At 66.9% G+C, this 44,430-nt stretch carries 35 protein-coding genes and 1 pseudogene; 20 read left to right on the forward strand and 16 right to left on the reverse strand.

The window, feature by feature from the left end:
* Nucleotides 1–261: 261 nt before the first annotated feature.
* Nucleotides 262–930, reverse strand: a complete 669-nt coding sequence (locus VLA96_09605) for a deoxynucleoside kinase (protein ID HSE49448.1) — start codon at nucleotides 928–930, stop codon at nucleotides 262–264.
* A 212-nt stretch (nucleotides 931–1,142) separates the two neighbouring features.
* Here VLA96_09605 and VLA96_09610 point away from each other — a divergent pair, with 212 nt between their 5' ends.
* Genes VLA96_09610 through VLA96_09620 form a run of 3 tightly spaced genes read left to right on the forward strand, consistent with a single transcriptional unit; the run spans nucleotide 1,143 to nucleotide 3,000 of the window.
* Nucleotides 1,143–1,883 (forward strand): cytochrome c biogenesis protein CcdA, encoded by a 741-nt coding sequence (locus VLA96_09610; protein ID HSE49449.1) that lies wholly within the window; start codon nucleotides 1,143–1,145, stop codon nucleotides 1,881–1,883.
* A gap of 47 nt (nucleotides 1,884–1,930) precedes the next feature.
* Entirely contained in the window at nucleotides 1,931–2,443 is a 513-nt protein-coding gene (locus VLA96_09615) for a TlpA disulfide reductase family protein (GenBank protein HSE49450.1), read from the forward strand.
* The gene (locus VLA96_09620; protein ID HSE49451.1) at nucleotides 2,440–3,000 is read left to right on the forward strand and encodes a protein-disulfide reductase DsbD domain-containing protein; all 561 of its coding nucleotides are present in this window, start codon (nucleotides 2,440–2,442) and stop codon (nucleotides 2,998–3,000) included. The genes VLA96_09615 and VLA96_09620 overlap by 4 nt, the downstream gene beginning before the upstream one ends.
* Before the next feature lie 67 nt (nucleotides 3,001–3,067).
* Here VLA96_09620 and VLA96_09625 read toward each other — a convergent pair whose 3' ends face one another.
* Together VLA96_09625 and VLA96_09630 are read right to left on the reverse strand one after the other, a co-directional pair.
* Nucleotides 3,068–3,964, reverse strand: coding sequence for a hypothetical protein (locus VLA96_09625; protein ID HSE49452.1), 897 nt, complete (start codon nucleotides 3,962–3,964; stop codon nucleotides 3,068–3,070).
* 58 nt (nucleotides 3,965–4,022) lie between these two features.
* On the reverse strand, nucleotides 4,023–6,245 hold the full coding sequence (locus VLA96_09630; GenBank protein ID HSE49453.1) for a M1 family metallopeptidase: 2,223 nt from the start codon (nucleotides 6,243–6,245) through the stop codon (nucleotides 4,023–4,025).
* Between the two features lie 587 nt (nucleotides 6,246–6,832).
* Between VLA96_09630 and VLA96_09635 the strand changes: the two genes are divergently transcribed.
* The gene (locus VLA96_09635; GenBank protein ID HSE49454.1) at nucleotides 6,833–7,930 is read left to right on the forward strand and encodes a PIN domain-containing protein; all 1,098 of its coding nucleotides are present in this window, start codon (nucleotides 6,833–6,835) and stop codon (nucleotides 7,928–7,930) included.
* On the opposite strand, the gene VLA96_09640 is transcribed toward VLA96_09635, so the two are convergent.
* Nucleotides 7,931–10,333 (reverse strand): protein kinase, encoded by a 2,403-nt coding sequence (locus VLA96_09640; GenBank protein ID HSE49455.1) that lies wholly within the window; start codon nucleotides 10,331–10,333, stop codon nucleotides 7,931–7,933.
* Nucleotides 10,334–10,425: 92 nt separating this feature from the next.
* Here VLA96_09640 and ispD point away from each other — a divergent pair, with 92 nt between their 5' ends.
* The 4 genes and pseudogenes from ispD (at nucleotide 10,426) to VLA96_09660 (ending at nucleotide 14,120) form a co-directional block, all read left to right on the forward strand.
* Nucleotides 10,426–11,202: a 2-C-methyl-D-erythritol 4-phosphate cytidylyltransferase gene (gene ispD, locus VLA96_09645; protein ID HSE49456.1), complete on the forward strand. Its 777-nt coding sequence runs from the start codon at nucleotides 10,426–10,428 to the stop codon at nucleotides 11,200–11,202.
* A 32-nt stretch (nucleotides 11,203–11,234) separates the two neighbouring features.
* Nucleotides 11,235–11,680, forward strand: a pseudogene (locus tag VLA96_09650) (GxxExxY protein).
* Nucleotides 11,681–12,205 (forward strand): 2-C-methyl-D-erythritol 2,4-cyclodiphosphate synthase, encoded by a 525-nt coding sequence (gene ispF / locus VLA96_09655; GenBank protein ID HSE49457.1) that lies wholly within the window; start codon nucleotides 11,681–11,683, stop codon nucleotides 12,203–12,205.
* 16 nt (nucleotides 12,206–12,221) lie between these two features.
* Nucleotides 12,222–14,120, forward strand: coding sequence for a M14 family metallopeptidase (locus VLA96_09660; protein HSE49458.1), 1,899 nt, complete (start codon nucleotides 12,222–12,224; stop codon nucleotides 14,118–14,120).
* Nucleotides 14,121–14,127: 7 nt separating this feature from the next.
* Here the strand turns inward: VLA96_09660 and VLA96_09665 are convergent, their stop codons facing one another.
* The gene (locus tag VLA96_09665) at nucleotides 14,128–17,538 is read right to left on the reverse strand and encodes a diguanylate cyclase (protein HSE49459.1); all 3,411 of its coding nucleotides are present in this window, start codon (nucleotides 17,536–17,538) and stop codon (nucleotides 14,128–14,130) included.
* Nucleotides 17,539–17,831: 293 nt separating this feature from the next.
* Here VLA96_09665 and gltX point away from each other — a divergent pair, with 293 nt between their 5' ends.
* From gltX to VLA96_09680, 3 genes are all read left to right on the forward strand, one after another.
* Nucleotides 17,832–19,292, forward strand: a complete 1,461-nt coding sequence (gltX, locus tag VLA96_09670) for a glutamate--tRNA ligase (protein HSE49460.1) — start codon at nucleotides 17,832–17,834, stop codon at nucleotides 19,290–19,292.
* Nucleotides 19,289–21,004: a glutamine--tRNA ligase/YqeY domain fusion protein gene (locus VLA96_09675; protein HSE49461.1), complete on the forward strand. Its 1,716-nt coding sequence runs from the start codon at nucleotides 19,289–19,291 to the stop codon at nucleotides 21,002–21,004. Before gltX ends, VLA96_09675 begins: the two co-directional genes overlap by 4 nt.
* A 195-nt stretch (nucleotides 21,005–21,199) precedes the next feature.
* A complete protein-coding gene (locus VLA96_09680; protein HSE49462.1) occupies nucleotides 21,200–21,601 on the forward strand; it encodes a hypothetical protein in 402 nt (133 codons plus the stop codon).
* Nucleotides 21,602–21,603: 2 nt separating this feature from the next.
* Here VLA96_09680 and VLA96_09685 read toward each other — a convergent pair whose 3' ends face one another.
* The gene (locus VLA96_09685) at nucleotides 21,604–24,081 is read right to left on the reverse strand and encodes a M1 family aminopeptidase (protein ID HSE49463.1); all 2,478 of its coding nucleotides are present in this window, start codon (nucleotides 24,079–24,081) and stop codon (nucleotides 21,604–21,606) included.
* An 84-nt stretch (nucleotides 24,082–24,165) separates the two neighbouring features.
* Entirely contained in the window at nucleotides 24,166–24,576 is a 411-nt protein-coding gene (locus tag VLA96_09690; protein HSE49464.1) for a M67 family metallopeptidase, read from the reverse strand.
* 228 nt (nucleotides 24,577–24,804) lie between these two features.
* On the opposite strand from VLA96_09690, the gene VLA96_09695 reads away from it, so the two are divergent.
* Nucleotides 24,805–25,281 (forward strand): hypothetical protein, encoded by a 477-nt coding sequence (locus tag VLA96_09695; GenBank protein HSE49465.1) that lies wholly within the window; start codon nucleotides 24,805–24,807, stop codon nucleotides 25,279–25,281.
* Between the two features lie 98 nt (nucleotides 25,282–25,379).
* Nucleotides 25,380–26,276 (forward strand): magnesium/cobalt transporter CorA, encoded by an 897-nt coding sequence (gene corA, locus VLA96_09700; GenBank protein ID HSE49466.1) that lies wholly within the window; start codon nucleotides 25,380–25,382, stop codon nucleotides 26,274–26,276.
* Here the strand turns inward: corA and VLA96_09705 are convergent.
* Together VLA96_09705 and VLA96_09710 are read right to left on the reverse strand one after the other, a co-directional pair.
* Nucleotides 26,273–27,892, reverse strand: a complete 1,620-nt coding sequence (locus VLA96_09705; GenBank protein HSE49467.1) for an adenylate/guanylate cyclase domain-containing protein — start codon at nucleotides 27,890–27,892, stop codon at nucleotides 26,273–26,275. The two genes, corA and VLA96_09705, sit on opposite strands and share 4 nt — an antisense overlap.
* 12 nt (nucleotides 27,893–27,904) lie before the next feature.
* Nucleotides 27,905–30,043 carry a PEGA domain-containing protein gene (locus tag VLA96_09710; protein HSE49468.1) on the reverse strand — a complete coding sequence of 713 codons (2,139 nt, stop codon included), beginning with the start codon at nucleotides 30,041–30,043 and terminating at the stop codon, nucleotides 27,905–27,907.
* A 347-nt stretch (nucleotides 30,044–30,390) separates the two neighbouring features.
* Between VLA96_09710 and VLA96_09715 the strand changes: the two genes are divergently transcribed.
* Nucleotides 30,391–31,056, forward strand: a complete 666-nt coding sequence (locus VLA96_09715) for a DNA-3-methyladenine glycosylase (protein HSE49469.1) — start codon at nucleotides 30,391–30,393, stop codon at nucleotides 31,054–31,056.
* 43 nt (nucleotides 31,057–31,099) lie between these two features.
* On the opposite strand, the gene panC is transcribed toward VLA96_09715, so the two are convergent.
* The 3 genes from panC to panB all read right to left on the reverse strand — a co-directional run bounded on the left by panC (nucleotide 31,100) and on the right by panB (nucleotide 34,083).
* Nucleotides 31,100–31,972, reverse strand: coding sequence for a pantoate--beta-alanine ligase (gene panC / locus VLA96_09720; protein HSE49470.1), 873 nt, complete (start codon nucleotides 31,970–31,972; stop codon nucleotides 31,100–31,102).
* A gap of 120 nt (nucleotides 31,973–32,092) precedes the next feature.
* Nucleotides 32,093–33,028 carry a metallophosphoesterase gene (locus VLA96_09725; protein HSE49471.1) on the reverse strand — a complete coding sequence of 312 codons (936 nt, stop codon included), beginning with the start codon at nucleotides 33,026–33,028 and terminating at the stop codon, nucleotides 32,093–32,095.
* Nucleotides 33,029–33,189: 161 nt separating this feature from the next.
* Entirely contained in the window at nucleotides 33,190–34,083 is an 894-nt protein-coding gene (gene panB / locus VLA96_09730) for a 3-methyl-2-oxobutanoate hydroxymethyltransferase (GenBank protein HSE49472.1), read from the reverse strand.
* Between the two features lie 453 nt (nucleotides 34,084–34,536).
* Between panB and tldD the strand changes: the two genes are divergently transcribed.
* The 5 genes from tldD (at nucleotide 34,537) to selD (ending at nucleotide 39,706) form a co-directional block, all read left to right on the forward strand.
* Nucleotides 34,537–35,967, forward strand: coding sequence for a metalloprotease TldD (gene tldD / locus VLA96_09735; protein HSE49473.1), 1,431 nt, complete (start codon nucleotides 34,537–34,539; stop codon nucleotides 35,965–35,967).
* A gap of 7 nt (nucleotides 35,968–35,974) precedes the next feature.
* Nucleotides 35,975–37,342 (forward strand): TldD/PmbA family protein, encoded by a 1,368-nt coding sequence (locus VLA96_09740; GenBank protein HSE49474.1) that lies wholly within the window; start codon nucleotides 35,975–35,977, stop codon nucleotides 37,340–37,342.
* A 387-nt stretch (nucleotides 37,343–37,729) separates the two neighbouring features.
* The gene (locus VLA96_09745; GenBank protein HSE49475.1) at nucleotides 37,730–38,035 is read left to right on the forward strand and encodes a hypothetical protein; all 306 of its coding nucleotides are present in this window, start codon (nucleotides 37,730–37,732) and stop codon (nucleotides 38,033–38,035) included.
* A gap of 35 nt (nucleotides 38,036–38,070) precedes the next feature.
* Entirely contained in the window at nucleotides 38,071–38,586 is a 516-nt protein-coding gene (locus tag VLA96_09750) for an FxLYD domain-containing protein (GenBank protein HSE49476.1), read from the forward strand.
* A gap of 67 nt (nucleotides 38,587–38,653) precedes the next feature.
* Nucleotides 38,654–39,706, forward strand: coding sequence for a selenide, water dikinase SelD (gene selD, locus VLA96_09755; protein ID HSE49477.1), 1,053 nt, complete (start codon nucleotides 38,654–38,656; stop codon nucleotides 39,704–39,706).
* A gap of 78 nt (nucleotides 39,707–39,784) precedes the next feature.
* Here the strand turns inward: selD and VLA96_09760 are convergent, their stop codons facing one another.
* The 4 genes from VLA96_09760 to tilS form a co-directional block, all read right to left on the reverse strand.
* A complete protein-coding gene (locus VLA96_09760) occupies nucleotides 39,785–40,120 on the reverse strand; it encodes a YbjQ family protein (GenBank protein HSE49478.1) in 336 nt (111 codons plus the stop codon).
* A 115-nt stretch (nucleotides 40,121–40,235) separates the two neighbouring features.
* Nucleotides 40,236–42,146 carry an ATP-dependent zinc metalloprotease FtsH gene (gene ftsH / locus VLA96_09765; GenBank protein ID HSE49479.1) on the reverse strand — a complete coding sequence of 637 codons (1,911 nt, stop codon included), beginning with the start codon at nucleotides 42,144–42,146 and terminating at the stop codon, nucleotides 40,236–40,238.
* A 194-nt stretch (nucleotides 42,147–42,340) separates the two neighbouring features.
* Complete coding sequence (locus VLA96_09770) at nucleotides 42,341–42,892, reverse strand: phosphoribosyltransferase family protein (protein HSE49480.1); 552 nt, start codon at nucleotides 42,890–42,892, stop codon at nucleotides 42,341–42,343.
* Between the two features lie 41 nt (nucleotides 42,893–42,933).
* Complete coding sequence (tilS, locus tag VLA96_09775) at nucleotides 42,934–43,983, reverse strand: tRNA lysidine(34) synthetase TilS (protein ID HSE49481.1); 1,050 nt, start codon at nucleotides 43,981–43,983, stop codon at nucleotides 42,934–42,936.
* On the opposite strand from tilS, the gene VLA96_09780 reads away from it, so the two are divergent.
* The coding region (locus VLA96_09780; protein HSE49482.1) for a hypothetical protein at nucleotides 43,945–44,430 on the forward strand (486 nt) is incomplete at its 3' end. The genes tilS and VLA96_09780 overlap by 39 nt on opposite strands.

Genomic DNA, 44,430 nt, shown 5'->3' on the forward strand with positions numbered 1-44,430 from the left:
ATTGTGCTGGTGGTGACCTTCGGACGGGGTTGATTCTCGTCCGGTCGAAGAGTGGTGACGCTCATTGTGCCTCCAGTGCCGCTCCGGATACTCCGGCTACAGCCTGTCCGCCTGATGAGATGCAGGCAGAGGGATTCTAGACCCAAAAACCTAAAACCTCAACGCGGATGACACAGATGAGACGGATCGCCACGGATAAACCCTTAAGGCTTGATTCGCGTTCATCCGTTTCATCCGTCCAATCCGCGTTGGGCTCTTGACTTACCCCGCACTCGCCGCGGTCTCCCCGCCCAGCGGCAGGTAGTACTGCGTGCCCTTGATGGGCTCGTTCAGCCGGCGCAGTAGCTCCTGGAGGTCGTCGCTGCGCTCCACAAAGTCGATGTCGTTGGTGTTCACCACCAGCAGGTCGCTGGCGGAGTAGTGGAAGAAGAAGTGTTCGTACGCCTTGTGCACCTGCTCGATGTAGTCCTCGCTGATGGCCGCCTCGCCCGGCGCGTTCTTCTTCGCCAGCCGCTTCTTCAGCACCTCCGGCGAGGCCTGCAGGTAGATCACCAGGTCCGGCGTGGGCACCTGCGCCCGGAACAGGTCATAGTAGCGGTTGTAGATCTCGATCTCCGCGTCCGAGAGGTTGATGTAAGCGAACAGCTTGTCTTTTTCGAAGATGTAATCGGCAACGAAGCGCTTGTTGGCGTTGGCGGAGACGTCCAGCGCCTTCAACTGCTCGAAGCGCTTGATCAGGAACTCGAACTGCGCCTGGAAGGCCGCGCCCGGCTCGCCGTCGTAGAACGCGCCGAGGAAGGGGTTGTCTTCCGGTTCGGTGACGCGCTGCGCGTTGAGGCGCTCCGCGATGATCCTGGCCAGGGTGCTCTTGCCGACTCGGATGGGACCTTCCAGCGCGATGTAACGAGGCGGCTCGAAGAAGTTTGCCATGGGCTAGGAACTGTTGCGCAGCATAGCGTGAGACTTCCGCGGACGCAATTGCGGGATGAGTAAATATTTTTCCTCAGGGTGGAACACCTACCACACCGACACAGACGCACAGAGAAAGAACGTAACGGTCGGGGCCGGCGATGAATCTATGGAGTGGACCTCCGGACCCGATGTGCCGCCGTTGGGGTTGTTAGAATAGAGAGAGTAGACCCATGTCCAGCCTGCCACTGCCGATCGCGGCATTCCTCGCCGGGGTGCTGTCGTTCCTCTCGCCCTGCGTGCTGCCGCTGGTGCCGGGATACGTCTCGCTCATCTCGGGCGTGAGCGTCGAGGAGCTGCAGGCGGGCGACAAGGCAGAGAGGAAGAAGGTCCTGCTGCACGCCATGCTCTTCGTGCTCGGATTCAGCGTGGTGTTCATGGCGTTCGGGGCGACCGCGACGGGCATCGGGCAGATCCTCGGCAAGTATCGCGAGTGGATCCTCTACGTCGCCGGCGTGGTCATCATCCTGTTCGGGCTGCACCTGACCGGCATCCTCAAGATCCCGTTCCTCTACCGCGACACGCGGCTGCACGGGCTGAAGCACGAGCCCTCGCCCATGGGGTCGTTCCTGCTGGGATTCGCGTTCGCGTTCGGCTGGAGCCCGTGCATCGGCCCGATCCTGGCGGCGGTGCTCAAGTTCGCCGCCGAGCAGTCGACGCTGCTGAAGGGCGTGGCGCTGCTGGGCGTGTACTCGCTCGGGCTGGCCATCCCGTTCCTGATCACCGCGCTGGCGGTGGACTGGTTCATGCACTTTTACGGAAAGTTCCGGCAGCACCTGCACAAGGTCGAGGTCGCCAGCGGCGTGCTGCTGATCGCGCTGGGCGTGCTGGTGTTCTACGGTAAATTCGCGCTGCTGAACGTGTGGCTCAACAAGGTGCCGTTCTTCCGCGCGCTACAGGAGAGATTCCTCTGAGACGCAACGCCATCGTCATCCTGGTCGTAGTCCTGACCATCACCGGCATGCTGGTGCTCGGGCGCCGCATGGCGAGCAAGTCGGCCGCCGGTCTCGCGGAGGGCGTGCAGCCCATCCCCAGCCAGGTGAAGGGGATCGCCGCGCCTGATTTCGAGCTCGAGACCCTGAGCGCCGCCGACGGAACGAAGCTGAAGCTCTCCGACTTGAAGGGCAAGGCCGTGGTTCTCAGCTTTTGGGCGACGTGGTGCGAGCCCTGCAAGGTCGAGATGCCGTGGCTGGTGGAGATGAAGAAGCAGTACGGCGCGCAGGGGCTCGAGGTCGTGGGCATCGCGCAGGACGACGCCGGCAAGGAAGCCATCATGAAGTTCGCCAACTCGATGGGCGTGAACTACCCCATCCTGCAAGGGAAGAACGCGGTGATGGACGTGTACGGCGCACAGCTCATGCCGACCACGGTGTACATCGGGCGCGACGGCAAGATGCTCGACAAGGTCGTGGGCCTGGTCAGCAAGAGCGAGATCGAGGACCACATCAAGCAGGCGCTCGAGACCAAGCCATGAAGAGACTGGGGACCATCCTGTTGTTCGCGGCGCTGGCGAGCGCGCAGCTCGCGCCCAGCGAGCACTACGTGAAGTACGCGCCGCCGGCGAAGGTGAGCGTGGCCGCGGGGCGCCCCGCGGTCGTCGAGTTCGACTTCCGCGTGAACCCGGGGATGCACATCAACTCCGACAAGCCGAAGTCGGAGTTCCTCATCCCCACGAAGCTCCGCTTCATGCCGCCGACCGACATCGCGGTCGGGAAGCTGGAGTATCCCCCGGCGGAGGAGCTGGAGCTCTCGTTCTCGAAGGAGAAGCTGAGCGTCTACACCGGCGACTTCAAGATCAAGGCGCAGTTGAGCGCGTCGCGCTCGGCGACCACCGGCCCCTACACCGTGCACGGCGAGCTGAAGTACCAGGCGTGCAACGACAAGGCCTGCTTCCCGCCCAAGACGTTGCCCATCGCGTTCAACATCGTGGTGGAGAAGGCGAAGCCGGGCTCGGGTGGAGTGACGCAGCAGAAGGCGCCGTCCAGCGGGCAGAAGAACCCGCCGCAAAGCCCGCACATCAAGCCGCGCTAGGTGTCATGCTGAGCGCGTCCGCGCGAAGCATCCCAGGCGATGAGATCCTTCGCCCGCCGCGGCGGCCTCAGGATGACGCCGCCACGGATTCCGCCGTCGCCGCCGGCACGCGTCCGTAGTAGGCCGTGGCGGCGGCGTACTGCGCGAGGCGCAGCAGCCAGCGCAGCCACAGGAACGCCTGCGCCGCCAGGAACCACACGAAGATGGTGAGCGCGGAGCCTTGCGGGAAGAAGCGCGCGAAGGTGGCGTAGGCGAGCACGGCGAGCGCCGACAGCAGCGCCAGGCCGACGTAGATCGCCATCACCCGCCAGAAACGGCGCAGCAGGAAGCCGCCGGCGTGGCCGAGCGCCGCGAGCACGGAAGCGTGGTCGTCGGCGACCAGGTCGGCCTTGGCGTAGTCCACCAGCGCGTTGACCGCGCTCACGCAGAAGAAGAACAGCAGCCAGCGCAGCCAGTTCAGGTAGAACGCGGGCGCCTCGTGCACGCCGCCTTCGAAGGGCGCCCTCACGGCTTTCGCGACCGCGTAGTTGAACAACCAGAAGACGGCGAAGTAGAAGACGGTCGCGAGCGCCATGAGGCGGAAGAAGCGGCCGGAGAAGCGTCCCATGCCGCGTCCGAAGGCGTGGGCGGTGGCGCCCGCGCCGCGGTAGAACACCTCGAAGGCGCCGGCGGAGAGCGCGGTGTTCAGCACCAGGAACACGACGGCCGCGTACACGATGGCGTTGGTGAAACCCTTGAGGAAGACGGCGTTGAGCAGCGTGAACTCGGCCAGCCACTGCGCGCTGAAGCCCTGCACCAGCTCCTGTCCGCGCGCGCTGTTCCCCAGGTAGTCGCCGAGCGCCGAGTGCATGGGCGCGGCGAGTGCGGCGGCCAGCAGCAGGTTCGCGCCGAAGAAGATCCACACCATCCACGGATTGCGCGCGGCGGCGGCGAGCCCGGCGCGGAGTGCTTGCGATGCCTTCATTCCTTCATCCTTGCGCCGGCGAGTCGCCGGCGCCTACCCGTTAAAGAAAAGCCACCCGTTAAGAGAAATAAGAAAAGCCCATCAGCACGTTCTGGATCCACACCACCCAGCGCAGGTACCACTTGTCCGCGGCGAGCTTGTTGGGCTGGGCCTGGAAGCTGTTGTCGGTGCGCGCCACCTCGAGGTTCCACGCGTGGTCCGGGTCCACCTCCGCCAGCGCTACCTTCTTGGCGTACTTGAACTTCTTCCAGCGGTACTGGTTGGCGCCTTCGGGCGCGCCCGCGGCGGGAAGTCCGGGATCGGTCACCGGCCAGAGCTCGCGGACCTCGCTGCCGTCCTCGAACTTCACGCGGATGACGGCGGGGAAGGCCATCTCGCCCACGCGCCGCACGAGGACTTCAGACTCGTTCGGGCGCTCGCTCTCCTTGCTCTTGTCTTCCGCGAGTTTGGGCTGGCCGCCCTGGTCGAAGAGGCCCTCCTTCTTCGGCGCGGGGTCATTCGTGAACGACACCGAGTAGTTCAGCGTGTTGGTGCCGTAGAGCGTCTGGTCGAAGAACCACTTGAGGTTGCGCCCGCCGGAGAGCTCGTCGACGGTCGCGATGAAGTCCTGCGCGTCGGGATGCTTGAAGCGCCAGCGCTGGTGATACGTCCGGATGATGCGCGGCCACTGCGGCCCGAGCAGGTTCTCGAGCGTGCGCAGCGTGAGCTCCGGCTTGGAGTAGGCCTGCGTGCCGTAGCTGGCGCGGTTCATGTCGAGCCAGGCGTAGCGCTCCATGGCGTCGGTCTTGGCGTTGGCGAAGTAGCTCTCGATGCGGCCGTCGCGCTGCAGGCGCGGCACCCACTCCCAGTACTGCCCAAGGCCGATGTAGGGGTCGCCGGGCTCGGCCCAGAAGCCGTCCCAGCTGCTGGTGTCGCGCATCATGCCGAACCACGGATAGCGCGGGACCGGCAGCGTGGTCCAGATGGCCGCCGGCACCGGCACGCCGAACAGCTCTTCGTAGCTCTGGTTGGCGCCGTACTCCATCTCCAGCACCTTGCCGGTGGAGTAGGAGTTGAAGCCTTCGTCGAGCCACGCCTCCTCGAACTCGTTGTTGCCGACGAGGTGGAACCAGAACTGGTGGCCGAACTCGTGGACGATCACGCCCTCGGGGTCGAGCCGGTGCTTCGCCGCCCAGTAGTCGGTGCCCGCGGTGATGAGCGTCGGATACTCCATGCCGCCGGCGCCATCGCCCTGGAAAGGCGGCGGGTCGATGACCGAGAGCACGTCGAACGGGTACTTGCCGTACATCAGGCCGAACCACTTGATGCCGGCGAAGGCGGCGCGGAAGTGCCGCTCGACCTGGTCGGAGTGCTCACGCTGGATGAACAGTGTGACCTGCACGTCCTGGAGCGGCATCTGGTCGAGCGGGGCGCCGGTCTTCCGCGCCCATTCCTGGAGCTCGGCCGGCGTGACCCGCTCGCTCGCCTTGAACATGCGGACGATCTTCATCACCTGGGACTTCGGCTGGGTGGTCCAGGCGAAGTCGAAGACGTCTTCCTGGTAGTGGTTGTAGGTGGTGGTGCCGTCGCCGTTGTCTTTCTTCGAGCGCTCCGTGCCGGTCGCGGCCAGCTCGAAATCCGACGGGATGGTGAGGTTCACGTCGTAGCTGCCGTAGTCGGCGAAGAACTCGGTGGAAGTGTGGAACTGGCGGCAGTTCCAGCCGCCCTTGACGCGATGGCGCTCGCCGGCGGCCTCGTAGACGCCGGGCTTGGGGAACCACTGCACCACCATGAAGAAGTTGTCGTGGAAGCCGGTGCGCGCGAACAGGCGCGGCATCTTCGAGGTCCACTCGATCTCGATGGTCACGGAGCCGTTCGCGGGGATGGGCTTGGGCAGCAGGACCTGCGCGACGGTCTGGTCGAGCGGGTTGCCGTCATCGGGCTGGATGTAGCGCAGCTGCGCGGTCAGGTCCTGGCCGTCGACCTTGATGGAATGGATCTGGATGTAGCCCCAGGCGTCGTCGCCCTTGCCGAAGCGCACGCGGCGGCTGGAGGCGCCGCCTTCGCGCATGAAGGTCGAATAGTTGTTCTTGAAGGCGTTGAGGTAGGTGTGGAACTGGAGGTCGGGGATGGAATCGCTCGTATGGTTGCGCCACACGATGACCTCGTGCCCCTTGACGGTCCTGGCCTTGGGGTCCAGCCGCGCGTCGATCTTGTACTTCACGATCGGGTCGGGGATGTACTTGGCGAAGGCGGGCAGGGCGAAGACGAGCAGCAGTGCGAGAAGGCGGGGGCGCTTCATGGCGGGAACGTTGTACTAGAAGCGATAAGCGATAAGCAATTAGCGATTAGCAGGAACCTGCACTCCGAGGTGGTCAGGGCGGAACAGGGGCTCAAAGGATGAACCGGGTGTCCATGCGGGTGGAAGGCCCTTGCTTATTGCTAATCGCTGATTGCTTATTGCTGATTTGCCGCGCCCCCGGCGCGGCAAATGAAAAACCCGGCGCGGCTTCTCCCCCGAGAATTTTGCGCCGGGTCTCTCTTACTACAACCGCTCATCTACCAGGGCCGAACACTTGCGGCACTTCTTCGTGTGCCTGCTATGAAGATGCGGCCTGACCGTTGTCTTGGCAATTAACTCATACGGTTCTGTGTTTACTGTTGCGATAACCGTTGCCCAGGCGTGCTTGCGCCCGCCGGCCTCGCGCATGAGGTATATACTTCCCTCGTTTCCGGAGTCCCCGGCGACGAGCCGGGGGCGGAGCAGCATTTCATACTTCATACCCGCTCCGCGTTAACGCAGTTCGGGCTTCGCGCGCGCTGGCTTTGCCATACGCAGTCGGCCCCATAGCTTTTCAGCGAATCGCGCCTGCCCGGTGGAGGTCCGTCATGGATCTGGTCCTCATTCGTTTCGTCTTCATCGTCGTCCTGGCCACGGTCTGCTACTTCCTGCAACCTTTCGGTCTGGACCAATTCCCTCGCCTGGCCGCTGCGGGCGCCGGCGCCTTCATCGGCGCTACGGTCGTGCTGTTCGAGTGGCGGCTGCGGACGGTCAGCCTGAAGCGGCTGATCGGCGCGGTCATCGGCTCGATCACCGGCATCTTCGGCGCCTACCTGTTCTCGCTGGTCATCGGCAGCGCGGTCGACCCCGGCCACACCCGCAGCTTCCTCCAGCTCCTGGTGATGCTGCTGATGGCCTACGTGGGGCTGATCGTGGGCGCGAACAAGGGCGACCTGCTGAACCTCTCGGCGCTGGGCGGGGTGTTCGGCGGCGAGAAGCAGGGGAAGCGGAGCTACAAGATATTGGATACCAGCGTGATCATCGACGGGCGCATCGCGGACATCGCGGAGACCGGCTTCCTCGACGGCGTGATCGTGATCCCGCAGTTCGTGCTGCGCGAGCTGCAACTCGTCGCCGACTCGGCTGACTCCCTCAAGCGCAACCGCGGGCGGCGCGGGCTCGACATCCTGCAGCGCATCCAGAAGATCGCCCACCTCGACATCCAGATCGTCGAGGACGACTTTCCGACCGTGCGCGAAGTGGACATGAAGCTGATCGAGCTGGCGAAGGCCTACGACGGCAAGGTCGTGACCAACGACTTCAACCTGAACAAGGTGGCGCAGCTGCACGGCGTCGAGGTGCTGAACATCAACGAGCTGGCCAACGCGCTCAAGCCCATCGTGTTGCCGGGCGAGGCGATGAAGGTGTTCATCCTCAAGGAAGGCAAGGAGTACAACCAGGGCGTGGCCTACCTGGACGACGGCACCATGGTGGTGGTCGACAACGCGCGCAAGATGATCGGCAAGAACGTGGACATCTCGGTGACGTCGGTGCTGCAGACCACCGCCGGCAAGATGATCTTCGGGAAGTTCGCGGAGAGCGGGCTGCCGCCCCGGCCGGCGCCTCCGGCGGCGGACTCCTCGGGCAAGCACCAGGCCGCGGCGAAGCCGCAGCCGGTCATCATCGAGCGGCCCGCGAGCGAGTGATCACAGCGTCAGCTTGAAGCGCGCGTTCTGCGCCTGGAGTTCGGCCATGAGCTTCTCGTAGGCCGGGTCGCCCTGCAGCGGCTTGAAGTTCGGATCGTTGCGGAACAGCGGGTACGCCGGCATGCCGAGGTCCGCGGTCTTGCGGATCCAATCCACCGCCAGCTTCTTCTCTCCCAGGAGGGCGTAAGCCATGGCGATGTGGTAGGCAGCGTGGTGGAAGTGCGAGCTTTCCCCGCCGCGCTGGATCGCGATCCGGATCTGCTCGAGCGCGGTCTTGCGGTCGTGGTCAGCGGCGGCCACCACCGCGTAAACGCTGGCGTAATCGCCCTGCGGATCCTGGTCGATGTGCTTCCGCACCAGGGCGAGCGCCTCATCCTTTCTTCCCAGGGCCAGCAGCGCGATCCCCAGCTGGTAGTTCTCCTGCAGCCGCATGTCGGTGCGGGTAGCGGTGGCGGGCGGGGGGTTGCGGAACGCCTTCACGGCTGCCTCGAAACGCTGCTGGTAAAGCAGGTTGCGTGGGATCCGGTAGTAGGCCCCAGCATTGTTCGGATCGAGAGAGAGCGCCTTCTCCAGTTCGCGCTCCGCCTCGTCGAACAAGCCAACGTGGTTGTAGAGCTGTCCCAGGATGCTGTGGCCTTGCGACGAATTCGGGTTGAGCTTGAGGCCGTGGTGCACCGCGCGCGCGGCGGCTTCGTGCGGAAAGCCGTGCAGGCGCGTCCAGAGGCGGATGCTCTCGGCGATGTAGGCATCGGGCAGGTCGGGGTCCAGAGCGATGGCGCGCTCGACCGCCGCCTCGGCCTTCGCGTCCATCTCGCGCTCGTTCACTCCGATGAAGCCATTGCCGGCGTAACACGACGCCAGGAATGCCTGCCCTTGCGCGAACTGCGGGTCGAGGGCGACCGCGCGCTCGGCCAGTTGCGTGCCGACGCGCCACTCCGGGTTGGGCGGCATACGGTAGGTGCTGCGCGCGCGCAAGTACAGCTCGTAGGCTTCGGGCTTCACTCCGGCGGCGGCATTGAGGCGGGAATCCTCCTCGGGGGTGAGCACGACGCGGACCTTGCCCGCGACCGCGCGCGCCACGTCGTTCTGCAGGGCGAGCACGTCCTTGAGGTCGCGCTCGTAGCTCTGCGACCACAGGTGTCGGTCATTGCGAGCGTCGATGAGCTGGGCGGTGATGCGGACGCGATCCCCGGAGCGAAGCACCGAGCCCTCCACCACGGCGTCCACGTTGAGCTCGCGCGCGATCTCGGGCAGCGGCTTGCGCGTGCCCTTGTACTGCATCACGGAGGTCCGCGAGATGACGCGCAGCGCGCTGATCTGGGCCAGGCGCGAAGTCATCTCCTCCGTCATGCCGTCGGCGAAATACTCCTGTTGTGGATCGCCGGAGAGATTCGCCAGCGGGAGCACGGCGAGGGATTCGATGCGCGCCGCCGTTCCGGGCGGCGGCGAGCCTTTGCGCGTCCAGGCATAAGTGCCGAGAGCAGCGAGTGCGAGCAGCAGCGCGGACGCCGCCCAGAGGAGCGCGCGGCCGCGCCGCGGCCTCGCGGGAGCCTGCAAGGCGGCGAAGGACGACCGGCCGGCGCTCAACCGGCGCAGGTCGACGGCCATCTCCCTGGCGGATTGGTAGCGATGGTCGGGGTCTTTCTCCAGCGCCTTGCCGATGATGTGTTCCATCTCGGGCGGCAGGTTCCCGTTGAGCGCCCGCGGCGGGACCGGAGGCTGGCGGAGGATCGCGTCCGTCAGCATGGGCGTGCTCACCTGCGGGAAGGCCCGCTTTCCAGTGGCGAGCTCGTAGAGCACGGCGCCGGCGGCCCAGAGGTCGCTGCGCTCGTCGGCGGGCTCGCCGCGCAGCTGCTCAGGTGCCATGTAGGGCAGCGTGCCGGCGATGCCGCCGGCGCTCGTCATGCTCTCGGTCGCCGAGGCGGGCGAGGGCTGCAGCAGGCGCGCGAGGCCAAAATCCAGGATCTTGAGGCGGCCATCGGGCGTGACGCGCAGGTTCCCCGGCTTCAGGTCCCGATGGATGACGCCCTCGGCATGCGCCGCCGCGAGGCCCTCCATGAGCTGCCCGCCGAGCTCGAGGAGCTGCTTTTCGCGCAGCGGGCCCGCTTCGAGCTGCGCGTCGAGCGTGATGCCGGGGATCAGCTCGGTGACGAGGAAGTCCACGCCGGCGTCGCTATCGAAGTCGAAGACGGTGGCGATGTTGGGATGGCTGAGGCGGGAGAGCGTGAGGGCCTCGTTGCGGAAACGGCGGCGGCTGCTCTCGTCGGCGAGCATGCCGGGCGGCAGGACCTTGAGGGCGACGTCGCGGTCGAGCCGGTCGTCGTGTGCGCGGTAGACTACGCCCATCCCGCCCGCGCCGATCTGTTCGAGGATGCGGTAGCGGCCAAGCGTCTGCAAGTTCATCGCACCGCTCGCATGGTTCGCGGATGTTAGGACAAGCCGGCCGCCCGGTCAACCGGCCACAGGCAGGCTGAGGTGTATACTTTTCGCCCCTCATGAAGGTCATCGTCATCATTCCGGCGGCGGGACTGGGCACGCGCATGTCGGCGGCCGCTGCCAGGAAAGACAAGAAGGCGCCGGGCAAGAAGGCGCCCCTGCCCACCAAGCAGTTCGTCGAGCTGGGCGGAGTGCCCATCCTGGTGCATACGCTGCGCAAGTTCCTGCTATCGCCGCAGGTCGCGGAGATCTTCCTCGCGCTGCGCAAGCCCGAGGCCGAGCAGTTCAAGGCGCAGCTGGAGAAAGAGCTGAAGCCGGCGGGCGGCAAGCGCGTGCAGATCGTCGAGGGCGGCGAGCATCGCCAGCAGTCGGTCGCGAACGCGCTCGCCAAGGTGAAGGCTGCGGCCGACGACATCGTGCTGGTGCACGACGCCGTGCGGCCCTTCGTCGACAACGAGATCATCGCCAGCGTGATCGCGGGCGCGCAGAAGCACGGCGCGGTCATCGCGGGCGTCCCCGCGGTGGACACCATCAAGCAGGTGGACCGGACCGCGGAGGGCGCCATCGTCGCGTCCACCATCCCACGCGAGCGCGTGGTGCAGGCGCAGACGCCGCAGGGCTTCCGCTACGACGTGCTGAAGAAGGCCTTCGACGACGCGCAGGCGGAAGGGTTCCTCGGGACCGACGAGGCCTCGCTGGTCGAGCGCATGGGTCACGACGTCGCCGTCGTGATGGGCTCGCCCAAGAACATCAAGATCACCACGCCTGACGACCTGGAGCTGGCGGAGTTCTTCGTGGCGCAGGAGGACAGGCGGCGGGCAAGCTTGACCGGATGAAGAAGCGAAAACCTTACCGCGGATGAACGCGGATGAACGCGGATAAAAATATTTCTGAAATCCCGCTGCTGCACCGTGAGCTCACGGAGAAGGTCATCGGGCTCTTCTACGAGGTCTATAACGAGCTCGGCCATGGGTTCCTCGAATCCGTGTACCGGAATTCCTTCCTGATCGCGTTGCAGCAGGCTGGGTTGAGTTGCAGCTTCGAAGTGCCGGTGCCGGTGTTTTTCCGCGGTCAAGATGTGGGGCAGTTCCGCGCAGACATCCTGGTGGAGGCAAGGTGCTTATCGAGCTAAAAGCAGTTCAGCACCTGGAGAAGAGCCACGAAGCACAGCTCTACAACTACTTGAGGGCGACGGAGATCGAGGTCGGCCTGCTGCTGAACTTCGGGCCGCGTCCTGAGTTCAAGCGCATCGCTTTCTCGAATGAAAGGAAAAGGATCCGCGTTCATCCGCGTTCCTCCGCGGTAGGGGTTTAAATGCGCATCGGCTACGGCTGGGACTCACACGAGTTCAAGAAGGGCATTCCGCTGAAGATCGGCGGCGTGGAACTGCCGCACGGCAAGGGGCTGGCGGGGCACTCCGACGGCGACGTGCTGCTGCACGCGCTGACCGACGCGCTGCTGGGCGCCATCGCCGCCGGCGACATCGGGACCTATTTCCCGTCCGACGATGCGCGCTGGAAGGGCGCCGACTCGGTGGTCTTCCTGCGGGCGGCGATGGAGCAGGTGCGCCGCGCCGGCTACAGCATCGCGAACGTGGATTCCACGCTCATCCTGGCCGAACCCAAGCTCTCGCCGCACGCCAAGAAGATCCAGGCGCGCGTGGCCGCGCTGTTGCGCATCGAGCCGAACTGCGTGGGGATCAAGGCCAAGACGCCGGAAGGCATGGGCACCGACAACGCCGCCATCGCGCACGTCACGGTGCTCTTGGTGCGCCGCGCCCGGAAACCGCGCGCGCGCCTGGCGGCCGCCGCCCACGCCGACCGCGGCGCGGAACAGTAAGATCCAGGAGCGACCTGTGAAGAAAGCACTGCTGCTATTGCTGCTCTCCGCCTGCGCCTGCGCGCAACAACCGCCCGCCAGCCAGAAGGTGAAGGACACCACCGCCGCCGCCGACGGCTGGGAGACGCCGGCCGAGAAGGCGGACTATGGCACCACGCCGCGCTACGACGAGACCATGGCCTACGTGAAGCGCGTGGCCGCCGCCGCGCCCAGGCAGGTCAAGCTCGACACCTTCGGCAAGACGCCGGAAGGCCGCGACCTGTGGGTCGCGATCGTCTCGAAGGACGGCGTGTTCGATCCGGAGCGCGTGCGCAAGTCGGGGCGCGCGACCATCCTGATCCAGAACGCCATCCACGCCGGCGAGATGGACGGCAAGGACGCCTGCCTCGCGCTCCTGCGCGAGATGGTCGTCACCAAGTCCCAGGCGAAGCTGCTCGACAACGTGGTGGTGCTGATCATCCCCATCTACAACGCCGACGGGCACGAGCGCTTCGGCGCGTACAACCGCATCAACCAGAACGGCCCGGCCGAGATGGGCTGGCGCACGCAGTCGCAGAACCTGAACCTCAACCGCGATTACCTGAAGGCCGACGCGCCCGAGACGCGGGCCTTCCTGCAGCTGTTCCAGCGCTGGCTGCCCGACTTCTTCGTCGACGACCACGTGACCGACGGCGCCGACTACCAGTACGACACGACGTACGCCATCGACGTCGGCCCCGACATGCCTGCGGCGACCGCCGAGTGGCTGGAGCAGCAGCTCAAGCCGTACATCGAGAAGTCGGTCTCGGACTCCGGGCACGTCATCGGCGAGTATGTGGGCGTGGGGGAGGCGAACCCGCGGCTCGGGCTCTCGGTCAGCCAGGACCCGCCGCGCTTCTCGACCGGCTACATGGTCACGCAGAGCCGTCCGAGCCTGCTGGTCGAGCAGCACATGCTCAAGGACTACAAGACGCGCGTGACCGGCAACTACGAGCTGCTGCGCGCCATCCTGGAGGTTCTGAACCGCGACGCGGCAAAGGTCGTCGCGATGAACCAGCAGGCGGACGAGCAGACCATCGCGCGCGGCCGCGAGGCGCAGACCGCCACCTACATCCGCAAGCCGGACGAGTTCCCGCTGCGGCTGGTCACGGCCGACGACACCGTCCCGTTCCGCTTCCTCGGCTACAAGCGGACGACGTCGCTCAGCGAGGTCTCGGGCGGCGTGTGGAACCAGTACACCCACGAGAAAGAAGAGATCGAGCTGCCGCTGCATCCGAAGCTCAAGCCCTCGCTCACGGTGCCGATCCCGGGCGCGTACATCGTGCCGGCGCAGTGGGACAAAGTCATCGACGTGCTGCGCGCGCACGGGGTCCGCATGCAGCCGACGACCGCGGCGTGGTCGGGCGAGGTCGACACCTACCGCTGCAATCCGAAGTGGGCGGAGCGGCCGTTCGAGGGCCACCACGTGCTGGGCGGCGGCTCGCCGTACGGCAGCACGCCCCCGGCGGACTGCAAGCCGGCGCGCGAGAAGCTTAGCTTCCCCGCAGGCTCGATGGTCGTGCCGATGGACCAGCGCGCCGCCAAGGTCGCCATCCACTGGCTCGAGCCGCAAGGTCCGGATTCGGCGGTGACCTGGGGATTGTTCGACGCCGTCTTCGAGCAGAAGGAGTATGGCGAGCCGTACGTGCTCGAGAAGCTGGCGCGCGAGATGCTGGCGAACGACCCCAAGCTCAAGGCCGAGTTCGAGGAGAAGCTGCGCACCGACCGCGAGTTCGCCGCCAACGCCTACGGCCGCCTGAACTGGTTCTACCAGCGCTCGCCGTGGTGGGACGCGCGGATGGGGCTGTACCCGGTGGGCAAGGTGCAGAAGCTCGAGGGGATCCCGCTGGAAGCGCCGAAGCCGCAACCGAAAAAGCGGAAGCTGTTCGGCCGATAACGATGGATCACCCGCGCCCCACGCGGGCGGGCTTCTGGCCGCGCACCTGGTCGGTGAGCACGCGGACGACGACGCCGTCGAACTGCGAGCCGCTCAACTGCTCCAGCTCTTCCAGCGCCTGCTGGGTGTTGCGCGTGGGTGCGTAGGGCCGCTCCAGCGTCATGTTGGTGAAGACCTCGGCGGCGGCGATGATGCGCGCGCCCAGCGGTATGTCCTCGCCCTTAAGGCCCTCGGGATAGCCGCGGCCGTCGAAGCGCTCGTGGTGGTGGCGCACGTAGGCAGCGAGGCGCGCGCTGCCCGGCATGGTCGCGACGATGCGGCCGCCGATCTCGGCGTGCGTCTTCACCATCTTGTATTCCTCCACGCTGAGCGCGCCCGCCTTGTTGAGGATGTGCTCCGGGATGACGATCTTGCCGATGTCGTGGATGCGGGCGGCGAGCGCCAGGTCGGCGAGCTCCTCGGGCGACATCTTCATCTCGCGGCCGATGGCCTCGGCGTAGCGCGCGACCGATTCGCCGTGCCCGCTGCAGTAGACCTCGCGCGCTTCGGCGGCGCGCGTCAGCGCCATCACCGCCTCGGTCAGCGCTTCGGCGTTGCGACCGTCCTTGACCGCGCTGCCGAGCTTGGTGAGGGTCTGCACCAGCTCGTCGGCGGAATCGGGCGAGGTGTGCTCGCGGCGCAGGAAGCCCTCCACGTAGCTCGAGACCAGCGCTTTCTGCTGCGCCACCGCCTCGCCCTCGTGGAACTCCTCGACGGTGGAGACGCGGTTGCCGCCGGCGCGCTTGGAGACGTACATGCCGGCGTCGGCCACGCGGATGATGTCTTCGATGGAAGCGCCGTGCAGCGGGAAGGTCGCCACCCCGAAGCTGCCGGTGATCTTGCGCTCGTTCAGCATGGGGTCGGTCGCGATCCAGAGCCGCAGGCGCTCGGCGAGGATCTGCGCCTGCTCGATGGAGGTCTCGGGCATCAGCACCACGAACTCGTCGCCGCCGTAGCGCGCCACGATGTTGGACTGGCGGCACTTCTGCTCCAGCAGCCGGCCGATGCGCGTGAGCACCAGGTCGCCCTCGAGGTGGCCCATGGTGTCGTTGACCGCCTTGAACTTGTCGAGGTCGATGAGGACGACGGAGAACGGGCGGCCCGAGCGCGAGGCGCGCTTCCACTCCGAGGAGAGCGACTCGGAAAAATAACGGCGCGTCTTGATCCCGGTCAGGCCGTCGGTGATGGCGTGCTGCTGCATCTTCTGGAAGACGAAGGCGTTGTGCAGCGCGGTCGCCAGCAGGTCGGCGAAGGTCTGCAGGATGAGCACTTCCTGCTGCGCGAAGGCGTTCTCGCTGGTGCTCTCGATGTTGAGGACGCCGAGCAGGGTCTCGCCGTAGCGCAGCGGCATGCACAGGATGGAGCGCGCGTCGGGCAGGATGCCGAGCAGGCGCCCGCCCGACGATTGCTCCAGCGCCATCTCGTTGGTGCGCGCCACGCGCCCGAGCACGCCGACGCCGAGCGGGATGCGCTTGCCCAGCGCCTTCGCCGTGGTGCCCGCTTCCGCCTTGATCTCCAGCTCCTTGGTGCCGTAATCCAGGATGCCGATGCCGATGTGGTCGTAGCGGAAGTTCTGCTGCACCTCGCGCACGATCTCCTCCAGCATGCGCTCGGCGTCGTCGCTCGAGATGGCGGTCTTGGAGACGCTGTTGAGGAAGGCGAGGTACTTGGCGCGGCGCTGCTCCTCGGCGAACAGGCGGGCGTTCTCCATGGCGACCGCCAGCTGGCCGGCGGCGGTCTCGAGCACGTGCAGGTCGCGCTCCCCGAACACCCCTTCGCGCTCGCAGCTCAGGATGGCCATCACGCCGACCGCCTCCGCGCCCCGGAAGATGGGCACGCCGCAAAAGCTGCGCGAGGGCCGCCCCATCGGGACCACCCCGATCTGCGCGCGGACTTCGTTCATGTTCTCGCGCACCAGCAGCGGCTTCCCGGTGGTGATGATGTGCTCGCTGATGCCGTTCGCCCAGGGCCGCGAGCGCTTCGACACGGCCAGCCCCTCCTCGATCTCGAGGTCGAAGCGCACGCTGTTGCCGTCGCGGAAGGCGACGTAGAAGTTCTGCACGTCGAACAGCTGCGACAGGCCCTTGTAGATCCCCTGCAGGATCTCGTCGGCGTCGAGCCGCGAGCTGACCGCCTGCCCGATGTGCGTGAGCAGCTGGTACTCGCCGGAGCGGCGCTGCGATTCGCGCACCACCAGGTAGTGCTGCAGCGTCATGGAGATCTGGGCGGCGAGCGCCTTCAGCAGCTTGATGCGCGAGGCGGAAAGCGAGGCCTGCCGGCCGTGCGGGAAGATGAGCGCGCCGATGTTGCGGTCGGCGGTGCGCAGCGCGGTGACGGTGAAGGCTTCGATGCCCTCGGCGCCGAACGCGGTGCGGATGGGCAAGGCCTTGGCGCGGCGCTCATCGGGCAGCGCAGCGAGCTGCTGGTCCAGGTTGCGGACGACTGCCACCCCGCCGGCCGCGATCGCGACCTCGGCGAAGCAGTCGGCGCCGCTCTGGCGCTCGATGACCTCCGCGACGTTGCGCGAGACGCCGCGCTCGACCGTGGGGAAGACGTCGCGCAGCTCCTGCCGGATGCAGATCATGCCGCGCTCCAGTCCGAGCAGCGCGATCAGCCGGTCGAGCAGCTTCTGCAGGTGCGGGGCCGCGTCCTCGGCCTCGAGCGGGCCTTCCATCATCTTGTCGAGCCGCGAGAACTCGAGCAGGTTCTCCTGCACGTTGCGGCGTTCGTTCTCGAACAGGACCATCACCATCGCGATGCCCAGCAGCATCTGCGGCACCGGCCCGAGCACGTGACTGAGCTTGGTCCAGAGCGGGTGGTCCGCGAAGAAGTCGTGGAACTGGACGAGCGAGATCAGCACCGCCCAGAACCAGAGCGCGAAAGACAGCACGTGGTAGCTGGGCATCTCGCGCCGCTGGCCGACCCGCCAGAACCGGATGCCGCTGAAGATGAGCAGCGCCGACAGCGCCACCGAACCGTAGATGTGGGGCACGCTCGCCGCGATCGGGCCCTTACGCGTGACGTCGAGCAGGCTCCACGCGCCGAGCGTCAGGCCGATCGCCAGGTAGCGGCCGCGCATCCGGAAGCGGTCATCCAACAGGTCGGTGGAGACCAGGATGCACAGCACCGTGAAGATGAACATCAGCGAGCTCAGCCAGGCCAGCGCCCAATGGCTTGCGGCGGCGGTGACGGCGGGGTCGGAGTATTCGCCGAAGCGGAACGCCACCAGCCCGAAACGCAGCGTGTAGATGAGCCAGGCAAGCTGCCAGGCGCGGAAATAGGCCTCGCGGCTCTGGCGGTAGAGATAGCTGAAGACGCCCAGAAGCAGCAGCGCGATCGCGCCGGGGACCACGATGGTGCCGATTGCGTCGCTGCCCATTGCCGAGGTCCCCGATGGTGGCAGCTCGCACGCGCAAAACCGCGGCCGCCGACCGAAGTTCGTCCTTCCGAGGGGAGGCGGAAACTATAGGCAAGCAAAGGGTTTTCGTCAATCGGCGGAAGCCTTAGAAACACCGCGATTTAGGCCTGCCTTGACGCTCGCTTTCTAAGACCCGTACCATCGTTTTTTCGAGGGCTGCGCGGTGAAGCCGCTCCGCCCTCGCGTCTGACGACGCGCGGTACGGCGCGCGTCAGCCGCTCACCCGTTTTCGCCGTCCCTTTGCGATTCCGCCCTTGACCGCTGCCCCGACAATCCGCGTCCGTTTCGCCCCGTCGCCCACGGGTTACCTGCACGTGGGCAGCGCGCGGACGTTCATCTTCAACTGGCTGTTCGCGCGGCACACCGGCGGCACCATGATCCTGCGGCTCGACGACACCGACGCCGGGCGCAACACCGCCGCCAGCGAGGAGTCCATCTTCGACGGCCTGAAGTGGCTCGCCCTCGACTGGCAGGAGGAGTACCGCCAGTCCGAGCGGCTCGAACTTCATCGCAGAATGGCGTGGGCAGTCTTCGAGAAGGGCCTCGCCTACCGCGACTTCACGCCCGCCGCGGCCGGCGGCGACCGCGACTGGACCGAGGGCGCGCAGCTCTTCAACGCCGAGATGCGCAACCTGCCGCGCGCCGAGAGCGACCGCCGCGCCGACGCGGGCGAGAAGTTCGTGCTGCGCTTCCGGGTGCCGCGGGATTCCGAGGAGCAGATCCGGTTCGACGACGTCGTCTACGGCCCGCAGGCCAAGGCCACCGCCGACATCGAGGACTTCGCCCTGCTGCGCTCCGACGGCATGCCGACCTACCACATGGCGTCGTGCGCCGACGACGTGGACATGAAGATCTCGCACGTCATCCGCGGGCAGGACCACCTCACCAACACCTTCAAGCACGTGCTGATCTTCCGCGCGCTCGGTGCCGAGCCGCCGCGCTTCGCCCACCTGCCGCTGCTGGTCGCACCCGACGGCGCCAAGCTCTCCAAGCGCAAGCACGGGCCCATCGTCAGCGTGACCACCTACCGCGACGCCGGCTTCCTGCCGCAGGCGTTCATCAACTTCCTCTGCCTGCTGGGCTGGAATCCGAAAGACGACCGCACCTTCCTCCCGCTCGAGGAGATCAAGCAGGCCTTCACGCTGGAGAACATCAACCGCGCCAACGCGGTCATCAACTTCAAGGAAGGCGTGAGCGGGGAAGAGCGCTTCGACGACAAGGCGGTGTGGCTGAACTCGCAGTACATCCACGCCATGCCGCCCGACGAGCTGGCCGAGCGCCTGCTGCCCATCGTGCAACGCGCCGGCTACCGCGTGGACCTCGCGCGCATGAAGCAGATCGCGCCGCTCATCCGCGAGCGCATCAAGCTGCTCAACGACGTGCTGCACGCCGCCGACTTCTTCTTCCGCAAGGACTTGGAGCCCTACGACCCGGCGCTGCTCGTCCCGCAAAAGGGCGACGCCGCGATGGCGCGCAAAGTGCTCGAGAAGGCGAAAGAGGTGCTCGCGCGCACCGAGTTCGCGCACGACCCGCTCGACCAGGCGCTGCGCGCCGCCGCCAAAGACCTGGGCGTGAAGGCCGGGCAGATGTTCTCGCCCATTCGCGTCGCCGTCACCGGCCGCACGGCCTCGCCGGGGCTGTTCGAGACCCTGGCCGTGCTGGGCCGCGACGTTACACTGGAACGGATCGACCAGGCGTTGGCAAGAACCGCATGAGCGAAGCCAAGAACAATCCGACCGGCGCCGCGCCCGAGCCGCGCCCCTCGAACTTCATCCGCGACATCATCATCGCGGACCTCGAGACCAAGAAGTTCGGCGACGCCGTCGTGCAGACGCGCTTTCCTCCCGAGCCCAACGGCTACCTGCACATCGGCCACGCCAAGGCCATCTGCCTCGACTTCCAGCTCGCCGACGAGTTCGGCGGCCGCACCAACCTGCGCTTCGACGACACCAACCCCGAGAAGGAAGAGCAGGAGTACGTCGACTCCATCCAGGAAGACGTGCGCTGGCTCGGCTTCGAGTGGGAAGGACTCTTCTACGCCTCCGACTACTTCGGCCGGCTCTACGAGTGGGCGGTCAAGCTCATCCAGGCGGGCAAGGCCTACGTGGACGACCTGACCGCCGACCAGATCCGCGAGCATCGCGGCACCCTCACCGAGCCCGGCAACAACTCGCCCTACCGCGACCGGTCAGTCGAAGAGAATCTCGACCTGTTCGAGCGCATGCGCAAGGGCGAGTTCCCGAACGGCGCGAAGGTGCTGCGCGCGAAGATCGACATGGCGTCGCCCAACATGAACATGCGCGACCCGGTGATGTACCGCATCCTGCACGCCGAGCACCACCGCACCGGCGACAAGTGGTGCATCTACCCGATGTACGACTACGCGCACGGCCAGTCCGACTCGCTCGAGAAGGTGACGCACTCCATGTGCACCCTCGAGTTCGCCGACCACCAGCCGCTCTACCAGTGGTACATCCGCGAACTCGGCATCTTCCCCTCGCAGCAGATCGAGTTCGACCGCCTGAACCTCACCTACACGCTGCTCAGCAAGCGCAAGCTGCTGCAGCTGGTGAACGACAAGCACGTCTCGGGGTGGAACGACCCGCGCATGCCGACCCTCAGCGGCATCCGGCGGCGCGGCTACACGCCCGAGGCGATCCGCAACTTCGTGGCGGCGGTCGGCGTCTCGCGCACCAACGGCACCACCGATTTCGCCATGCTCGAGCACTTCGTGCGCGAGGACCTGAACAAGCGCGCGCCGCGCGCGATGGCCGTGCTGCGGCCGCTGAAGGTCGTGCTCGACAACTATCCCGAGGGCCAGGTCGAGGAGATGGACGCGGTCAACAATCCGGAAGATGCGAGCGCCGGGTCGCGCAAGGTGCCGTTCAGCCGCGAGCTCTGGATCGAGCAGGACGACTTCAAGGAAGAGCCGCCCAAGGGCTACTTCCGGTTGTCCCCGGGCAGGGAAGTGCGGCTGCGCTACGGCTACTTCATCACCGCGACCAGCGTGAAGAAGGACGCGGCCGGCAACGTGGTCGAGGTGCACGCGACCTACGATCCGGCGACGCGCGGCGGCAACAATCCGCCCGACGGACGCAAGGTGAAGGCGACCATCCACTGGGTGTCGGCGAAACATGCCTTCGAGGCCGAGGTGCGGCTCTACGACAAGCTCTTCACCAAGCCCGACCCCAACCAGGTCGAAGAAGGCCAGGACTTCACCGCGAACCTGAACCCGCAGTCGCTGGAAGTCGTGCGCGACGCCAAGCTCGAGCCCGCGCTCGCCTCCGCCCAGGCGGGCGACCGCTTCCAGTTCGAGCGCCTTGGCTACTTCTGCGCCGACCTCGACTCGCAACCCGGCAAACCCGTCTTCAACCGCACCGTCGCGCTCAAGGACACCTGGGCGAAGGTGGAAAAGAAGAACCAATAACGACAGGAGGACGCGGGGGACACAGAGGTATCACTTTCTTTGGATCTTCCTCTCCCTTTGCCTCGGCTGGCGTCAGTTACACCACTGGGAGTGGCAGAAAGAGAAAGAGATCGTCTTCCTCCGCGTCCTCTGCGTCCTCCTGTTTTTATTTTGCCGGCGGTGTAAAGTCTGCTGGTTGAGTCACAAGGAGGGCGGATGTCGCGCACACTGGGATTCATCGGCCTGATCATCGTGGTGGCGATCGGCGCGGTCGTCTACATGAAGCAGGTGCAGAGCGCCTCGCCCGCGACCGCTGAGGGCGGCGACAACCCGCACTCCACCATCGCGATCGCCGGCGTGAAGAACGACCTGCTCGCCATCGCGCAGGCGGAGCGCGCCCACATGGCGAAGACCGGCAGCTACGCCTCGCTCGACGACTTGGTCTCGGCGGGCGAACTGAGCATGGCGCGCACCCGCCGCGGCGGCTGGGAGTATTCCTCCGACGTGAGCGAGACCAGCTTCAAGATCATCGCCACCTACACCGGCCCGGCCACCGCCGGCACGGGCTCGCCGACGCGCTACGTCATCGACGAAAACATGCAGGTGCGGGCCGACTAGCGCTAATTCGCAGCTGCGAGCACGTCGTAGTAGTAGTTCAGCATCGCGCGCTTTGGACGCTGCTTCAGCCCGTTCAGCGGGATCTTGAACTGGCGCGTGATGTTCCCCAGCATGGGCGCCGAAGCCAGGCGCACGATCTTGCCGTTATCCAACTCCGCGTAGATCGGCACCGGCATGAGGAAATTCTTGTCCACGTTAGCCTGCGTGACGCTCACGTTCGCCACCTGGTCGCCGGCGGCATTGGTCTCGAAAGTGTAGTCGAGCGTGTAACTCGGCAGCGCCGTGCCGTACACGTACTCGTCGAAGAACCAGTCGAGCTTGCCGTTCCGCGTAAAGTCCATCTCCTTCGGCCAGTGTTTCTCGAGCACGGCCTTGAAGTCCTCGGTGCTCGCGGGGCGGTTGGCGTAGGTCTGCACGAAGTCGTGCATCGTCTCTTTGAAAAGCTTGTCGCCGGTGAAGGGGCTCCACAGCATCATGCGGACCATGTGCAGCACGTACGCGCCTTTCGGGTAGATGAGGCGCCGCGGGATGTCGAACCCGCTGCGCTCGGTCGCCAGGCGATACCCCTGGGTCAACGGCCCGACGTCGATGGCGCGCTTGCCTTCCTTGTTCTTCTCCGTGAGCAGCTCGCGCTCGTCGGCCCAGAACTTCTGGTATTTCTGCGGGTCCTTGCCATAGACGAGCTGGACGAAGATGGAAGCCGAGAGCTCCGCGAAACCTTCACTCATCCACTGATCGCGATACGACTGGAAGCCGACGGTATGTCCCCACCACTGGTGTGCGACTTCGTGCGGCCCGACCACCATCCAGTAGCCGCGCGTGTCGCGTAGCCCGAGCGCGTTCTTCTGCGTGTCGTCGAAGAACGAGCAGATCGGCATGTAGACCACCGTGGGCCAGGCCTGGCCGAAGTTGCACGCGGTCTGCTGCGTCATCGCCAGGTTCTTGTATGAGAGCGGGCCGAAGTAGTCGCTGTAGATCTGTATCGAGAGCTGGCCCTCGGCCAGCGCCTTCTTCATCATCGGGACGGTGCTCAGGTTCCCGACCGCGACCTGTTCCATCCGGTTCCCGCCCAAAACCTCGTCGGGGGGTACGCCCGGCAGGTCGCCGCCGATGCCGTGCAGCACAGCGGCGATCAGGTCGGGCACGTTCTCGTTGGCGTACGTCTGCACCAGGAAGCCGTTCGGCAGCTTGGCTTCCTCCACCTTGAACTTGCCGAAGTTGTAGCCCGCGACTGCGTGCGGAACCTCGCTCTTCCATTCCGTGATGGTCTGCGAGCCTTCGTCCAATTGGCGGACGAGCGTCCCGGTGCCCGCCGTCTTCATACCCTTTGGCACCCGGAAGGAGAGCTTGTACTCAGCGTAGTCGCCGAAAGTCGTGTTGGGATACCAGTTCTCGCGCGCGATAGGAAAGTAATTGCCGGCGCCCTCGTTACTCAGCGCGTCCTTGCCGCCATAGGTGGTGATGATGGTCAGGGCCTCGCCGGCTGCCAGCGGCTTTGCGAGAATGACGCCGTACTGCGGATCATCCTTCTTGTCCTCCTGGATGAACGCCAGTTGCTGCCCGCTCGCGTCGGTCACGCTCTTCACGCGCAGGCTGGGGAACAGGTCGAACATCACCACCCGAAGCCCGTTCGCGCCGCTGCGGAAGCTGGTGGCCGCGCGCGCGTCGAGCCTCCCGCTCTTGTCGATGGTCGTGTCTATATCCTGGCTCTGGATGTCGATCCAGGCATTCTGCTGTGTGCCGGTCGCCGTGCCATCGGCGTACTCCCTGGTCAGATGGAAGGCGGCCCACACGCCCCCGCGCCCTTCGTCATAGGTGACCAGAGCGACCTCCTCCGGCGCCACGCCAACGAAGGCGCCGTGCGGGTCGACGATGAAGAGGGTCTTGCCGCTGTACTCCTTGCCGTCGATGAAGGCGGCAAAGAAACCGCCGGCCTCGGGGCTCAGGACGTCCTGCAGCAGACGGATGTGCAGGTTGTAGCTCAGCCGCGTGCGCAGTTGGTCGTTGATGGCGGAGAGCGCTGCCGCGCCGCCGCCTCCCGCCGTGCCCGTGCCGGCCTGCTGGATCTCCGCGTCGGTGCCGTCGGTGAAACGCAACACCGCGGTCGAGAAGTTCTCGTGATACGGCTTGCCCTTGGTAAGCAGCGCGATGGTGCGCTGCTCCACCGCGATCGGCGGCTGCACGTCGAGGCTGCCGTCGCCCTGGAAAACGGCGCCCGTGATCTTGCCGTTGACGGGCGCCAGGAAGGTGAACGTTCCCGAGCGGAACGTGAATGTGCCGGCATCGCGCTTCATCGTCCAGTTAGAGACTTGGATCGCCGTGCTTCCCACGCTAACGTGTCGCAGCGCCTGGTAGGTGGCGTCGGCATTCGGCCTCATGGGCGCTCCGCTGGGAGCAGGCTGGTCGGGACGTGTGCTCAGGGTCTGCGCGACAGCGAACGTCGAGGTCACGAGCAGAAGAAGGGCAAGCAGGCGGGACATGGAAGCACTCCTCAAGATGGCTGCTGGGGAAACGCAATTATCGGCCAGGAGCGCGGATTGTCAATCAAGCTTTCTCTGGAGCGGCTACGGCGTTACCGATTCGGCCTCGAACCGTCCCCCGCGCAACACGAACGACCTGAGGTCGTCCGCCTGGCCGCGTGTCACGCTGACGATCACGTACGAGCTGCCCTCCCAGTAGGCTTCCACGCGATCGGTCGCGGAGGGCTCGGGCGGGTGGTCGGGATGCGAGTGGTAGAACCCGAGGAGCTCCAGGCCGCGCTCGCGCGCCGCGCGCTGCGCCGCGATCAGTTCCCCGGGCGCGATGGCGTAGCGGTCGCGCGTCCCGGCGCGCGCGTTCGCGCAGGCGCGGGCTTCGACGACCTCGCGCGTGTCGCCGCGCGCGCGTCCCAGCAACACGCCGCAGCACTCTTCCGGATACGCGCGTTGACCCTGCGCGCGCAGCTCGGCGGCGAGCGCGGCCGGCAGCTTCAACACGCCCGCACCGCGCGCGGCGCAAGCGGATTCGTGTGCTCGTGTCCCACGTTCGTTACCCCGGCCTCACATGCGTCAACAGCGCGAAAAGTTGTGCAAACATGCGGCTTTGTGCGATGCTCGGCGCTTCGTGCCCGGCCGCGCGCGGAAGGAATCTGCGCGCGCGGGCAACGAGACGGCGCTTTCGGGGTATCGTACTCCAGCGTCGGGCCCAGTACGGCGGCAGGAATGATGGCAAAGACGGAACAGCAACGAACCTACGAAGAGACGGTCGGCTGGTTGCGCGACCACGGCTTCGACATCCTGGAAGCGCCGGGAACGAACCACCGCGTCTTCCTCAAGAAGTCGAACTGCTCCGCCGCCATCGAGCGCGACGACGCCGGCAACGTCCGCATCTTCGCGCGGCCCGGCTACCTCATCGGCGGCGAGATCGCCCGCCTCGTCGACAAGGGTTACCAGAAGTTCCTCGTCACCACCAAGACCGAGATCCCCGCGACCGCCGACCACCTGAAAGCGCTGCACGATTTCACCGAAGAGCTGAAGGAAGCCACCGGCGCGCCCTCGCTCTACAACGAATCGCTCGGCACGGTCAGCGACCGCTACATGTACGACCGCGTCGAAGGCCGCGACGAGCCCGCCGCCGCCCGCAAGCCGCGTCCCTGGCAGGTCAAGGACGACGCCGCTGCCGAAGCCAAGAAGCGCGCCTAAGAAGCCAGCAATAAGCGATAGGCAATAAGCGACAGCCGCATCGCGTGGCTTATTGCTTATCGCTTATTGCTTATTGCTGCATTTATACTCGCCGCGCGATGAGCTCCTCCGCCCAACTTCCGCCGCCGCGCAACCCCACGCTGCCGTGGTTCGCGATCGACGACCCGAACTCCCCGCAGCTCGACGAGCTCGCGAAACGCTTCGGCCTGCATCCGCTCCAGATCGAGGACTGCCGCCACCGCCCGCAGCGCGCCAAGTACGAGGAGCACCTCAGCTACCTCTTCATGGTGGTGAAGAAGATCGACAACAACGACACCCTGGTCTTCGAGGACGTGGACGTCTTCATCGGCAAGGACTTCCTCATCACGGTGACGCAGGGGCACCTGGCCACCATGGACCGTGCGCACCGGCGCATCACCGAGGACGGCACCAACCGGCTCGACCGCGCGCTCTACTTCCTGGTCGATTCGCTGGTCGACGAGTACTCGCCCGTCATCGACCTGATCGCGGAGGAGACCTCCGACCTGGAAGACACGGTGCTGGTCGACCCCGGCCCCGACAAGCTGCAGACCATCTTCCGGCTGAAGCGGCGCCTGATCGAGTTCCGCCGCATGGCGAGCGGCATGCGCGAGGTGGTGAACGCCATCATGCGCAAGGAGCGCGGCTTCTGCGGCGACGATCTCGACCCCTACTTCCGCGACGTCTACGACCACCTGGTGCGCACCGTGGACCTGATCGAGACCTACCGCGACCTGCTCGCCAGTTCGCTCGACATCTATCTTTCCGCCGTCGCCAATCGCACCAACGAGGTGATGAAGGTGCTCACCATCTGGGGCACCATCGCGCTGCCCTTGGTCATCATCACGGGATTCTTCGGGATGAACTTCCCGCTCGGGCTGGAGAACTCCCCGCACGGCATCTGGGTCGCGGTGGGCGTGATGACGGCGTCCACGGTCTCAGTGCTCGCCTACTTCAAGCGCAAGCGCTGGCTCTAGCGCGCGCCCGCCTTCTGCGCGGCCCACTGCACGGAGAAGACGCTCAACGGCTGCGACTTGCCTTTCACCTGCAGCGGCGCCAGCGGCTCCAGCGGGATCTCCGGGCCGAGCGACTGGGCGGTCGATTCCGAGATCAGGATCTGCCAGCCCGCGGCGTTCGACATCAGCCGCGAAGCCACGTTCACCGTGTCGCCCACCACGGTGTAGTCGATGCGCCGTGGCGACCCGATGTTCCCCGCCGTCACGATCCCGGTGTTGATGCCCACGCCGACGCGCAGCTCGGGCCACTGGCGCGCCTTCGAATCGAGGTTGAGCTGTAGCACCAGCTTCTGGATCTCGATGCCGGCGCGCACCGCGTTGGCGGCGTCGTTGCCCTTGGAGATGGGCGCCCCGAACACCGCCATCACGCCGTCGCCCAGGTACTTGTCCAGCATCCCGCCGTTGTCGAAGATGACGTCGGTCACGCGCGTGAAGTACTCGTTCAGGATCTCGACCACCTTCTCCGGCGGCAGCTTTTCCGACATCGTGGTGAACCCGCGGATATCGGAGAACAGCACGGTCACGACCTGGTTGGAGCCGCCGAGCCGCACGTTGGGGTTGGCGGCGATCATCTCCACCACGTCCGGTGAGAGGAAGCGCTCCAGCGCCGAGCGCTGCACCGCCTGCTTGGCCAGCGCCTCGTGCGTGACGGCGCTGTCGATGGCGGCCGCGGCCTGCGCCGCCACCAGCGCGAACACGTTCAGCTCTTCCTGCGTGAAGGCCGCGGTGGCCTGCAGGTTGTCGACGTAGAAGATGCCGAGCAGCCGCTCCTTGCCCAGCAGCGGCGCGCACATCGCCGATTGCAGCCCCGAGATCTTCATGCTCTCGGAGCCCGTGAAGCGCTCGTCCGCGCTCGCGTCGGAGACCAGGATGGGCTGCTTCTGCTGCTTGATGAGATCGAGCACGGAGCGCGAGAGCGAGATCTGCGGCTGCGCGGTCGTGGGCTGCACCCGGTAGCGGACCTCGGTCTGGCGCTGCACTCCCCCGCGCTCGTCGAACAGCATCATGAAGCCGCGCTGCACGCCCTCGATGCGGAAGGCCAGGTTCATCACCTGCTCCGCGATGTCGTCGACCGAGAGCCGCGCGCTCAGCGCCTTGCCCGCGTCGTAGAGCACCGTGAGCAGGTATTTCTCGCGCTCGAGCTTGCGCAGCTGCGCCAGCAGGTCGTCCACCGACCCCGCGGTGGCGTCCGGCGCGTGCGGCGTCTCGTACTTCACCGGCGCCCGCAGCACGTCGTTCACGGTCGAGGGCACCTCGACCTTCTCCACGCGCAGCGCGCCCTCGGCCGTGTGCTCGAACTTCAGCCCGTACGCGCCGATGACGAGCTCGTCGCCGTTCGCCAGCTTCGCCTCGCGGGTGATGCGCTCGCTGTTCACCAGCACGCCGTTGGTCGAGCCGCGGTCGGCGATCACCACGCTGCCGTCGGCCTCCAGCTTCAGCACCGCGTGCAGACGCGAGACGCTGGAGTGGTCCAGCACCAGGTCGTTCCCGCTGCCGCGGCCGACCGTCAGCACCGGTTTCGTGATCTCCAGGATGCCCCGCTTGCCGTCCGGGGCCGAGATGATGAGGCGGGCCATCGAGCGCTTGGCCTACTGCTTCTCCAGCTTCACGTCGACGTCGAGCTGCTTGCCTTTTTCGATCGTCACTTTTCGGGTGAGAGGTTGGTAGCCGTCGAGCTTGAAGGTGACGTCGTAGCTCCCCGGGTCGAGCGGCATCTTCAGCGGGGTCGCCTTGGGCGCCGCGAACCCGTTCACCAGGATCTGCGCGCCTTTGGGATTCGACTTCAGGTTCGCCATCCCCTTGCCCTCGGGGATGCCGCCGCCGCCGAACAGTTTCTTGAACGGATTGTCTTCGTTCTTCCCGGCCTGCAGCAGCGGAGCGAAGTTGAAGGTCTGCCCCAGCGTGAGCTTCGGCGTGGTGGTCGAGGCGTCCTTGTAGCCGTCCTTGCGCAGCGTCACCTTGTGCTCGCCCGTCTCGAGCGAGAGCGTGGCCGGCGTGACCTTGCCGGAATCCTTCTCGTCGATGAAGATCTTCGCGCCCTCCGGCTGGCTGGCGACTGTCAGCGTGGCGGTCGGGATGGCCTCCAGCGCCACCACCAGCGGCGTGCTCTTGCCCGCGGCGACCTCGATGGCGCGCGTCGCCCCCTTGTGGCCGGCCTTGCTGATGACCACCGTGTGCTGGCCGGGCGTCAGGTTGCGCGCCGTGAAGGGAGAGGTGCCCTGGATGGCGCCGTCCACGCGGACGTCGGCGCCCGAAGGCGTGGTCGTGATCTGCAGCTCGCCGACCGTGGCCGGCACCGTCGAGGCCGGTGTCGGTGATGCGGAAGCGGTCGTGGCCGGCTTGCCCGCCGCCGGTTTGGGCACGCTCGCGGGCTTGGTCGCCGGCTTCCCGCCCTGGGTGGCAGGCTCTGGCTCAGCAGGTTTCGCGCTGGTGGCGCCGGGCGTCGTGCCCGGCGAAGCCGGCGCGGGCGCGCTCGCGACCTGTTGCTCGATGGCAGTCTTCTGCTGCTCGGCGATGCGCTGCTGCTCCGCGATGCGCTGCTCTTCCGCCTGCCGCGCCTGTTCGGCCGCCGTGGCGCGATTCCGCATCCAGGCGAATCCCGCAATGAGCAGGATCGCCAGCAGGACTCCGCCGGCGATCAGCATCGTCTTCGGTCTCTGCTTGGCGCTGGCGATGGCGGGCGCGACCTTGCGCCGCGCGATGTCGACCGTGCTCTCGATGGCCTTCGCCGCCACCGCCGCCGCGGCCGTCTGCGGCGTCGCGGCCGGGTTCGCCGCCGCCTGCGAGCCGGAGCCCATCTTCGCCACCGCGCCGGAATCGAACACCACCGTCTTGTCGGTCGCGTTCGCGCCCAGGTCGAAGGCCGCGCCGCCCGCGGGCGCTTCGCTCGCCACCGCCACCGGCCCGCCCAGGTTCTTGTAGTTCGCGAGATCGCGCACCAGCTCCGCGCCCGTCTGGTAACGCTCGTCCGGATTCTTCGCCAGCGCCTTGGTGATGACCTGGCTCAACCCGGGGTGGATGGTCACGTCCAGCTCGCGCGGCGGGATGGGGTGCTCGTTGACGATCTTGTAGATGATGGTGGTGACGTTCTGCCCGGTGAACGGCTTTTCCCCCGTCACCATCTCGTACAGGATCACGCCGAAGCTGAACAGGTCGGAGCGGCCGTCGAGCGTGCGTCCCTTCACCTGTTCCGGCGACATGTAATTCGGAGTGCCCAGCACCTGTCCGGCCGAGGTCAGCCCGCCGCCCGCCTTGGCGATGCCGAAGTCCATGATCTTCACCGTCTTGTCCGGCATGATCATGATGTTGGCCGGCTTGACGTCGCGGTGCACCACGCCGTGGGAGTGCGCCACGTCGAGACCCGCGCACACCTGGCGCGAGACGTCGATGATCTGCTCGACCGGCAGCACGCGGTTCTGTACCAGCAGCGAATGCAGCGTGACGCCCTCGATGAACTCCATGGCGATGTAGAACATGCCGCTCTGCTCGCCGGCGTCGTAGATGGTGACGATGTTGGCGTGGTTGAGCACGCCGGCCGCGCGCGCTTCGTTCTGGAAGCGCTTCAGCATCTCGTCGGCTTCCATGCCATGCACGTCCATGCGCATGGTCTTCATCGCCACGGTGCGGCCGATCATCGGGTCCATGGCCTTGTAGACCAGGCCCATGGCGCCCTTGCCCAGTTCCCCGACTATCTCGTAGCGGCCGATCTTCTGCGGAGAGGTTCCCATCGACGGATTGGCCGTGGCAGACAAATTCACCTACTTGTTCGACGGGGGAAGAAGCCGCCCAACGTCCCTGATGACTGCAATGGAACCGTGTGGCGAGCCGCAAAAATACAGCAATTCTCGCTTGTGAGTCAATGAATCCCACGCTTCCGCCCGTCGCCCGATGTGGCACCTTAGTCACTCCCGCCGGAAGGGCGGCGGAAAAGCAAGAACCGGCGGCCCGCAAGCCGCCTGGGCGCGCTCCCTGGTGCTATTTCACCGTGAACGTGACCAGGGTCTCGGCCGGGAAGACCGCCTGCTGCTCCCTTGCCAGATATGCTGAATGAAGCCCTCGGAATGAAGCCGCTAGAATGAGCCCGGGAACCGCGCGCCGCCAGATGCCGAAGGTACAACGCCCGCCGCTAAGCCGCAGATTCTATGCTCGCGACCCGCGCCGCGTCGCGCGCGAGCTGCTGGGCAAGGTGCTGGTCTGCCGGCGCGGGCGCCGGCTGCTGACCGGGCGCATCGTCGAGGTCGAGGCGTACCTGGGCGAGGGCGACCTGGCCGCACACGCGGCGGCAGGGAAGACGAAGCGGAACGAAGTGCTGTTCGGCCCGCCCGGCCACGCCTACGTCTACTTCATCTACGGCAACCATTACTGCCTGAACGTCTCGTGCGAGCGGGAAGGCAAGGCCGGATGCGTGCTCATCCGCGCGCTCGAGCCGCTCGCCGGGCTCGACCAGATGGCGCGGGCGCGCGACCTGGAACCCTGCCGGGACTGGGCCGCGCATCCCACGCTCGCGCGCGCGCTCACCAGCGGGCCGGGCCGGCTGTGCGAGGCGCTCGGCATCACGCGCCCGCGCGACAACGGCAAGGACGTGACCTCCGCCCAGTCCGGTCTCTGGATCGCCGACGACGGCGCCAAGCCGCGCGTCAGGACCACGCCCCGCATCGGCATCACCCGCGCCGCGGGGCACAAGCTGCGCTACGTCGTGGCCGATTCGAGGTTCGTTTCCGGACCGAGACTGTCACGGTAGAGACGGCCTTCTGGCCGTCTCGAAGACGCCCAGAAGGGCGTCTCTACTGGGGATTCGTTGCCGGCGTTCCGCCGCTGAACAGCAGCAGGTTGTCGATCAGCCGCGTCGCCCCGACGAACGCCGCGACCGCGACCAGCGCGCCTTTCGACACCTCCGCCACCGGCTCCAGCGTGTCGGGGTTCACGACCTCGAAGTAGTCGAGCTTCACCGCGGGCTCCTCGGCCATCACTTTCTTGCCGATGCGGATCAGCTCGGGGGCGCGGCGCTCCCCCTGGTCGAAGTGGAACTGCACGCGGTTGAGCGCGCGCGCCAGCACGGCCGCCTGCTTGCGCTCCTCCGGCGAGAGATAGGCGTTGCGCGAACTCATCGCCAGCCCGTCGGGCTCGCGCACGATGGGACAGATGACGATGCGGATGTCGAAATCGAGGTCGCGCACCATCCGCCGGATGATCGCCGCCTGCGCCGCGTCCTTCTGCCCGAAGAAGGCCGCGTCGGGCTCGACCGCGTGGAAGAGCTTGCTGACGATGGTCGTGACGCCGCGGAAGTGGCCGGGCCGCGAGCGCCCGTCGAGCCGGCCGCTCATCTCCGCGACCTCGACCCACGTCATCGCGCCCGGCGGGTACATCTCCTCGACCGCGGGGTAGAACAGCAGGTCGACCTTCTCCGCCTCGAGCAGCTCGCGGTCTTTCTCGAACGGCCGCGGATACTTCGCGAAATCCTCGTTTGGGCCGAATTGCGTGGGATTGACGAAGATGGAGACGCAGACGGCGTCGCTCTGCCCGCGCGCGGCGCGCACCAGCGCCAGGTGCCCGGCGTGCAGCGCGCCCATCGTCGGCACCAAGCCCAGGCGCTTGCCCGCGCGCCGCAGCTCGCGCGACGCGGCGCGCATCTGCTCGATGGACTTCACGATCTTCATCGCTGGGGAGGATAACACCGCGGAAGTGTCCTCCTGAGCCGCCGTCCGGCGGCGAAGGATCTCATCCGCGATTCTTTTCAGTGAGATCCTTCGCGCGCTCTCGCGCGCTCAGGATGACACTCACTGCAGGTTGACGTACTCGCTCTTCACCTCGCCGTCCGGCGAGATGGTGTGGATGGCGAAGCCGAGCGGCGCGTCGAAGGGCGACCAGCTCGTCGCCGGCGCCACGTGATACGTGATGCCGTCGGCCTGGTACGTCATCCCCTTGTGCCAGTGCCCGACGAACATGTGCTTCACGCCCAGCTTGTGCAGCAGGTCCAGCTCCTTCGAGCGGTACGGCTCCTGCACCGTCCAGTAGGGACGCGGGTCGGCAGGGAAGCCGTCGGCGCGCGAGATGGGCACGTGCTGCATCGCGAAGACGAGCCGGTTGCCGCGCTCGCCGCCGCCGCGCGGCTCGGCGGCCACGGCGCCGCGGTCTTCGTCCTCGATGCGCTCGCGGAACCAGCCCAGCATCTTGTCGCTCTCCGCCTTGGTGTCGGGCGGTAGCGGGATGGTCTCCTTGGCGTCGTAGTTGTCGTAGTTGCCGAGCAGCTGCGAATCGAGCGCGTAGATGGTGACGTTCTTGATCTGGATGCGGTCGTAGTCCTTGCCCATCATCTGGCGCCAGCGGCCCACGTTCTTGGTGCTGACGTCGTGGTTGCCGGGCACCATGTAGAACTTGGCCTTCAGGCCCCCGAGGATGTCGAGCGCCTCCTGCCACGCCTCGGGGCGCTCGCCCACGTCGCCGGTCACGAGCACGGCGTCCACGCCGCGCTGGTTGATCATCTGCACCGCCTTGCGGAGGTTCGCGCTCGCCTCCGGCGCGCGCGCCAGCCCGATGTGCGAGTCGGAGAGCTGCGCGATGACCAGGTCGCCGGACCCTCCGCGCGACTCTTTGTCGGCCGCCGGTCGCGCCGCGACCGATTGCGTGTCGATGAGCAGCGCCGCCAGTGCGGCAAGGAAGAGAAGGGCAAGCGAGATGCGGCCTAAGTTGCGACGTACCAGGTTTCGGGGCATACAGGGTTCGATGCGCCCTGCGGGAAAAGGTGCTGCTCTGGATGGTTTTGAAAGGGCACGGCTTTAGCCGTGCCGTAAAGGGCACGAGCGAAGCGAGCCTCCACTCTGCCGAAGGCCGGCGCGCAGCCGCGGTTTTCGGCGGAGCGCGAACAAAACGCTCTCTAGCGCCGTTTCCGCGCCAGCAGGCTCTCCAGGGCCGCCTTCGTCTCTTTGGGCAGGTGGTAAGACTCGTCGTCGTTCGGGTACAGGCCGCTCTCGACGTCGGCCTTGAAGTCGGCGACCGCCTTGCGCACCACCGCGCCGACGTCGCCGTACTGCCGCACGAACTTCGCCGGCGGCGCGAACGTCAGGCCGAGGATGTCGTGGAACACCAGCACCTGGCCGTCGCACTCCGGGCCGGCGCCGATGCCGATGGTCGGCGCGGAGACTTCCGCCGTGATCATCGCCGCGACCTCGCGCGGAATGCCTTCCAGCACAAGCGCGAACACGCCCGCGCGGTCGAGCGCGACCGCGTCCTTGATCAATCCTTCGACGGCGCCCAGCGTCTTGCCCTGCACCTTGTAGCCGCCCATCACGTGCAGCGACTGCGGCGTCAGCCCGATGTGCCCCATCACCGGGATCTCGGCGTCGATCAGCCGCTCGATCAGCGCGACGCGCTTCTCCCCGCCCTCGATCTTCACCGCCTCCGCGCCCGCTTCCTTCACGAAGCGCGCCGCGTTGCGCAGCGCCTCCTTCTTCGAGACGTGGTAGCTGGCGTAGGGCATGTCGGCGATCACCAGCGCGCGCTTCACCCCGCGCCGCACCGCCGCGGTGTGGTGCAGCATCTCGCGCATCGTGACCGGCAGCGTGTTCTCGTAGCCCAGCATGACCATGGCGAGCGAGTCGCCCACCAGGACCATGTCCACGCCGCCCTCGTCCACCAGCCGCGCCGACGCGTAGTCGTACGCCGTCAGGCACGTGATGGGCTCGCGCCGCTGCTTCTTCTCCCAGATGGATTGCGTGGTGACTTTCGCGGGCAGGCCGCCCGCGTCCTTGCGGAAAGAGGTGACGCTCATGCTTCCTCCAGTGCCCCTCCCGCCGCGCGGGATAGAGCCTGTCGCTGCCTGAAACCTCCAGGTAGGCGCCGGCGACTCGCCGGCGCACCTTATGGGATGCAGCAGGGGGATTGTACGACTCCGGAAAGGCAGTGGCTAGTGGCTCGTGGCCAGCAAAACAAAGCGCCAGGCCAGCGGCGCTCGCGGCCCGGCGCTCGCGAACGCGCAGGGTGCCCCTCACTGCTTCTTACTGCACGTTCACTAACGTTCTGACCCAGGGGTGTCTACTGGATTTGATAACAGCGGAGCTGCCGCTGTTTGTCCCGGTTGCCGGGAAATCTCTACCTAGCGGAAGTGGCGTGTTCTGGTTTCAGGACAGCTAGGGCCCGGCCCACCGCGAGCGCGCCGCGCCTTCTATAATCGGAAGACTGGTTTGCGCGACCCCTCCCCAGCGGCCGCATCCAATCCGTATTCATGTCGAACCGCGACCACTTCTTCTTCGAGCGCTACGGCCTGACCGACCGCGACCTCGAGCGCTACCTCGCGGCCGCGCTCTCGGCTGGCGGCGACTACGCCGACCTCTACTTCGAGCACCACTATTCCTCGGGGCTCACGGTGGACGAATCGCTGGTCAAGTCGGCCAGCCAGGGCATCTCGGCCGGCTGCGGCGTGCGCGTCATCTCGGGCGAGCGCACCGGCTACGCCTACACCGACGACCTGGCGCCGGAGCGCATCCTGCACGCCGCGCGCACCGCGGCTATGATCGCCTCCGGCCCGGCCAGGCAGCCCACCGCGGACCTCAAGCAGGCGTCCGCCCGCAACCTCTATCCGGTGGTGTCCGGCAAGAACGACACCGACGTGGCCGCGCGCCTGGAGCTCGTGATGCGCGCCGACCGCGCCGCCCGCGCCTACGACCCGCGCATCTTCCAGGTGCGCGCCAGCTACGGCGAAGAGATCCGGCGCGTGCTGATCGCCGGCTCCGACGGCTCGCTCGCCACCGACCTCCAGCCGCTCGCGCGCTTCAACGTCTTCTGCATCGCCAAGGAGAACGGCAACTCCGCGCGCGGCTCCTCCGGCGGCGGCGGCCGCGTCGCCTTCGACTACTTCCTCAACGAGAAGACGCCCGAGCACTTCGCCAAGGAAGCCGCGCGGCAGACCATCATCCAGCTGGGCGCGCAGGAAGCGCCCGCCGGCGAGATGCCGGTGGTGCTTGGCCCGGGCTGGCCCGGCATCCTGCTGCACGAAGCCATCGGGCACGGCCTGGAAGCCGACTTCAACCGCAAGCAGACCTCGGCGTTCAGCGGGCTGGTCGGCCGGCGCGTCGCCAGCGACAAGTGCACCGTGGTGGACAACGGCACGCTGCCCTCGCGCCGCGGCTCGCTCAACGTCGACGACGAGGGCTCGCCCACGCAGAACACCGTGCTCATCGAGAAGGGCATCCTGAAGGGCTACCTCGCCGACAAGCTCTCGGCGCGGCTGATGGGCATCGCCGACACCGGCAACGGCCGCCGCGAGTCCTACGAGCACATCCCGATGCCGCGCATGACCAACACCTACATGCTCGCGGGCGACGACTCGCCCGAAGACATCATCCGCTCGGTGCCGCGCGGCATCTACGCCGCCAACTTCGGCGGCGGACAGGTGGACATCACCAACGGCAAGTTCGTCTTCTCGGCCTCGGAGGCCTACCTCATCGAGGACGGCCACGTCACCGCGCCGCTCAAGAACTGCACCCTCATCGGCAACGGGCCCGACGTGCTCACGCGCGTCTCCATGGTCGGCAACGACTTGAAGCTCGACGAGGGCGTGGGCACCTGCGGCAAGGACGGCCAGTCGGTGCCGGTCGGCGTCGGCATCCCCACGATCAAAGTCGACTGGATCACCGTCGGCGGCACGGCCAAGTGATCCGCCCATGACTCCGGACCTGAAAGAACTCGCAACCAGCGTCGTGAAGCGGGCCATGCAGGGCGGCGCGCACGCCGCCGAGTGCGTGGTGCGCGAGGGCGACGAGTTCTCCACCGTCGTGCGCATGGGCCAGGTCGAGACGCTGAAGGAATCCGGCGGCCGCTCCATGGGCCTGCGCGTCTTCTACCAGACGCCCGAAGGCCAGCGCGCCGCTTCCACCTACACCAGCGATTTCTCCAAGGAAGGCGTGGAGCAGATGCTCTCCGGCGCGCTCGCGCTCGCGCAGGTCACCAGCATCGACCCGCACGCCGGCCTGCCCGAGCCCGCGCAGTTCGGCCAGGTCGCCGGCGACCTCGGCCTCTACTTCGACGACGTCTACTCGCTGCCCACCGAGGAGCGCATCGCGCAGGCGCGCCGCGCCGAGCAGGCGGCCATGTCCGCCGACAAGCGCATCTCGAACTCCGAAGGCGGCTCGTTCGACGCCGCCACCGGACGCAAGGTACTGGCGAACTCGCTCGGCTTCGTCGGCGAATACCAGCGCTCGTATTGCTCGCTCTCCGCCGTGCCCATCGCGCAGGATTCCGAAGGCGGCTCGATGCAGCGCGACTTCTGGTACTCGGTCGCGCGCACGCTCGCTAAGCTCGATTCGCCCGAGCACGTCGGCAAGGTCGCCGCCGAGCGGACGGTGCGCCGCCTGGGCGCGCGCAAGGTCCCCACCGCCAGGGTCCCCGTCGTCTTCGAGCCCATGGTCGCGCGCGCGCTGGTCGAGAACATCTTTGAAGCGGTGAACGGCGACGCCGTCTACCGCGGCGCCTCGTTCCTGGCCGGCAAGCTGGGCGAGCAGGTCGCGGGCGAGAACGTGAACGTGGTGGACGACGGCGCCATGCCGGGCGGCTTCGGCACCTCGCCCTTCGACGGCGAGGGCGTGCCCACGCGCCGCACCGTCGTCATCGACAAGGGCGTGCTCAAGTCCTACCTGCTGAACACCTACACCGCGCGCAAGCTCGGCATGGCCACTACCGGCAACGCCGCGCGCGGCCTCGCCGGTGTTCCCGGCATCGGGGTGGGGAACTTCTTCCTCCAGCCCGGCACGAAGGCGCCGCAGCAGATCATCGGCGAGATCGCCGACGGCCTCTACGTCACCGAGTTCCTCGGCTTTGGCGTGAACCTGGTCACCGGAGACTTCTCGCGCGGCGCCAGCGGCCTGTGGATCAGGAACGGCGAGCTGGCCTTCCCGGTGGAGGAGATCACGGTCGCCGGCAACCTGCGCGACATGATCCGCAGCATCACCGCCATCGGGAGCGACCTCGAGTTCCGTGGCGCGGTCGCCTCCCCCACCATCCGCATCGACGGCCTGACCGTCGCCGGCGAATAAGCCTTTCCGAGATCGTGCTGAGGAGCCCGCCGCGGCGGGCGAGCGAGCGTCTTCTCCAGCGAGCGAGCAGCGACGAAGCATCCTGGTTCTTGCTGCAAATAGAAAGGCCGCCCGAAGGCGGCCTCTCTCGCATCGCTTGCCCTAGCGATTGTGCGACTCGCGGTTGTGACGGTCCAGCTCCTGCTGGCTCGCGAAGTCCTTGTTGCACTGCTCGCAGCGGATCTTGTTGCCCTGGTTCATGGTGTTCGCCATGATTCCCCTCCTGAAGTTGAGTGTTTTCTAGATGGATTTCCGCGCGGCGCCGGGAGTTTGCTGGAATCGTGAGCTGCCGGCCGGAGCACATCCAGGAGCTCACCTCCGCAGTCCGGAGCGGCACGCCTGCGTGGCGTGGCATCGAAACCAACGCAGCACCCCGGAGTCGCCGTGCCCGACCTCTCGCTTCCGTCCTTTCTCGTGCGCCTGCGCGACCGCCTGGGCTGGCCGCTGCTCTCCGTCATCGGCGCGGGCCTGCTCATCCTTCTCGTGCTGGCGTTCACGCCCGGCCGCGACACCGTGGCCGCGTCGTCGCCTCAGGCCGAGCTCGCGCCCGCCGCCGCCAAGCGCAGCACCGAGACGCCCGCGCTGGGCGAGCCCGCGAGCGACGCTCCCCAAAAGCCCTCACCCGCCATCCCGAAGAAGAAGCGCCGCCGCTAGCGCGCGCCTTCTCTCCGCAGGGTTACAATCCCGGCATGGCCGACGAGCAGGAACCGCTGCGACTTGGGCAATCGGGCGACGAGGAACGCGCGCCCTGGGCGCCCATCGGCATCGGCGTCGTCCTCATCGTGCTGGTCATCGGCGCGCTCATCTTCTTCTCGCGCAGCGAGGCGCCGAGCACCTCGGGAGAGCCGCATCCCTACGCCGCCAGCCTGAAGTTCGCCGACCTGAAGCTCTCCACCGCCGAAAACTTCGTGGGCGGCAGCGTGACCTACCTCGACGGCACGCTCACCAACTCCGGCGACAAGACGGTGAGCAACGTTTCGGTCGAGCTCACCTTCCGCAACACGCTCGGCGAGGTGGTGCAGAAGGAATCGATGCGCGTGATGGCGCTCGACGAGTCGGGCCCGTACCCCGACATCCGCGACCTGCGCGCCGCGCCCATCGCGCCCGGCAAGTCGCGCCCCATTCGGCTCACGCTGGAGCACATCTCGGCCGACTGGAACCGCGCCGCCCCCGACATCAAGATCACCAACGTCAGCACGAAGTAGAGCGCGCCACCGCGGCCATTGTTCGCCCGATGACCCGCTCGCGCGATGGCGCGATTAGAATGTCCGCATGGCGACAGAGGTCACCAAGGTCCGCCTCACCGAGGCCGCGAAAGCCGCGGGTTGAGCGTCGAAGCTCAGTCCGGCGGCGCTGGACTCGGTGCTTGGGAGATTAGCCCGGCAACACGACCCGAACGTGCTGGTCGGCTTCGACAAAGCCGACGACGCCGGGGTGTATCGCATCTCGCCCGAGCAGGCGCTGGTGCAGACCGTCGACTTCTTCACGCCCATCGTGGACGACCCGTTCACCTTCGGCGCCATCGCGGCCACCAACGCGCTCTCCGACGTCTACGCCATGGGCGGCCGCCCGCTCACCGCGCTCGCGCTCGTCTGCTTCCCGGAAAAAGGCGACCTCGCGGTGCTGGAGCAGATCCTCGCCGGCGGATTGTCGAAGATGATCGAAGCGGGCTGCACGGTCGTGGGCGGCCACTCCATCCGCGACGAGGACGTGAAGTTCGGCTACGCGGTCACCGGCACCATCGACCCGCGGCGCATCTTCACCAACTCCGGCGCGCACGCGGGCGACGCGCTCCTCCTCACCAAGCCACTCGGCACCGGCGTGATCTCCACCGCCATCAAGAAGGCGAAGGCGGAGCAGGCGTGGATCGACGCCGCGACCACGTCGATGACCACGCTCAACAAGACCGCGGCGGAGATCATGGCGCGCCCGGGATTCGGCGTGCACGCCGCCACCGACGTCACCGGCTTCGGCCTCATCGGCCACGCGCGCGAGCTGGCGCTCGGCTCCGGCGTCGCGCTGCGCATCGCGAGCGCGAAAGTCCCGGCGCTGGCTGGCGCGATGGAGTGCATCCGCGCCGGGTATGTCCCCGGCGGCTTGAAGAACAACCGCGAGTTCGCGGAGTGCGTGGTCGGGTACGAGGGCAACGTCCCGGACGACGTGAAGGCGCTGTTGTTCGACCCGCAGACGGCCGGCGGCCTGCTGATCTCCGTCCCCGCGGCGAATGCGGACGCGCTGCTCGCCGCGCTCCGCGCCGCGCAGCTGGAGGCCGAGCGCATCGGCGAGGTCGTCGCGACCACCAAGCCGCTCATCTCCGTCCGGTAGCAAAGCCGACCACAAAGGACACACGAAGGTCCTTCATGAGGCCCTTTGTGAAACCTTCGCGTCCTTTGTGGTTCGCTTCTACTGGATCGGCTCAATGACGACCGCGGTCCCATAGCACAGCACTTCCGTCGCGGCGTGCTGCGAGACGACTTCGCTGGCGTCGTAGCGCACGCCCACCACCGCGTTCGCGCCCATCTGCTGCGCGTGCTGGATGAGCAGCTGGTAGGCCTGCTCGCGCGCCTGCTCGCACATCTCGGTGTAGGCGCCGATCTGCCCGCCGATGATGTTCTTGAGGCCTCCCAGGATCCCCTGCGCGATGGTCGGCGAGCGCACGATGATGCCGCGCACCACGCCTTTGTATTCCTTGATGCGATAGCCGTCGAAGTTGAAGGTGGTCGTGATCGGAAGGCTCACGCGAATCTCCTCTAGCTTGGGATGAGCCGCAGTATAAGAGGCAAACTGTAAAAAGCGAGGGCGACCGTTGCCGGTCGCCCTGCTGATTGCTTATCGCTGATTGTTTATTGCTGCTCTACACGGTACCCGGCGCCGGCTCGATGCCCGGCTTGCGCGTGCCTTCCGGCTTCAGCACCTGCTGCACGCCGCTGTTGTCGTCGCCCTTGGGCGGCGGCACCAGCTTCGGCAGCTCCTTGCCTTCGATGACCATCTTGATCTCGTTGGCGTCGAGCACTTCGCGTTCCAGCAGCGTCAGGGCCAGGCGGACGAGCGTGTCGCGGTCATTCTCGAGCAGCTGCTTCGCCTTGGCGTAGCCGTCGTCGACGAAGCGCCGCACCTCGAGGTCGATCTTGATGGCGGTGTCCTCGGAGTAGTCGCGGTGCTGCGCGATCTCGCGGCCCAGGAAGATCTGCTCTTCCTTCTTGCCGAAGGTCAGCGGCCCGAGCGAGCTCATGCCGAACTCGCACACCATGCGGCGCGCCAGCTCGGTGGCCTGCTCGATGTCGTTGCCCGCCCCGGTCGTCATGGTCGAGAGGAAGATCTCCTCCGCCAGGCGGCCGCCCATCATGATGGCGATGCGCGTCTCCAGGTAATCGCGCGTGTAGTTGTGCTTGTCGGTCTCCGGCAGCTGCATGGTGACGCCGAGCGCCATGCCGCGCGGGATGATGGTGACCTTGTGCAGCGGGTCGGAGTGCGGCAGCTTGGCCGCCACCAGCGCGTGCCCCGCCTCGTGGTACGCGGTGACCTTCTTCTCCTCGTCGGTGAGCAGGAGCGACTTGCGCTCCGCGCCCATCATCACCTTGTCCTTCGCCATCTCGAAGTCGTACATCAACACGGTCTTGCGGTTCTGCCGCGCCGCGTTGAGCGCCGCTTCGTTCACCATGTTGGCCAGGTCGGCGCCGGAGAAGCCCGGGGTGCCGCGCGCCAGGACGGAGAGGTCGACGTCGTCGTTGAGCGGGATCTTGCGCGTGTGGACGCGCAGGATCTCCTCGCGGCCGCGCACGTCGGGACGCGAGACCACCACCCGCCGGTCGAAGCGCCCGGGACGCAGCAGCGCGGGATCGAGCACGTCGGGGCGGTTGGTCGCCGCCACCAGGATCACGCCGTCATTCGATTCGAAGCCGTCCATCTCGACCAGCAGCTGGTTGAGCGTCTGCTCGCGCTCGTCGTGCCCGCCGCCCAGGCCGGCGCCGCGATGGCGGCCGACCGCGTCGATCTCGTCGATGAAGATGATGCAGGGCGCGTTCTTCTTGCCCTGCTCGAACAGGTCGCGCACGCGGCTCGCGCCCACGCCCACGAACATCTCGACGAAGTCCGAACCGGAGATGGAGAAGAAAGGAACGTTCGCTTCGCCCGCGACCGCGCGCGCCAGCAGCGTCTTGCCCGTGCCCGGAGGCCCGACCAGCAGCACGCCTTTCGGGATGCGCCCGCCCAGCTTCTGGAACTTCTGCGCCTCGCGCAGGAACTCGATGATCTCGCGCAGCTCTTCCTTGGCCTCATCCACGCCGGCCACGTCTTTGAACGTGACCTTCTTCTGCTGCATGGAGAGCAGGCGCGCGCGGCTCTTGCCGAACGAGAGCGCCTTCGACCCGCCGGTCTGCATCTGCCGGATCAGGATGAACCACAGCACGCCGAACAACAGGAAGGGAGAGAGTTGCAGGATGGTGGTGAGCCACAGGCTGCCTTGCGTGTCCTTCACCGTCACGATGACGTTCTTGTCGCGCAGGATCTTGATCATGTCCTGGTCCTGCGCCAGGATCGTGGTGTGGAAGGTCTGGCTCTTGTCGTTGCGGAACTTGCCCTGCACGGTCGTGCCGGTGATGGTGACCTCGAGCACGTCGCCGGACTGCACGCGGCTGAGGAACTCCGAATAGCTGATGTCCACTTCTTTCGGCGCCTGGCTGCTCGTGCGGATCACCTGGTACAGGACCACGCCCGAGGCGATGATCACCAGCCAGAACAACACCGTCTTGACCGTCGAATTCACTCTGTTCTCCTCACATCCGCCGGCCTAAAACCGGCGTGCCCGCCAACGCGCGGCGGGCCCCACGGGAATGCGCGTCACCTCGTTAGATGCGCGGGGCCGCGCCTGACACTCACAATGATTTTAACCCCTTTGGGCGGCGGAAAGTTCCCGGGGGCTCCAAAAAGCCACTGAGTCTCAGGGGGGAAAAAGCCTTACTACTTCGCCGCGGCGGCCGGGTTCGGCACGCCCGAGGCCACGTACGGCAGGTTGCGGCCCACGTGCGGCGACCCCAGCCCGTACCCCACCACGTACGACTCGTCGATCAGGAAGCCGAAGTAGTCGGGCTGGAGCGAGACCCGGCGCTCTTTCTGCTTGTCGAGGAAGGCGGCCAGCTTCACCGACGTCGCCCCGCGCGCCAGCATCATCCGCATCAGGAACTCGCTCGTCACCCCGGACTGCACCAGGCCCTCGATCAGCAGCACGTCATGCTGCTTCACGTTGGGCTCCGGGGTGAAGAAGATCTCGGTGGTGGAGCTCGAGCCCTGGGTCATCTCGCTGAACATCGGCTTCATGAACTGGCAGACCACCGGGACGTCGATGTGGCGTACCAGGTCGGCCATGAAGATGAACCCGTTCTCCAGCACGCAGACGGCATAGAGCGTCTTGCCGCGGTAGTCCTCGGAGATCTGGCGCGCGAGCTCCTTCACGCGCTTGGCGATCTGTTCGCTCGTCAGCAGGACTCGGAGATTGGTCTTTTCTTCAGCCATCAGGGACCGGAGACGCCGGGCGCAAGGATACAACGTGGCTGCTATTTGGCGAAATCCGCTTCTTCGATCCGCAGGCCCTCGGCGCCGCCCGCGCCCGCCGCGTCGGCCGCCATGCCCCAGCCGCGCAGCCACACGATGCGCTCGCCCGCCGCCACCACCGGCCACAGCTCGCGCTCCCGCCCCGTGATCTTCTTCTCCGTCAGCAGCTCCTTCACCTTCTTCGGACCCTTGGAGTGCCGCGGGTGGAAGCGGTCGCCGGCGCGCCAGTTGCGAACGACGAAGCCGGTCGCGCGGCCGGCCGCGGCATCGGTGGCGCTGATCTGGATGTTCAGTTCGGGGACGCGCACGCCTCCCGGAACCTCCAGGGGATACGCGTAGTTGGTAGCGCCGGCGTCCCGACGGCGGTCGCGCGCGTGTCCCGCCGGCGCCTCCTCCACCCACACCCGCAGCTCGTCTCCGTCGCGGATCGCCCGCACCCCACCCGGCAGCTCGACCGTCCCGCTGCGCTTCGCCGCCAGCTCGCGCACGGCCTCGATCTGCTCGAAGCTGGGCGAGCTGCCGGAACGTTCGCAAGCGTGCTGCAGAAGCTGGCGCTGCAACGCGGCCTCCATCCGCCCCAGCGCTGCGCCGTCGAGGATCACCCCGCGCCCCTGGCCGGGCGCGGCCTTCCAGCGCGCGAGCTCGCGCCACGCCTCGCTCACCGCGCGCTCCCAGTGCTGCTGTTCGGCGCGCGCGATCTCGGCGGTCTGCGCCAGAGCCTCCGCGACCTGCGGGTTGTAGTCGCGCGCCAGCAGCGGCAGCAGTTCGCCACGGATGCGGTTGCGCAGGAACTTCGGGTCGCGGTTGCTCGCGTCGTCGCGGAAGTCCTGCCGGAGCGAGCGCAGATACTCGTGGACCTCGCTGCGACGCACGGCCAGCAGCGGCCGCACGACGTGCCGCGGCTGCGGCTCGGCCGGCGCGACCCGCTTGCGCGGCAGGATGCCGGCCAGCCCGCGTGTCCCGGCGCCGCGCAGCAGCCGCATCAGGACCGTCTCGGCCTGGTCGTCGAGCGTATGCCCGGTCGCGAGCGCGTCGAGCGCGTGCTGGCGCAGCGCGTCCGCAAAGAACTTGACTGCACCGTTACCCCCGCGGACATGGACGGCGCCTTCCCCGAGAACTTCTACAGCACCACCAACTACCGCACCCAGGTCCGGCTCGGCGGCGAGTGGATCGACGTCGAGGACATCGAGATGGACTGCGGCATCCTGATCGACCCCGAGGGCGGCGCCGCCCGGTGCATCCCCATGGCCGAGGTCAAGAAGGGCGACCACATCGTGGTGGGCCGGCAGGGGCTGCGCGTCTTCCCGGCGGAGACGACCGCGAGGCAGAACCTGTTCGAGTTCATGTCGAGCCCCGTCTCCAGCGAGAAGCCCAAGGGCGTGACGGTCCGCGAGATCGCCGCCGCCATGCGGCGAACGAAGGCGGATGGAAAAAAGATCCTCGCCGTGCTCGGCCCCGCGGTCGTCCACACCGGGAGTGTGGAGCACATGTGCGAGCTG

It is taken from the genome of Terriglobales bacterium (genome assembly GCA_035457425.1).
GTDB lineage: Bacteria > Acidobacteriota > Terriglobia > Terriglobales > Acidobacteriaceae > JACPNR01.

Excerpts from the sequence above, each read along its gene's own strand:
- VLA96_09605 (HSE49448.1), bottom strand. The coding sequence starts at position 930 with ATGGCAAACTTCTTCGAGCCGCCTCGTTACATCGCGCTGGAAGGTCCC.
- VLA96_09610 (HSE49449.1), top strand. The coding sequence starts at position 1,143 with ATGTCCAGCCTGCCACTGCCGATCGCGGCATTCCTCGCCGGGGTGCTG.
- VLA96_09615 (HSE49450.1), top strand. The coding sequence starts at position 1,931 with ATGCTGGTGCTCGGGCGCCGCATGGCGAGCAAGTCGGCCGCCGGTCTC.
- VLA96_09620 (HSE49451.1), top strand. The coding sequence starts at position 2,440 with ATGAAGAGACTGGGGACCATCCTGTTGTTCGCGGCGCTGGCGAGCGCG.
- VLA96_09625 (HSE49452.1), bottom strand. The coding sequence starts at position 3,964 with ATGAAGGCATCGCAAGCACTCCGCGCCGGGCTCGCCGCCGCCGCGCGC.
- VLA96_09630 (HSE49453.1), bottom strand. The coding sequence starts at position 6,245 with ATGAAGCGCCCCCGCCTTCTCGCACTGCTGCTCGTCTTCGCCCTGCCC.
- VLA96_09635 (HSE49454.1), top strand. The coding sequence starts at position 6,833 with ATGGATCTGGTCCTCATTCGTTTCGTCTTCATCGTCGTCCTGGCCACG.
- VLA96_09640 (HSE49455.1), bottom strand. The coding sequence starts at position 10,333 with ATGAACTTGCAGACGCTTGGCCGCTACCGCATCCTCGAACAGATCGGC.
- ispD (HSE49456.1), top strand. The coding sequence starts at position 10,426 with ATGAAGGTCATCGTCATCATTCCGGCGGCGGGACTGGGCACGCGCATG.
- ispF (HSE49457.1), top strand. The coding sequence starts at position 11,681 with ATGCGCATCGGCTACGGCTGGGACTCACACGAGTTCAAGAAGGGCATT.
- VLA96_09665 (HSE49459.1), bottom strand. The coding sequence starts at position 17,538 with ATGGGCAGCGACGCAATCGGCACCATCGTGGTCCCCGGCGCGATCGCG.
- VLA96_09675 (HSE49461.1), top strand. The coding sequence starts at position 19,289 with ATGAGCGAAGCCAAGAACAATCCGACCGGCGCCGCGCCCGAGCCGCGC.
- VLA96_09680 (HSE49462.1), top strand. The coding sequence starts at position 21,200 with ATGTCGCGCACACTGGGATTCATCGGCCTGATCATCGTGGTGGCGATC.
- VLA96_09685 (HSE49463.1), bottom strand. The coding sequence starts at position 24,081 with ATGTCCCGCCTGCTTGCCCTTCTTCTGCTCGTGACCTCGACGTTCGCT.
- VLA96_09695 (HSE49465.1), top strand. The coding sequence starts at position 24,805 with ATGGCAAAGACGGAACAGCAACGAACCTACGAAGAGACGGTCGGCTGG.
- corA (HSE49466.1), top strand. The coding sequence starts at position 25,380 with ATGAGCTCCTCCGCCCAACTTCCGCCGCCGCGCAACCCCACGCTGCCG.
- VLA96_09705 (HSE49467.1), bottom strand. The coding sequence starts at position 27,892 with ATGGCCCGCCTCATCATCTCGGCCCCGGACGGCAAGCGGGGCATCCTG.
- VLA96_09710 (HSE49468.1), bottom strand. The coding sequence starts at position 30,043 with ATGGGAACCTCTCCGCAGAAGATCGGCCGCTACGAGATAGTCGGGGAA.
- VLA96_09715 (HSE49469.1), top strand. The coding sequence starts at position 30,391 with ATGAGCCCGGGAACCGCGCGCCGCCAGATGCCGAAGGTACAACGCCCG.
- panC (HSE49470.1), bottom strand. The coding sequence starts at position 31,972 with ATGAAGATCGTGAAGTCCATCGAGCAGATGCGCGCCGCGTCGCGCGAG.
- VLA96_09725 (HSE49471.1), bottom strand. The coding sequence starts at position 33,028 with ATGCCCCGAAACCTGGTACGTCGCAACTTAGGCCGCATCTCGCTTGCC.
- panB (HSE49472.1), bottom strand. The coding sequence starts at position 34,083 with ATGAGCGTCACCTCTTTCCGCAAGGACGCGGGCGGCCTGCCCGCGAAA.
- tldD (HSE49473.1), top strand. The coding sequence starts at position 34,537 with ATGTCGAACCGCGACCACTTCTTCTTCGAGCGCTACGGCCTGACCGAC.
- VLA96_09740 (HSE49474.1), top strand. The coding sequence starts at position 35,975 with ATGACTCCGGACCTGAAAGAACTCGCAACCAGCGTCGTGAAGCGGGCC.
- VLA96_09750 (HSE49476.1), top strand. The coding sequence starts at position 38,071 with ATGGCCGACGAGCAGGAACCGCTGCGACTTGGGCAATCGGGCGACGAG.
- VLA96_09770 (HSE49480.1), bottom strand. The coding sequence starts at position 42,892 with ATGGCTGAAGAAAAGACCAATCTCCGAGTCCTGCTGACGAGCGAACAG.